Origin of the sequence: Citrobacter sp. Cpo040 (genome assembly GCF_030332915.1) — a bacterium.
Taxonomy (GTDB): domain Bacteria; phylum Pseudomonadota; class Gammaproteobacteria; order Enterobacterales; family Enterobacteriaceae; genus Citrobacter; species Citrobacter portucalensis.
On the sequence record NZ_JAOWGX010000037.1, the window covers coordinates 176,816 to 227,617 of the forward strand.

Consider the following 50,802-nt stretch of genomic DNA (forward strand, 5'->3'; position numbering starts at 1 on the left):
CAGAAAAGCGACCCACGTAAACGGATAAAAAATAACGTACTCTACTGATAAAACAGGATTAAATCCGATGTCCAAGAATTATGCAGCGCTGGCGCGCTCCGTTGTGACGGCTCTGGGAGGCGTCGACAACATCACAGCAGTGACCCACTGTATGACCCGTTTGCGTTTCGTTATCAAAGATGACTCGCAGGTCGACAGCGCGACGCTGAAAACCCTCACTGGCGTGCTGGGCGTGGTGCGCAACGAGAACCAGTGTCAGGTGATTATCGGCAACACCGTTTCGCAGGCATATCGTGAAGTGGTCAGCCTGTTGCCTGCCAACATGCAGCCTGCTGAGCCGCAAATCAAACCCCGACTGACGCTGAAGCGAATTGGCGCGGGGATCCTTGATGCGCTGATCGGCACAATGTCGCCGTTGATCCCGGCGATTATCGGCGGATCAATGCTCAAGCTGCTGGCGATGGTTCTGGAAATGACCGGCGTGCTGGTGAAAGGATCGTCCACGCTCACCATTCTGACCGTCATTGGCGACGGTGCATTCTTCTTCCTGCCGCTGATGGTCGCCGCGTCGGCCGCTATCAAATTCAAAACCAACATGTCGCTGGCTATCGCCATCGCGGGCGTACTGGTGCATCCCAGCTTTATCGACCTGATGGCGAAGGCCGCGCAGGGTGAGCACGTTGAGTTTGCCCTGATCCCAGTGACGGCGGTGAAATACACCTACACGGTGATCCCGGCGATGGTCATGACCTGGTGCTTGTCATACATCGAACGCTGGGTCGATCGTATAACTCCGGCGGTGACCAAAAACTTCCTCAAACCGATGCTGATCGTGCTGATCGCTGCCCCGCTCGCCATCGTCATCATTGGCCCGATCGGTATCTGGATCGGTAGCGCGATTTCAGCGCTGGTCTATACCATCCACGGCTATCTCGGCTGGCTGTCAGTGGCCATTATGGGCGCGCTGTGGCCGCTGCTGGTAATGACCGGTATGCACCGTGTCTTTACGCCAACCATTATTCAGACGATTGCCGAAACCGGAAAAGAAGGCATGGTAATGCCATCGGAAATTGGCGCCAATTTGTCGTTAGGTGGTTCATCGCTGGCAGTGGCATGGAAAACCAAAAACCCGGAGCTGCGCCAGACTGCATTAGCAGCTGCCGCCTCAGCCATCATGGCGGGCATTTCCGAACCCGCGCTATATGGCGTGGCAATCCGCTTGAAACGTCCGCTGATTGCGAGCCTTATCAGCGGTTTTATCTGCGGTGCTGTTGCTGGAATGGCCGGGCTTGCAAGCCACTCCATGGCGGCTCCAGGTCTGTTCACCAGCGTCCAGTTTTTCGATCCGGCCAATCCGATGACCATCGTTTGGGTATTTGGCGTGATGGCACTGGCGGTAGTGCTTTCTTTTGTACTAACGCTGATTCTCGGCTTTGACGATATTCCTGTCGAAGATGCAGCCGCGCAGGCCAGAAAAAACCAGGCCGCACAACCGGGCAATATCAATGGAGCCAGCATTTGACTGGTATGAACTGAGGTTAATTATGTCTGTTTTTCCGCAAGGATTTTTATGGGGCGGCGCACTGGCCGCCAACCAGTCTGAAGGGGCATACCGGGAAGGCGGCAAAGGGCTGACTACCGTCGATATGATCCCCCACGGCACACACCGCATGCCCGTCAAACTGGGTCAGGAAAAGCGCTTTACGCTGCGGGATGACGAATTTTATCCCAGCCATCAGGCGATCGACTTTTATCATCGCTATAAAGAAGATATCGCGCTGATGGCGGAAATGGGGTTTACGGTTTTTCGTACTTCCATTGCCTGGAGCCGCCTCTACCCTAACGGCGACGAGCTGACGCCGAATGAAGACGGAATCGCGTTTTATCGGGCCGTGTTTGCCGAGTGTAAAAAATACGGTATTGAGCCATTAGTCACGCTGTGTCACTTCGATGTGCCTATGCATCTGGTCACCGAGTACGGCTCCTGGCGTAACCGCAAAATGGTGGAGTTCTTTACCCGCTACGCCCGTACCTGCTTCGAGACCTTTGACGGTCTGGTGAAGTACTGGCTGACGTTCAACGAAATCAACATTATGCTGCACAGCCCCTTTTCAGGCGCCGGGCTGGTATTTGAAGAAGGTGAAAATCAGGATCAGGTGAAATATCAGTCCGCTCACCACGAACTGATAGCCAGCGCCCTGGCGACTAAAATAGCCCATGAAATTAATCCGCAAAACCAGGTCGGTTGTATGCTGGCTGGTGGTAATTTTTATCCTTACTCGTGTAAGCCGGAAGATGTGTGGACCGCACTGGAAAAAGACCGTGAAAACCTGTTCTTTATTGATGTGCAGGCGCGCGGGGCCTACCCGGCTTACTCTGCCCGCGTGTTTCGCGAAAAAGGAGTGGTAATCGAAAAAGCCCCGGAAGACGACGACATCCTGAAAAACACCGTCGATTTCGTCTCTTTCAGCTATTACGCATCGCGCTGCGCCTCCGCTGAAATGAACACGGGCAATACCAGCGCTGCCAACGTGGTGAAGTCGCTGCGTAATCCGTACATTGCCGCCAGTGAATGGGGCTGGGGAATCGATCCGCTCGGCCTGCGCATCACCATGAATATGATGTATGACCGCTACCAGAAACCGCTGTTTCTGGTGGAAAACGGGCTGGGAGCGAAAGATGAAATCGATGCTAACGGTGAGATCAATGACGACTATCGCATCAGCTATTTACGCGAACATATTCGCGCCATGGCAGACGCGATTGAAGATGGCGTGCCGCTGATGGGTTACACCACCTGGGGCTGTATCGATCTGGTTTCTGCCTCAACCGGTGAGATGAGCAAACGCTACGGTTTTGTCTATGTGGACCGCGATGACGCGGGCAACGGCACGCTGGCACGTACACGCAAGAAATCATTCTGGTGGTACAAAAAAGTCATCGCCAGTAACGGTGCCAATCTGGCATGACGAATCTGCCGGAGGGGGTTACAGCCTTCCGGCAGAAGTGCATATTTTCATTTCATTTATTACATTCCGGATTTGGAATCGTCCTTCCAGTTTCAGGTTTGCCCTCCCCCTTTTTTACTGGCATTTTATTCAGTAGTTTTTAATCCAGGCCGTTCACCACAAGGAAGCGTGCATGTTTGATAAAAAGGGCAAAACAGCGGTGGCAATCACCAAACCGGTACGTCGCTTGAAAGTCAGCTATGTCAGAAAACGCCATGAAGATCCAAAAACGGGTTATACGCGACGAATCAGTCGTCACGCCTCACTCACGCTGAACGGCGACTGGCTGGAACAAGCGGGATTCCCTACCGGGACGGCAGTGAATGTATCAGTGATGCAGGGGAAATTAATTATTGAGCAGGCAATTGAATGACGAGGATACACTGGGAAAACAGGCCGGATGTCGTTCACATCCGGCACTGATACGGTTTACTCTTCTGGTGCTTCCAGCTCGGAGAATCCACCGTGTCCTTCCCAACCGGCTAATCGCTGATAGACGGTATCAACAGCATCTTTGATCGGCTGTGTCATCGGGTAGTAAAAACCGACGATGTCCGGTTGAATGCCGAGGAAAATTACCTCACCAACATCGTCTTTCAGCTGATCTACCAGGTAGTTCAGCGGCATGTTGTGGGTGGTCATCATGAACATCTCGGCAATGTCATCGGGATCGATAATGCGGATTTCACCGGGGTTCAGCCCCATATCGGTGGCATCAACAATCAACAAACGTTGCGGACGCAGTTCACGGATGGCGACAATATCGTTCTCCGGCGCGCTACCGCCGTCAATGACAACCCAGTTGCCTTGAGGATTTGCAGCACACATTTCCGCCAGCAGCGGGCCCGCGCCGTCATCGCCCATCATGCTGTTACCCACACATAATAAAACGTCAGTCACGGTGTCTCCTCACCATCAGATAGATGGCGCTTTCCTGGTGTATGTCGTGCAGCATGCTAAGCATCAGCTTGCTCCACTCCTGCTGCTGCGGGGTCTGCACGGCACGCGCATCATCGAACGCGCGCGCCAGCATTTGCACATGGTTGAAATCGATAACGATCTCGCCGTATTTCGGCACGCCTTCCATTTTCCGGCGGGCTTCGCTTCCCTCAGCAAGGGTAGCAATCCATGCCAGATATTCGTCCCATGGACAAGTTAACGCCGCTTCCAGGCAATCGATGATCCCAAGGTGGTGACCAATCGCCAGGCTGTAATAGACAACCTGCTGCGCCTCAGCGGGCGTCGCATCGTTCTCATCAATAAACTTACGGCTCAGTTGACTGAACACCACCGTTTCACTCATCGGATACGCGCCTCTTCGACAACATGATTAAGATGCGTGACGATCTCGGTCAGACGCGGATCGTTTTCCGCTTCCAGCCAGCGCGCCACCTGATGCTCGCCCTGCCCTAACTGCATCATATAGTCATCAGCAATCTGGCGACCATAGCGGTATCCCGCCAGACGGCGGGCTTCACGATCCACCTTCACACGCAGCGGCTGAACCATGTCCGGATGCAGAATTTCCGCCGGCTGTTCGTCCAGTTCACCCGGCGCACGCGCGTGAATTTTTTGCTCCAGCAGACCCAACGCCATGGCAAAACCGTACAGCGTTGCCGCAGGCGTCGGCGGACAACCTGGAATATACACGTCCACCGGTACGATTTTGTCCGTGCCGCCCCATACGCAGTATAAATCGTGGAAGATACCGCCGCTGTTCCCACAAGCACCGTAAGAGATACAAATTTTCGGATCTGGCGCAGACTGCCAGGCACGCAGCGCCGGAGAGCGCATGGCACGGGTTACCGCGCCGGTAAACAGCAGAATATCCGCATGGCGCGGTGACGGGACGACTTTGATGCCAAAACGTTCGGCATCAAACAGCGGAGAAAGCGTAGCAAAGATTTCGATTTCGCAACCGTTGCAGCCGCCGCAGTCCACGCGGTAAACATACGCTGAACGCTTGATGCTTTTCAGCAGCGATGCTTTCATGCTGGCAATGGATTCATCCACCGTCATCGGTACCGGAATACCGTTGGCGTCACGTGGGCCTAATAAATTGCTCATCAGCTGGCCTCTTTCATATGGCGAGTCAGTTCAATACGGTCAGACGGCACCAGGCATTTCTGGCGCTTACAGTCCGGGCAGGTCTCAAAGCTTTCACGGTGGTTTTCCGCGCGGGTATCACCGTTGTGCTTAAGCAGCGCAATGGCGTAATCAATCTCTTTTTGCACCGCAAACGGACGGTTACATACGCGGCAATTACACAGCGCAAAACGAGACTGCTGCAGGAAATCATCTTTCTTCCACACCGCCAGCTCATACTCCTGCGACAGCTTGATTGCCGCTGTCGGGCAGACTTCTTCGCAGCGGGCGCAGAAAATGCAGCGCCCAAGGTTGAACTGCCACGCCAGCTCATTGGTGACCAGATCGGTTTCTACCGTCAGAGCGTTCGACGGGCACGCATTGACACAGGCCGCACAGCCGATGCACTGCTGCGGATTGTGCTCGGGTTTACCGCGGAAATTTTTATCGACCGCAATTGGCTCCAGCGGATACGACGACGTCGGCGCCCCGGTTTTGATGACTTTTTTGATAAAGGTAAACATGGCGATTCCTTATTTCAGCGGCGAGTTTTTACGCTCGATGCTGTAGCGCTCAAGTTCTTTGTACGGCACGACTTTGCTCTTCTTCTTACGCACATCGACCACAGTCATACGGTCAGTACAGGAGTAGCAAGGATCGAGGCTACCGATAATCAGCGGGGCATCGGAAACGGTATTGCCACGCAGCATGTAGCGCAGCGTCGGCCAGTTGGCGTAAGTCGCCGCACGGCAGCGCCAGCGATACAGTTTCTGGTTGTCGCCGGTCATGCTCCAGTGGATGTCATCTCCACGCGGCGCTTCAGCAAAGCCCAGTGCGAAACGGTGAGGAATATAGGTAAAGCCTTCCACCGCCAGCGGGCCGCCCGGCAGGTTGTCCAGACCAAAGTCGATCATGTTCAGTGCGGTATAGACTTCATTGATACGGACTTTCAGGCGAGAAATAACGTCGCAGCCCTGCTCGCTGTGAACTTCCATCGGCAGCAGACCATAGCCGACAAACGGGTGATCGGCGCGGGTGTCACGCGCGTGACCGCTGGCGCGAACCATCGGACCGACGTTACTAAAGTCGCGAGCGATTTCTGGATCCAAACGACCAATACCCACGGTACGCTGTTCCATGTTCGGCGTACTGAGCAGCATATCGACCAGTTCCTGCACCTCACGACGCATCTGCTGCGCCAGTTGACGGGTCTGGATCATATCGTCTTTCAGCAGGTCACGACGGATACCGCCGATCAGGTTCATACCGTAAGTTTTACGCGCCCCGGTGAGGATCTCCGCCATCTTCATCGACGTTTCACGCACGCGGAAGAACTGCATAAAGCCGGAGTCAAAACCGGTGAAGTGGCAGGCCAGGCCGAGGTTCAGCAGGTGCGAGTGCAGACGCTCAACTTCCAGCAGAATGGCGCGGATCATCTGCGCACGTTCCGGCACCACGATGCCCATCGCATTCTCAACGGAGGTGGTATAAGCGGTGCTATGCGCAAAGCCGCAGATGCCGCACACGCGATCCGACAGGAACGTCACTTCGTTATAACCCATACGGGTTTCCGCCAGTTTCTCCATGCCGCGGTGGACATAGAACAGACGGTAGTCGGCGTCGATAATGTTCTCGCCATCCACAAACAGGCGGAAGTGACCGGGTTCATCGGAGGTGACGTGCAACGGGCCAATCGGCACCACGTTATTTTTCTTGTCGCCCAGTTCGTTGATGAACTCGTAGGTTTCAGCATCAGTAGTCGGCGCCGGGCGCTGACGATAATCCATACTGTCTTTACGCAGCGGATACAGCTCGTCCGGCCAGTCATCCGGTAACACCAGACGACGTTCATCCGGCAAACCAACCGGGATCAAACCGTACATGTCGCGCACTTCACGCTCGCCCCAGACGGCAGCCGGAACGCGTGGCGTCACGGATGGGAATTCCAGCTTATTGGCATCCACTTCAACGCGGACGGTGATCCAGCACTTGGTGCCCTGCTCCATCGACATCACGTAATAAACGGCGTAATGGCCGCACAGCTGACGTTCGTCGTTACCAAACAGCACGGACAACCAGCCGCCCTGTTTGTAGTACAGGAACTCCACCACTTCCGGCAGGTAGTTCACCTTGACGGTGATCGTCAGCTGATCTTTGGTCTGCCAGGCTTCATCCAGCACCACGCCCGGAAAGGCCTGGTGCAGCGCAGCGAGATATTGTTGACCTAATTTTTCTTCAGACATGCTCAAACTCTCTTAAATCACGCCACCAGCAAGGAGACGAACGCTAAAAACGCAAACCCAAAACCGGCCCAGGTCACGCGTGAAGTGGCGCAAAAACGCAGACGCGCCATGCTGTTTTCGAACAGGGCGATGACCAGCACGCCGAGGACCAGCTTGACGACGGCAATCACCAGCGCCAGCAGCAGTCCACCGGCGGTGAAGGTTTCCATCTGTCCCCACGGCAGGAACACGCCAACGAACATTTGCAGAACGACCAGCTGTTTGAGGCTAATGCCCCACTTCAGCACGGCAAAACCGCTGCCGCTGTATTCAGTCAATGGACCTTCCTGCAGCTCCTGCTCTGCTTCCGCCAGATCGAACGGCAGTTTGCCCATTTCGATAAAGGTGGCGAAAGCACAGGCGCACAGTGCCAGAATCAGCGGGATGCTGCGCGCAGCAGGCCAGTGGTAAATGGTATCGGCGATATTGCTGATATGGGTTGAACCCGCAACCTGTGCCGCTACCCACAGCCCCAGCAGCAGGATGGGTTCAACCAGCACACCGAGCATCGCTTCACGGCTGGCGCCAATGGCGGTAAACGGGCTACCGGTATCCAGTCCCGCGATAGAGAAGAAGAAACGGGCGATGGCGAACAGGTAAATTAAGGTGATCAGATCGCCCAGTTGTGGCAGCGGCGAGCCAACGGTCACTACCGGCAACGCAGTGGCGATAGTCAGCATCACGCCCACCATCACAAACGGCGTCAGGCGGAAAACCCAGCTGGAATCCGCAGGCGCAATGCTCTGACGGCCCAGCAGTTTGATAATGTCGCGGTATTCCTGCAAAACGCCCGGACCGCGGCGATTGTGCAAACGCGCACGCGCCACGCGGGTAACACCGGACAGCAGCGGCGCAACGGCAAACAGCACCAGCGCCTGAATTAACGGATATAAAACACTCATTCTCAGGCTCCTCGAGAAACCACAATCACCACCAGCACCGCCAGCTCAATCAGCGCCAGGCGACGGAAAAGCACCGGTGCAGCCGCATTCTGCCAGCCCGGAACCAGTGATACCGGGTTCAGCCATTTACGCAGTTTGAGTACCGGGGCAAAGGCTTCTTTCACCGGCATGGCAAAACCGTGCGCGGTAATAACCATTGACTGCTCGTGATCGTAGCCACACACCCATGCCGCACCGCGTGAACGCGACGGCAGACGGTTGCCTTTGAAAATGGCCATGATGATGAACGGCAGCAGCGGACACGCGATCAGCAGCAGCGTGATCATTGGCTGAGAAACGGTGGTGTTCGCGGTTTCCAACGGCAGCGGAACGGCGGAGGAGATCATCGGCAGCAGCCACGGCGCAGCAACGCCGCCAATCACGCAGCATATAGCCAGCGCGACGACGCTCACTCCCATCAGGATTGGCGCGCAGCAGGCATTTTCAGCTTCCTTCGTGCGCGGTGCGCCAAGGAACGTAACGCCATAGACTTTCGCCATACACATCACCGCCAGCGCGCCGGTAATTGCCAGCCCTACCGCCAGCAACGGCCCTAACAGGCTACCGACAAACGCGCCGCTGTTGCCAAGCTTAAAGAAGGACTGGTAGATAACCCACTCACCGGCAAAACCGTTCAGCGGCGGCAGTGCGGCCATCGCCATCAGACCAACCAGCATCGCCAGCGAGATAACCGGCATACGTTTACCGATACCGCCCAGTTTTTCGATATCACGATGACCGGTACGGAACCAGATGCTGCCTGCACCCAGGAACAGAACGCTTTTGAACAGGCTGTGGTTTACCAGGTGGTACAGACCGCCGGTCAAACCCAGCGCAATCAGCGCAGGTTGATTCAGGGAAATTCCGGTCACGCCAGCGCCCAGACCCAGCAGAATAATGCCGATGTTTTCCAGCGTGTGGTACGCCAGCAGGCGCTGGATGTTGTGTTCCATCAGCGCATACAGACCGCCAACAAACGCGGTGATCATGCCCAGCACCAGCAGCGTAATCCCCCACCACAGCGGCGCGTTACCGCCCAGCAGCGACAGGGAGAGAATACCCAGCAGACCAACCTTCATGACGACGGTAGAGAACAGCGCCGCAGCCGGTGCGCTGGCATTGGCGTGTGCCTGTGGCACCCAACCGTGCAGCGGAATAATCCCGGCCAGCAGGCCAAAACCTGCCACGCCCAGCAGCCAGATGTCAGATCCGAGCGGCAGCTCCTGGGTGCGCAGGTCTAGCAGACGCAGCTCCAGAGTGCCGTAACGTTGCCACACCAGGTAGCAGGCGACCGCCAGCAGCAGCGTACCAATACGCCCCAGCGCAAACCACAGTTTGCCTTCTTTACTGCATCCGGTGAGGAACACGGCACACAGCGCCATGATTTCCGCCATCACCACCAGCGTACCGAGGTTACTGGCAACCACCGCACATACCGCCGCGGCCATCAGCAGATTCACCAGCAGGCCGTTAGCTTTCACCTGCGGATGACGATGCCAGTCAATGTTGTACAGGCTGACAAACAGGCCGCACAGGCCCAGTGTAATCAGCCAGATAGCATTCAGCGGAGTAATTTGCAGACTGTGACCAATAAACGGCATCACGCCGCTCACTGCCAGCGCATTAGTCAGAACGGTAAAACCCGCGGCTGCCGTACACAGGCTGCCGACCGCACCGCCAACCCCAGCAATCCATCCGCTCAGCGATTTATGAAATGAAAACAGAAATGCCAGAACCGCCGCAGCCGTAAACCAGGCCACGCCGCTGTTAATCAGTGAAATTGCGCTCATTTTGCATCCCCACTCTGAGCCTGCTGAAACAAGGTGAGATCGCCGAAATCGGTATTGAAAGTCAGCTCACGCTTACGTTTGCTGGCGCGGGCGATATCCATGTTGCTCACCAGATGCAGGGCTTTGGTCGGACACATGCGCACGCAGGCAGGACCTTGCTCGTCAAAACTACACAGATCGCATTTCACCGCGATGGCACGAACGCCAGGAACCCAGTCCAACAGCGAACTCACGCGAGCAGGCGCTGGCGGAGCCGGAGGCGCTTTTGGCGTATTGGCGTTTGCCGGAATGTGTAGCGGACGGCTACCGGAAAACTCTATCGCGCCAAACGGACAAGCGATCCCGCACAGTTTGCAGCTTACGCACAGGCTTTCGTTCAGCTGTACGGCGCCATCAACGCGGTTAATGGCATTAACCGGACACACGGTGGCGCAAGGCGCATCTTCACACTGGTGGCAAAGCTGCGGCGCGGATTCTTTTTCATTTAACATCACTTTCAGGCGCGGCATTGACTGCAGGCCATGCTGGCGATGTGTCTCTGAGCAGGCGGCTTCACAGGTGTGGCAGCCAATACAAAGAGTGGAGTCAGCAATTACAAAACGATTCACCAGGCATTCCTCAGGTGATAGTCATTTTTGACGAAAACATGTCTACCAAATGTCATTTCGACATTTTTCGACATGCCCATTCCCTAAAACGTCGTGACGCAGTATGTAGACCGCACCATGACAAAGTGGGCAGCACCCGAGGCTTAAGCCGGGCTATGTCCCTCAACCAGCTGGCTTAAATTCACCGGCATATTGTTCTCAACCGCGGTGTACAGGCTGTCGTAGACGGTGGCGATTTTTTCGAGATAGTGCTCCAGCACCTGCTCGCGATCGCGGTTGCTAATACGCTCATCGACCTTACCGTCGATAGTCAATTCTGCCTGTGCAATCAGCTGCTTATCATCACCGTCTTTCGTTTCGACGTAGTATTCGATGGTATGGCTGTTAAAGCCGTCCGCCAGCGTGACGTAGATAGTGAAGTGTTCAAAAAGGACGAAGCAAAGATCCTTGTCCGGTGCGCAGCTCATCGCATGATGCAAACGCGCTTTTGACAGGGTGATCCCCTGAACCAGCGAGTTGCAGTAAATACGCCACTGGTCCTGTAGGCGACGATGCCGTTCAGCGATGTAATCGGCTTTTTCGCTTATTTCCCAAATAGTCATGTCAGGTTACCCGTTTAGCAGAGATGAACAGCCTTAAGCACATTTCATGCCAAAATTAAATCACTTAATTTTCATATAGATAAAAAATCAAAGGCGGGTGACGACATGTCATTTCGTCATCGTCGTCATTGTCACGAATGAAAAAAATCAACCTGGCATGCTTATTGCTTTTACTACGGCAACTTCACAGGAGGCGGTATGCACGAAATAACCCTCTGCCAACGGGCACTGGAATTGATTGAACAACAGGCCACGCAACACGGTGCTAAGCGAGTAACTGGGGTCTGGCTCAAAATTGGCGCATTTTCTTGCGTAGAAACCAGCGCTCTCTCCTTTTGTTTTGATCTGGTATGCCGCGGGACCCTTGCAGAAGGTTGTAAACTCCACCTCGAAGAACAAGAAGCCGAATGTTGGTGCGAATCTTGTCAGCAATACGTCACGTTACTGACGCAACGCGTGCGCCGATGTCCGCAATGCAACAGCGATATGCTGAGAATTGTGGCCGATGACGGCTTACAGATTCGACGTATTGAAATAGATGAAACTCCAGCGCCGGATGGCGACGCTTAAGCGTCTTATCCAGCCTACAGAAACAGCTCGTTTGTAGGCCGGATAAGGCAACGTAGCCATCCGGCAACAGATGTATCGCAAGTAAAAAGATCAGGAGTGAGCGATGTGTACGACATGTGGTTGCGCTGAAGGCAACCTATATATAGAGGGTGATGAGCATAATCCCCACTCGGCGTTTCGCAGCGCGCCATTTGCCCCGGCGGCTCGTCCGGCGCTGAATATTACCGGTGTGAAGACCTCAAATTTCACACCGAGCCAGACCGAAGAAGGCGATTTGCACTACGGTCACGGTGAGGCCGGAACCCACGCACCAGGTATGAGCCAACGCCGTATGCTGGAAGTGGAAATTGACGTACTGGACAAAAACAACCGCCTCGCCGAGCGCAACCGTGCCCGCTTTGCGGCCCGTCAGCATCTGGTGCTGAACCTTGTTTCAAGCCCGGGCTCTGGTAAAACTACCCTGCTGACCGAAACGCTGATGAAGCTGAAAGATAGCGTGCCGTGCGCCGTTATTGAAGGTGACCAGCAAACGGTGAACGATGCCGCCCGTATTCGCGCCACAGGCACACCCGCCATTCAGGTCAACACCGGTAAAGGTTGTCACCTTGACGCACAAATGATTGCTGACGCCGCGCCGCGTTTGCCGCTTGACGATAACGGTATTCTGTTCATTGAAAACGTCGGCAACCTGGTCTGCCCGGCCAGCTTCGACCTCGGCGAGCGCCATAAAGTGGCCGTGCTTTCAGTAACCGAAGGTGAAGACAAACCGCTGAAATACCCGCATATGTTTGCCGCCGCATCGCTGATGCTGCTCAACAAAGTGGATCTACTGCCGTACCTCAATTTTGACGTTGAAAAATGCATTGCCAGCGCCCGGGAAGTGAACCCGGGGATTGAGATTATCCTAATTTCCGCCACCAGTGGTGAAGGGATGGATCAATGGCTCTCCTGGCTGGAGACGCAGCGATGTGCATAGGTGTTCCGGGTCAAATCCGCACCATTGATGGCAACCAGGCCAAAGTCGACGTCTGCGGTATTCAGCGCGACGTCGACCTGACGCTGGTCGGTAGCTGTGATGAACATGGCCAACCGCGCCTCGGCCAGTGGGTACTGGTCCACGTCGGTTTTGCCATGAGCATCATTAATGAAGCTGAAGCGCGCGATACGCTCGACGCGCTGCAAAACATGTTTGACGTTGAGCCGGATGTCGGCGCGTTGCTGTACGGCGAGGAAAAATAAATGCGTTTTGTTGACGAATACCGCGCACCAGAACAGGTGATGCAGTTGATAGAGCACCTGTGCGAACGTGCCGCCCACCTCTCCTACACGGCTGAACGCCCGCTGCGGATCATGGAAGTTTGTGGTGGTCATACCCACGCTATCTTCAAATTCGGGCTCGACCAGTTGCTACCGGAAAACGTGGAGTTTATTCATGGTCCGGGTTGCCCGGTTTGCGTTCTGCCGATGGGCAGAATCGACAGCTGTGTAGAAATTGCCAGCCATCCAGAAGTAATTTTCTGCACCTTTGGCGACGCTATGCGCGTCCCGGGTAAGCAAGGCTCCCTACTGCAAGCCAAGGCGCGTGGTGCGGATATCCGCATCGTCTACTCACCGATGGATGCACTGAAGCTGGCGCAGGAAAACCCAACGCGTAAAGTGGTGTTCTTTGGCCTGGGTTTTGAAACCACAATGCCAACGACCGCTATCACCCTGCAACAGGCAAAGCAGCGTGACGTGCAGAACTTTTACTTTTTCTGCCAGCACATCACGCTTATCCCTACGCTGCGCAGCCTGCTGGAACAGCCGGACAACGGTATCGACGCCTTTTTAGCGCCGGGCCACGTCAGCATGGTGATTGGCACCGACGCCTACAACTTCATTGCTTCAGATTTCCATCGCCCGCTGGTGGTCGCCGGTTTCGAACCGCTTGATCTCCTGCAAGGCGTAGTGATGTTAATTGAGCAGAAAATTGCAGCCCAAAGCCAGGTAGAAAACCAGTACCGCCGCGTGGTACCGGATGCCGGTAACGCGTTAGCGCAGCAGGCCATTGCCGAGGTGTTCTGCGTCAATGGTGACAGCGAATGGCGCGGTCTGGGCGTTATCGAATCCTCTGGCGTTCACCTGACGCCGGACTATCATCGCTTTGATGCCGAAGCACATTTCCAGCCAGCGCCGCAGCAGGTATATGACGATCCGCGCGCGCGTTGTGGGGAAGTGCTGACGGGCAGATGTAAACCACATCAGTGCCCGTTATTTGGCAAAACGTGTAACCCGGAGACCGCGTTTGGCGCCCTGATGGTCTCCTCAGAAGGCGCATGTGCCGCCTGGTATCAGTATCGTCAGCAGGAGTGTGAAGCATGAGCAGCGTACAACTCGCCCACGGTAGCGGCGGTCAGGCTATGCAGCAGTTGATCAACAGTCTGTTTATGGAGGCTTTCGCAAATCCGTGGCTGGCGGAACAAGAAGATCAGGCGCGTCTGGAACTGGCACAACTGGTGGCAGAAGGCGACCGTCTGGCGTTTTCAACTGACAGCTACGTTATCGATCCGTTGTTCTTCCCCGGCGGCAATATCGGCAAGCTGGCCATCTGTGGTACGGCTAACGATGTCGCGGTCAGCGGAGCTATTCCACGCTACCTCTCCTGCGGTTTTATCCTCGAAGAGGGTCTGCCGATGGAGACACTGAAAACCGTTGTTAACAGCATGGCAGCAACCGCGCGCGAAGCAGGCATCGCCATCGTGACTGGCGATACCAAAGTCGTGCAGCGTGGTGCAGCAGACAAACTGTTCATTAACACTGCCGGAATGGGGGCAATTCCCGCCAACATTCACTGGGGTGCACAGACTCTCGGCGTGGGTGATGTGCTGCTGGTCAGTGGTTCGCTTGGCGATCACGGCGCAACTATCCTTAACCTACGCGAGCAATTGGGTCTGGATGGCGAACTGGTCAGCGACTGCGCGGTGTTAACACCTCTTATCCAGACGCTGCGTGATATTCCTGGTGTGAAGGCGCTGCGTGACGCCACCCGTGGCGGCGTGAATGCGGTGACGCATGAGTTTGCCGCATCATGTGGATTTGGTATTGAGCTGTCTGAAGCGGCCCTGCCCGTGAAGCCTGCGGTGCGTGGCGTTTGCGAGCTGCTGGGTCTGGATGCGCTCAACTTTGCCAACGAAGGCAAACTGGTGATTGCCGTTGAGCGTCAGGCCGCTGAAACCGTACTTGCCGCGCTGCGCGCGCATCCGTTAGGGTGCGATGCTGCAATGATTGGTGAAGTGGTCGAACGCAAAGGTGTTCGTCTTGCCGGACTCTACGGCGTGAAACGAACCCTCGATTTACCACACGCCGAACCATTACCTCGTATATGCTAGCAGCCGGTTGGCAGCATGCTGTAGGCCGGATAAGACGCATTTGCGTCACTATCCGGCATTAACGCTGCATAACGCCTGATGGCGCTTTGCTTATCAGGCCTACGGATTGCGTGACCAGCGAGTTTGCGGTCAGCCATCCGGCAATAATTTACGACTTATACCTATAATTCATTTACCGTTTTCGCACCGTTCTGCGGTGCTTTCCCTGGAAAAGCAATATGTCGTATACACCGATGAGTGACCTCGGACAGCAAGGCCTGTTCGATATTACTCGTACATTATTACAGCAGCCCGATCTCCCGTCTCTTAGCGAGGCGCTTTCGCAGCTGGTCAAGCGTTCAGCGCTGGCCGACTGCGCGGCTATTGTCTTATGGCAGGCACAAACGCAACGTGCGCGTTATTTTGCAACGCGTGAAAATGGTAGACCCATCGATTATGAAGACGAAACGGTGCTGGCACATGGTCCGGTACGCCGCATTTTGTCTCGCCCTGATGCGTTGCACTGCAACTATCATGAGTTTACGGAAACATGGCCACAATTGGCTTCAGGTGGACTGTATTCTGAATTTGGCCACTACTGCCTGCTGCCACTGGCGGCAGATGGGCGCATCTTTGGCGGTTGCGAATTCATCCGTAACGAAGACCGTCCGTGGAGTGAAAAAGAATATAACCGTCTACAGACCTTCACTCAGATAGTCGGCGTCGTTGCTGAACAAATTCAAAGCAGAGTCAGCAACAACGTCGATTACGATCTGCTGTGTCGTGAGCGTGACAACTTTCGCATCCTGGTCGCCATCACCAATGCCGTGCTCTCCCGACTGGATATTGATGAGCTGGTCAGCGAAGTCGCCAAAGAGATCCACCACTACTTCGACATCGATGCCATCAGCATCGTGTTACGCAGCGATCGCAAAAATAAACTCAGTATCTATTCCACTCACTATCTGGATGAACATCATCCGGCACACGAACAGAGTGAAGTGGACGAAGCGGGAACGCTCTCTGAACGGGTCTTCAAAAGCAAAGAGATGCTGCTGATCAACCTGAGCGAACGTGACATCCTTGCCCCTTACGAACGGATGCTGTTCGAAACCTGGGGCAACCAGCTACAAACCCTGTGTCTGCTACCGCTGATGTCCGGCAATACTATGCTCGGCGTACTCAAGCTGGCACAGTGCGAAGAGAAAGTTTTCACTACCGCCAACCTCAAGCTATTGCGCCAGATTGCCGAGCGTGTGGCAATTGCCGTGGATAACGCGCTAGCCTACCAGGAAATTCACCGCCTGAAGGAACGTCTGGTCGATGAAAACCTGGCGTTGACTGAACAACTCAACAATGTAGAGAGTGAGTTCGGCGAAATCATTGGTCGCAGCGAAGCGATGTACAGCGTACTCAAGCAGGTCGAAATGGTGGCGCAAAGCGACAGCACCGTCTTGATTCTGGGTGAGACCGGAACGGGTAAAGAGCTGATCGCACGAGCCATTCACAACCTGAGCGGACGTAACGCCCGCCGGATGGTGAAGATGAACTGCGCGGCAATGCCTGCCGGATTACTGGAAAGCGATCTGTTTGGTCATGAGCGTGGCGCGTTTACCGGTGCCAGCACGCAGCGGATTGGTCGTTTCGAGCTGGCAGATAAAAGTTCGCTGTTCCTCGATGAAGTTGGCGATATGCCGCTGGAGCTTCAGCCTAAGCTACTGCGGGTTCTGCAAGAGCAGGAATTTGAACGTCTGGGCAGTAATAAGCTGATCCAGACCGATGTCCGTTTGATCGCCGCCACCAACCGCGATCTGAAGAAGATGGTTGCCGATCGCGAATTTCGTAACGATCTGTATTACCGACTGAACGTCTTCCCGATCCATCTGCCGCCGCTGCGTGAGCGCCCGGAAGATATTCCGCTGCTGGTAAAAGCCTTCACCTTTAAAATTGCTCGTCGGATGGGACGCAATATCGACAGTATTCCCGCCGAGGCTCTGCGCACGCTGAGCTGTATGGAATGGCCGGGTAACGTGCGTGAGCTGGAAAACGTGGTAGAACGTGCGGTTCTGCTTACCCGGGGCAACGTGCTGCAACTATCCCTTCCGGATATTGCCCCTTTGACGCCGTCTACGCCTCCGGTGGCAACCGAAGTCGCGCAGGACGGTGAAGATGAATACCAGTTGATTATGCGCGTACTGAAAGAAACCAACGGGGTGGTTGCCGGTCCCAAAGGCGCGGCACAAAGGCTGGGGCTGAAACGTACAACGTTACTCTCACGCATGAAGAGATTAGGCATTGATAAGGATGCACTGGTTTAACTGATTGCCCGATAGCGCTACGCTTATCGGGCCTACATGACGGAGGCGTTTACCTCGTAGGCCGGATAAGGCATCGCCGCCATCCGGCATAGAATTACTTCTTCCGCTGGTACTTCTCCGGTAACTCCGGCACTGGACGTTTGTCATCAATCAGGTGACGTACGGTCAGAATCGGGTGACGCCAGAGCATTCTCGGTCCAGCCCAACGCATAATTTGCTTCATCTCTTCGCGTTTAGCAGGTTGATAACAGTGCACAGGACACTGTTTACAGGCCGGTTTTTCCTCACCAAATACGCACTTGTCGAGGCGTTTTTGCGCATAGGCAAATAACGCATCGTAATGCCCCGGCTCGTCTGAAGCCTGCGGACACTGGCTTTCGTAGAGCGAAATCATTCTCTGGATCGTCATTTTTTCACGTGCAATGCGTTTGCCGGACATGATGCCTCCACAATTAAGTTGCATAAATAATACACCTTAACTAAGCACAGAACTATTACCTGAAGGTGATACATCCTTAGCAACCTACGCAAATAAGAATTATTTTCATTTGTTTATGCCATGTGCTATATAACATAGCAAAGGCTATATTCGATGATAAATTAACCACCTTGTTGCGAGGGATACTATGCCGCATCTGCCCCATCTGAAGTCATTTCTCCTTGCCAGCGTGTTAACAGCGCTGACGCTGTCACCCGCCTGGGCGAAAGAAAAATTCAAAGTGGTAACCACCTTTACGGTGATTGCCGATATGGCAAGCAATGTAGCAGGTGACGCGGCGGACGTTAGTTCTATCACCAAACCGGGGGCTGAAATTCACGAATATCAACCAACCCCAGGCGATATCAAACGGGCGCAAGGCGCACAGCTTATTCTCTCCAACGGTCTAAACCTCGAACTATGGTTTGCCCGCTTCTACCAAAATTTGTCCGGCGTACCGGAAGTGATGGTCTCAAACGGCGTGCAGCCAATGGGCATCAGCGAAGGGCCGTACAACGGTAAACCAAACCCGCATGCCTGGATGTCAGCAGAGAACGCGCTTATCTACGTGGATAACATTCGTGATGCGCTGATCAAATACGATCCGGACAATGCCGCAACCTACCAGAATAATGCGCAGAATTATAAAGCGAAAATCCAGCAGACTCTGGCGCCACTGCATACAGAACTGGCAAAGCTCCCTGCTGATAAACGCTGGCTGGTCACCAGCGAAGGCGCATTCTCTTATTTAGCTCGTGATAACAATCTCAAGGAGCTGTATCTGTGGCCGATCAATGCCGATCAGCAGGGTACGCCCAAGCAGGTACGCAAGGTTATCGATGCCATCAGAGCGCATCATATCCCAACGGTATTTAGCGAAAGCACCGTGTCCGACAAACCAGCGCGTCAGGTTGCCCGTGAGTCTGGCGCGCATTACGGCGGCGTGCTGTATGTCGATTCGCTCAGCACTGCCGATGGTCCGGTACCGACCTATCTGGATTTACTGCGCGTCACCACGCAAACCATTGTTAACGGCATCAACAAGGGTCTGGAGAGCCAACCATGAGTCACTCTGCGATTACCGTAAATCAGGTTACGGTGACGTATCGCAACGGTCATACCGCATTGCGGGACGCCACTTTTCAGGTTCCAGGCGGCTCAATTGCCGCTCTGGTCGGCGTAAACGGTTCGGGAAAATCAACGCTTTTTAAAGCGCTGATGGGTTTTGTCCGCCTGGCGCAGGGGGAAATCTCAATTCTGCAACAGCCGGTAAATAAGGCGCTCAAACAGAATCTGATCGCCTATGTCCCCCAGTCAGAAGAGGTGGACTGGTCGTTTCCGGTACTGGTGGAAGATGTGGTGATGATGGGACGCTTTGGCCATATGGGCTGGCTGCGTCGACCAAAACAAATTGACCACACCTGCGTAGATGCGGCGCTGGCGCGGGTTGATATGCTGGATTATCGCCATCGTCAAATAGGTGAACTGTCCGGTGGGCAGAAAAAGCGTGTTTTTCTGGCAAGGGCCATCGCACAGGACGGACAGGTTATTTTACTGGATGAACCCTTTACCGGTGTGGATGTAAAAACCGAGGCCCGGATCATCGACCTGCTGCGTGAACTGCGTGATGAGGGTCGAACCATGCTGGTCTCTACCCATAATCTGGGATCCGTCACCGAGTTTTGTGATTACACGGTGATGATTAAGGGCACGGTGCTGGCAAGTGGACCCACCGAAACCACCTTTACCCCCGAGAATCTCGAACTGGCATTCAGCGGCGTACTGCGTCACGTTGCGCTGAGCGGCGGTGAGCAACATGTGATTACCGATGATGAACGCCCGTTTATTTCGCGACGCACGGCAAACGAGGGGGAATAACCATGAACTGGCTAACGGAGCCGTTTGGCTACCAGTACATGCTCAACGCCATGTGGGTCTCGGCGATGGTCGGTGGCCTGTGTGCGTTTCTCTCCTGCTATCTGATGCTCAAAGGCTGGTCGCTGATTGGCGATGCGCTGTCGCACTCTATCGTGCCGGGCGTGGCAGGCGCTTATATGTTAGGGCTTCCCTTCGCGCTTGGCGCATTCCTTTCCGGCGGACTGGCGGCGGGCAGTATGCTGTTTCTTAATCAACGTTCGCGCCTGAAGGAAGATGCGATTATCGGACTGATTTTTTCGTCTTTTTTCGGTATCGGGCTGTTTATGGTGTCGCTCAATCCGATGTCGGTGAACATTCAGACCATCATTCTCGGCAACGTGCTGGCGATTGCGCCAGAAGATATTCTACAACTGGCCATCATCGGGGTTATTTCGCTAACCATCCTGTTTTTGAAGTGGAAAGATCTGATGGTGGTTTTTTTTGATGAAAACCACGCGCGCTCTATCGGTCTGAATCCGGGCCGGTTGAAGCTGTTATTTTTTACGCTGCTCTCCGTTTCCACGGTCGCCGCGCTGCAAACCGTCGGCGCATTTCTGGTGATATGCCTGGTGGTTACGCCCGGTGCAACGGCCTGGCTGCTGACCGATCGTTTTCCACGCCTGCTCACTATCGCCGTAGCTATTGGCAGCCTGACCAGCTTTTTCGGCGCCTGGCTGAGCTACTGGCTGGACGGTGCAACCGGCGGAATTATTGTCGTTCTGCAAACGCTGCTGTTCCTACTGGCATTTGTCTTCGCGCCAAAACACGGTCTGCTGGCTAATCGCCGCCGCGCCCGTCTGGTGAACAAGGAGTCAGTATGATCTTAGCAACGCTGTTGGAACCCTTTCAGTTTGGTTTTATGGTCAATGCGCTGGTCATCTCCACCATTGTCGCCGTGCCCTGCGCGCTGCTGTCTGTATTTTTAGTACTCAAAGGCTGGGCGCTGATGGGCGATGCAATGAGCCACGCGGTTTTCCCGGGAATTGTACTGGCGTGGATTGCGGGCATCCCACTGGCAATTGGCGCATTTATCGCCGGGCTGTTCTGTGCTGTGGCGACGGGTTATCTCGACGATAACAGCCGCATCAAACGCGATACCCTGATGGGAATCGTCTTTTCCGGCATGTTTGGTGCAGGACTGGTGCTGTACGTCTCTATCCAGTCAGAAGTCCATCTCGATCATATTCTGTTCGGCGACATGCTGGGCGTATCGTTCAGCGACATCATACAAACCGCGGTTATTACGCTTGGGATAGCGCTTATTATTGGGCTTAAGTGGAAAGATCTGCTGCTGCATGCGTTCGACCCGCATCAGGCAAAGGCCAGTGGGCTTAACACTGCACTGCTACATTACGGCCTACTGTGCATGATCGCCCTGACGATTGTCGCCACGCTAAAATCAGTAGGGATTGTTTTGTCGATCTCCTTACTGATTGCGCCTGGCGCCATTGCGATTTTAATGACGCGGAAATTTTCCCACGCCTTGTGGCTGGCGGTGATTATGTCGGTCGTTACCTCGTTTATGGGCGTGTACCTGTCTTTTTTCATCGACAGTGCACCGGCCCCCACCATCGTCGTACTATTTTCACTACTGTTTGTGATGACCTTTATTTATTCCACCCTGCGCGATCGTCGTTTAGAACGGCGACGCCAGCAATACGACCTCTGACGGAGTGGGCAGTGATATGCCCGCTATCGTTATTAGAATACGTAATGACAATATTCCCAGCGTCCTGAACAAATGCCCCGTTCTGAAACCATGCCATATTTACCAGCGCTATTTAATAATCAGATAGTCACTATCACATTAGATAAAAATACAGGTAAATTTTATGAGCAAGATGAGCATGTCTGAAATCTATTCTGAACCAGAGGCCTATGGCTTACCACGCAAAGGTATAACACTTAATAATAAGGAAGCTGCGTTGGTGGTAGTCGATCCACAGATCGATTTTTTAAGTCCTCAGGGTATTGGCTGGGAGGTTTTTAAAGACAGCATTATTGAAAATAATACTGTAGAAAACCTCGAGACGTTGTTCAAAATGGCAAAAGAAGCACAACTGCCTGTTTTTATTTCTCCACATTATTACTTTCCGCACGACCATAAATGGCAATCTACCGCACCGGGAGAAACATTTATGCACGGCACTGGAATGTTCAATCGTAAAGGTCCACTGACGATGGAGAATTTTGAAAATTCCGGCGCAGACTTTTTACCGCAGTTTAAGCCATATATTTATGATGGCGAAACGGTCATTGCCTCACCGCATAAGATTTTCGGACCAGAAACCAACGACCTGGTACTGCAATTAAGAAAACGCGGTGTCTCACAGGTCATTCTCGCCGGTATGGCTGCCAATCTGTGTATTGAATCCCATATGCGTGAATTGATTGAGCAAGGTTTTGAAGTTGTCGTCGTTAAAGATGCGACAGCGGGTCCGCGCATTCCGGAAGGTGACGGTTATCTCGCCGCTCTAACCAACTACCGCATCATTGCCAATGATTTATGGGACACCGACACCACGGTTGAAAAGGTAAAGGCAGCAGCTAAGTAATAGCTATGAGTACGGTTACCGAGGGTAATTGTATGTACAACATCGCTCATCCATTAGCCATCAAAATAAATTTCATTAAGCGCGGAGCTTTTCCATGAATCTTAAGTTAAAGGTTATTTCGGCATGTATTTTACTTTCCATGTCAGTTTCAGCTACTCAGGTGTTGGCCGCTGCCAATACAAATGAGACTACTTACTTAGTTAACCGTGGTGATCCACAATTAAAGGTCAACGGCAAATATATCGATCAGATCATTGCCGAGGTAATGGCGAAAAATAATCTGCCGGGTTTATCCATGGCGATTGTTCAGGCGCCTTATATTCCGCGCTCAGCGGGATACGGTCTGGCAACGGCAGCCAATGATGAGCTTGCTTCCACCAAAACCATGTGGGGAATTGGCCCTATCACGCAGGCTTTTACTGCAGTCGCAGTAATGCAACTGGTAGAGCAAGGCAAATTGGATCTTAATACTCCTGTGAGTGTTTATTTGCCTGGCCTGCCGGAAAGCTGGCATAACATTACGATTCTGGAATTAATGCAGCACTCATCCGGGATCCCTGATTTCAGATCTTTCGGCTATAAACAAGAGCAAAAATATACACCTGCGCAGCTGGTGGATCTTGTTAAAGATAAACCGCTCGAATTTAAAAACGGCACGGATATCAACTCCAGCGCAACCGACTTTATCCTGTTAGGTATGGCTGTCGAGAAAGTCAGCGGAATGAGTTACGTAGACTTCGTCAACAAATACCAAATTGCGCCGTTAGGTCTGCAAAGCACCATGTTCGCAAAAGACATGCCAACGAAAGCATTCCTTGATCGCCCGACGCCTGACAAGCAACACAATCAGCATTCGAAATTTAAGTCAGAAATTGACTGGATCAACCCTGTTGAGCCTGCAACAGGTTACGTCGCAGCGGGTGACAAACTGGCGCCTGTCAGCGCGATCGCCACTGATAATCTGTACGCCTATGGTGGTCTGTGGTCGTCAGCGGAAGACATCAGTAAGTGGGATATCGGTCTTGCCGGCAGCACGCTGGTTAAAGACAAAAAGCTGCGCGACATTATCTATAGCCCGGCAAAACTGAAAAACGGCAAAGTCGTGCCTGCCATGGCCGGCTGGGAATTTACCCGCCATCCTGGTTTTCTGGAAATCAAAGGAACCACAGGTGGCTTTAGCGCCTATCTGAGCCGCTTTACCGCCGGTGATGAACTGGTTTGCGTGACAATGCTGACCAATAAAGAAGGCGTAGACATGACTCAGGTGGCTCGTGATATCGCTGAAGCCTATAAAACCGGGCTGGGTTCTGGGTTAAATTCAGAGAAGATCAAAAATCAGGAAAGTAAATTCTCTGTCGATGAAACGGTCTCCCGACTGAAAGCCATTCTGAAAAGCGAAGGCGTTCCGGTATTCACCGAAATTGATCACGAGAAAAATGCCGAGGGCGCGGGAATGAACCTGAGGCCAACGAAAGTCCTGGTATTTGGTAACCCTAAAGTCGGCACAAAACTGATGCAGGATAAACAGGGGGTCGCGCTGGATCTGCCGTTACGCGTCTCCGTATGGCAGGATAAGAACGGGCGAGTTTGGGTCGGTTATGAAAACCTGGATGACGTAGCAAAAACCTATGATCTTCAGGACAAGCAGACCATTGATAAGATTGACAACTTTATGACTAAGCTGGTCAGTCGGGCTGTTGATGCTTATATCCAGTAACGGGATATAGCACTCCCAGTCTTCTCATGCTGCGGGACCGTTAAAGCTCCCGCAGCGTGTCAGCGCCAGCTTAATAGCGGGCTAAACGCCTCGCGGCCCACCAGGGCACGAAGCGCAGGCAGATGACAGTTACGCGCCAGAAGCGGAGGTACGGCAAAAATAATGTCGCCGGACAGCATCACATTCTCAAGTTGTCCCCACAGGTACCAGCCAGTTTCAACGCCACTGTCCGGGACGCGTAAATGCAAATGCCATCCCTCCTGCGGCTCATCAGCAATCCCCAGCCATTGGCTAAATCGGGGGATTTCAGGCACAACCTGAGTCACTAACGAACACACACCAACCTGGTTTGCCGGTATATACAACGTTAGCGCTCCCAAAGTAATACGTACCGCCGCCAGATTAGTGGGAGCCGTCATAACAGCTGGTCTCCTGATAACGCTCAAAGACCAGATTCAGATCGAGCAGCGTGTACCAGGTTTCCATCACGTTAACCACCCCCACAGCGATGCTTTGTAACGCCGGGGGCAACGAATCACCTGGCAAATGAATCTGGCTTTCGGCGACTTCCAACACATCAATCAGTTTATCTATCAGGATCCCACTTTGCATTTTCTCGGCGCATCCAATCAAAATAGTGCGCTTACCTGCCGAATTGACGGTAGGTTTATCGATCAGGCTGTCCAGTCTCATTACCGATTCCACCCGTCCACGATAGTTGATGACCCCTTCAAGCATTGGCGCGCAACAGGGAACCCAGGAGATCGGGCGCTCAGCAAGGATCTCTTTAATTTGCGCCCCATAGAAGGCAAAATTTTTACCCGCCAGTTGAAATAACACCAGCGTACGCTGGGGTTCATCAACGTTTTCACACTCCGGTTTTTCACCATGGTTCAGCGCAAGAATCTGCTCCAGCTGTTGGCTCATATTGACTCCTTTTACTCGGCAATGCAGAAAGTATTACGGCCATTTTGTTTCGCGGCATACAGCGCCTGATCGGCGCGTTCGCGTAGCGTTTCAATCCGATCGCCAAACTGCCACTGGGCAATACCCGCGCTGAAGGTACTGTGAAAACTGGCGTCGTTAACGGAAAATGTGACCTGCTCGTAATCCCTGCGCAATCGTTCGACCACGCGTGCGGCCTTGTCACTGCTGGTGTTGGGCATAATGATGACAAACTCTTCACCACCGTAACGGCCAACGATATCGGTGCTGCGTAATCGATGAGAGAACAACTGCGAAATACCGACAATTACCTGGTCACCGACCGCATGACCGTAGGTATCGTTAACGCTTTTGAAGCGATCCAGGTCCACCATTACCATACAAAATGGGTTGCCGCTGTAGTTCGACTCGGCAATCGCGCTTTTGAGAAAATGGGTGGTCGTTGAGTGGTTATATAACCCGCTCAGACTGTCCTGCGACATGCGGGCGCGCAGGACGCGCATTCTTTCCGCGCGGATCGATACGGCGCGGATCAGCTCCTCAGGGTCGCTCTGTTTGAGGATAAAATCCTCCGCGCCGATGCTCATTGCTCCTAACTGCGCATGCTTGTTGGTCTCGCTGGAGAGATAGGCGATAGGCAGGCCAATATGCTGCGGTATTTGGCGAATCAGTTTTGTCAGTTCCTCACCGCTGAACTCCGGCATGTGATAATCCATCAACACCAGATCGATCGGCTGCGCATTCAGTACATGCAGTAGATAGTGAGGTTTTTCCAGCACATGCACTTCCATGCCCGCCATGCGCAGCATCTCCGCGTTGTATTCCGCCACCGCGGGTTCGTCATCAATCAACAATACCTGGTAAGGCTTTTTCAGCGACGGTTGAGTCAGGCGATGAAGTTCCTGGACTAAATCGGTGATAGACGCAGGTTTTACGTAGTAGCCATCGCAGCCAGATTTGATGGCGTTGACGCGGGCATTGAAATCGCTATGACACGAGAGGAACAGCACAGGGAAAGGTTTGCCCACTTTTTGTTTCAAATCCGACATCGCCAGCGGTCCACCGTAGGCGTTGTCCGGAAAGCTAACATCCATAATCACCACGGCGGGCGGTTGCGACAATACGGCCTGAGTGAAATCCTGCGTGTTCGCGAACACATGGCAGGTAAAACCAAAACAGCGCAGTTGGGTCGCGAGCAGCTCGACCTGGTCAATATCATCATCACACAGGTAGATAGGCTTACTGGCCCGCCGAACATATCCCTCTTCCGGGCGCTGCGCGGTGATCGGTAATGTGAACTCCGTATCGCTGATACGATGTTCAAGATTGAGCTGCTCCTGGGTCAGGGTGTACAACCACCTGATGATTCGTCGCAGCTCATCGTAATGCAATGTGCTTTGCTCTATTTCCGGCTCTGTTAGTAAACGCTCACCTTCTGCTGAGGCATTCGCCAGCGGGCTAAAGCCAAAGGACCCTGCCGAACCGTGAATACTGTGCAGCAGGATATGTAGCTGTTTGCGACAGGCTTCGCTAGGCTCTGCGACCAGTTGAACGAGTAATCTTTCCGCTTGTGCCAGCATGTCGGGAATTCGGCGTAGAAACCCCTGCCGCAAACGCGCTATTTTTTCCTGCGCTACCGCCATCGCTATATGCTTATTTTCTTCTTTCATCAAACACGTAGGCTTATTCAGTTAATCGCAGATGGTTGCAGTAGCGCATTGACAGCAGCCCCCAGATTTTCCGCGAGGTTTTCATCTTTTTTCACCCAACGGTCGTACAGAGCGTCGCTGCCCGTTACTTCATTGGCACTTAGTAAAATAAAAGGCTTAGCCCAATCCTGAGCGCGTAACAGCGCCAGCAAATCCAAACCACTGATCTCTGGCATATGCAGATCGCTAATCACCAGGTCGATGTTGTTATCCGAGTCCAGGCACGCCAGGGCGGAAATCGCGCTTTCCACAATCACCACATCGTAGCCGTCCATTTGCAAAAATATGGATGCCAGTTCAGCCGCAAAAAGATCATCATCAACTAATAAAATTCGCATTTTCTCTCTCGATTTTGCGCCATCAGCACAAAAGCATTTTTAATGTTTTTATCAAACTGTCCTGCTCGAAATCGCCCTTGGCGATGTAGGCATCCGCACCCACCTGAATCCCCCGTCGCCGGTCTTCTTCCTTCGCGCGGGACGTCACGATGATGATTGGCGTATGCTGGTAGTTTTTCTCCCCACGCAACGATTTGGTGAAGGTGAAACCATCCATAAACGGCATTTCGACATCCGTCAGTACGGCATCAAACTGGGTCAGCTTCGCTTTTTGCAGCCCCGACAGCCCGTCTTCTGCCAGAGTCACCTGATAGCCGTGCGCTTCCAGCACGTTCTTTTCTATCTCACGGGTATTCAGTGAGTCATCAACCACCAGCACATGCCAGGCATCCTGCGTTACGCTCGTGGCGGGCGCTGGTGTGCTGGTTTGCCGTGATTGTTGCGCCATCGCCATCAGCGCGGGAACGTGCAGGATGCTGACCAGTTGGTTATCCGGTGTTTGTACCATCCCGGAGACCAGCGACTGCTGTTGCATATGCTTCGGTAACGGTTTGATCATCATCTTGCGTTCATCGAGCAGCTTATCCACCTGCAGCGCCATTTTGCTGTACTGGTTCTGCACCACGATTAATCGCTGTCCAGGCGTTGAAAAGCTGCTCTGGCGTTCATGAATGCCCAGCAAGCTACCTACGCAAACCACCGGGATAAACTCGTTATGCAAGATAATGGCAGGACGTCCGGCGATATCGCTGATCCCCTGTGGCGTGCATTCCACCACCTCAACCACATACTGCGCAGCCAGTCCAAACAGGTGCCCCTGCTCTTCAAATTGCAGAATCCGCATCATGGTTAACGAAACAGGCAACCGCAGGTTAAAGCTGGTTCCGACTCCCGGACGGCTATAAACCTGCAAATCGCCTTGCAGGTCGGTCACCACCGTTTTGCGCACCACATCAAGACCAACGCCGCGACCAGAAAGCTCGGAGACTATCTTGCTGGTCGAAAAGCCGGGATGAAAAATCAGCTCATTACATTCCTGCTCGGAGAGCTGCCCGGCCATTGAAGCAGGAACAAGACCTTTACTGACCGCCTTCGCGCTGATGGCCTCATAGTTCAGACCACGGCCATCATCTTCGATACGCAGTAGTATCCCGCTGCCGTCCTGCTGGGTGGTTATGGTAATCGTGCCGCGAGTGGATTTACCGAGCGCCAGACGTTCGTCGATCTCACCAATCCCGTGATCGACGGCATTACGCAGTAGATGAGTCAGCGACTCCGAAAGCCGATCAATGAGCTGGCGGTCGATTTCCACTTCTCCGCCAACAAAGCGGCACACCACCTGCTTGTTCAGTGTGGAAGCCAGTTCGCTGACCTGCAGCGAAATGGGTTCAAACAACGTTGAAAGTGGCAGCATACGGATCCGCGCCGCCACATCGTATAGTTCAAACATCTGCAAATGCTGGAGCTGAACGCTTTCTTTTAGCTGGGCGCTAAAGTCATGGATCTGCTGGCGAAGCTGTTCAGCGCTTAATCCCGGTAACCGTGGTACCAGTTGACTCAGGTTTTGTATCTGCTGTTCCAGGCGATCATGTCCGGCGAGCACCTCCCCCAGAATGTCGATCAGGCCATCGAGCTTGTTCAGTTTTACCCGAACGAAATCAGCCTGCTTAATACCGGAATCTATACTGGCTGGCGTCGCGGGCGCAGGGACTACCGGTTTTTCTGTTGCCCCGGCAGTTTCGACAGCCAGCGTGATATCCTCTCCCCGACTGGCGCGGGCAAGGCGTTCGCATAGCCCGGCATCCGCCGGTGGCAATTGATTATCCCCTTCGCTGACAAAAAGCTGGGTAAGCTGACCAGAAAGGTACTCCACAGACTCATGGATCAGATTGCCCAGCGCCCTGTCCGGCGTCAGTTTGTTATCACGTAGTTCACTCAATACATCTTCAAGATGATGCGTGACATCGGCAATACTTTGCAGCTTCAGCATCCGCGCGCCCCCTTTCAGGGTATGCGCAGCGCGAAACATCTCACCTATCCAGGCGTCGGTATGTTCATCAGCGGAGAGGAGAAACGCCCCTTCGCTGATCGTCTGCAAATGACCTCTCCCTTCATCAATAAAGCGCAGAACGAATTTTTTCAGATCGATAGCCATAATCGCTCTTATTAGCCACTTTGATGGGCGAATTGCGCCAGTTGATGTTCACACAGGAAACGAAACGTATTGCCAGGAAATACCATTGGCAAACGCAGACGACAAACCGATGACGGATTGTTTATCTCGTCGTTCAGTAACTGCATCACCACACGATAAGTCCGTTGAGCAGGCTGGTATAACTCGCTTTGCCGGTACATTTCAGCCAGATAATAGTGCGCAGGCCAGTAGCCGGGTTCCTGATAAACCACCTGCTTGAACCAGGCGATGGCCTGCTGGGTCTGGTGTTGCCACATCATCGCCAGGCCGAGCAGCATTTTGGCCTCTGCCGACCACTCATCCTGGGCGAGGATCTGCTGTGCGTTTCCGGCTGTTTGAGAAAATTCACGCTGCTCGAGGGCAATAACGCCCTGGATCAAAAGCGCATCCTGATTACGGGGATCGTCACGTAACACACAGGCGATACACTTTTCAGCTTCAGAAAAACATTTTTCATCGAGGCTGGCGCGTGCTTTCTTCAGCCAGTCATTACTCTGCTGCGCCGTGGGCACCAGAGGAACCTGTTCAACCACCGCTCTCGACTGCGGAATGCGCACCGCAACTCTGGGGACAGGCACAACCCTTGCCGCTTCACGATGGTGGCAAAAATAGAAAATCCCCTCTTCCTGCTCCAGCTTCAGAATGTCGAAATTGTTAGCCAGCGTTTCCGCATTGCCAAAAAATAAGGCTCCCTGCGGTTGCAACATCTTCAGCAAATTACCGTGCAGCTCGCGACGCGTTGGCGTATCAAAATAGATGGACACATTGCGCAGCAAAATGATGTCCACTTCCGGCAGTAACTGTTCTTTTATAATGTTGGTGCGATGGAAGGTGACCTTCTCACGGATCTCATCATGCAGCCGGTAGAGGTTTCCCGAGCGGGTGAAGTAGCGTTGCTGAATACTCGGGTCGACGCCACGAAACGAGTAGCTTGAATAGCAGGCGTTGCGGGCTTTTGCCAGGATTGCCGGGTCAATATCACAGCCGTAAATTTCGATGCGCTGGGCCATCCCGCCGAGGTATTTCTCATGCAGCTTGATCGCCAACGAGTAGGCTTCCTCTCCGGAAGAGCATCCGGCACTCAGAATACGCACCGGGCCACTGCGCTGTTGCAACAGACGCGGGATCCATTTATCGCAGATTAAATCCAGCGTATCGCTTTCACGGAAAAAATAGGTTTCGTTAATCGTAATCAGCGTGATGAAACTATCAAACTCATTCTGCGAGCTACGCAGTTGTTCATAGTATTCATAGTAATCATTGATTTTTCGCTCGGCCATTCGCCGACCCAGCGCCGTTTTCAGCAATGCTTCCATGGCGTTATCGAAGTGCAAACCGACCCGTTCTTTGATCAGGCGAGCATAGTCAGGAAGATTAGGGATCATGGCAATTTACTCTCAACATGCCCGTGGCAAGCCATCGAAAGCAGTACTGCAGCAAGACCATCCAGAGGGATCGTGCGGTGTATCAGTTGCTTGTCGATCGCGTTCTTATTCATACCGAATACCACCGAACTTTCTTCGTCCTGCGCCAGCGTTGTTCCGCCATGGCGGACAATAAGCTCAATGCCGCGGCAGCCATCGCTGCCCATGCCGGTCATAATCAGTCCGACGGCTTTTTCGCGAAACACCTCAGCCACTGACTCCAGCAACAGGTTGCAACTGGGATGGTAAACGTCGCTTTCCTGTCGTGGGATCGCCGCTAAACGCTGGTTGCTTTTGACGATCAGGTGCTGCTCCGGTGGCAATATATACACATACCCCGCTTCCACCCGATCGTCCTCCTGCGCCAGTCGCACCTTCAGATCGGTCACGCTATCCAGCCAATGCACCATATTTTTCGCGAAGCCATCGGCAATATGTTGGGCAATAAGTACCGGGCACGGGAACGTACCGGGCAGCTTCTGTAACAGTTTACTGAGCGCCTGCGGCCCGCCCGTCGAGCAGGCAATCGCCAGCACAAAAGGCCAGTCCTGTGGCGTTTTTACAACGTCTATCATCGGTCGTGCAGTGGGGATTACCGGTTCGCCTGGATAGCGTAATCCCTTGATATGTCGAATAACTTTCACACCGACCAATAATTCTACTTTACGATGCAAAGCATCCGTTGAGAGTGGTGAATCACTGCTATGGTGCAACACCGCCAACGCACCACGGGAAATGTAGTCATCATCCCATTGATTCTCTGGACAAAATCTCATGACAAGGATCGGGATTGCGCTGGTTGCCATGATCGTTTCCACGATTTCGACGTTATCAGCGCCCGAAATATCCAGCGTCAGAATCAGCAGGTCAGGCATCAGCTGTTGCAATAGTCGGATCGCCTGCCTGCGATGGGCTGCTTGCCCTACCACCTTAATGTGCGGGTGATCCTCCAGTTGCCTGACCAGCTCATTACGCGATGCGCTGCCCAGGTCGAGGATCAGCACCCGAATGTTGCTGCTATTCATGCATCTGTTTCCGTCAGTGTGAATGAGGACGAAGCCTCTTTCAGCGCTTTCGACAGTTGTGTCATATCCTGACTGACAACCAGAATGTCTTTGATAGATTGCGAGGTATAGTTACTGGCAACAACTATCTCACGCAGCGCCATGACCACCTGATTACTCGCCGTTTTCTGTTGCTGTGTTGAAAGCGATATTTGCAGCGCAGCCGTCGAGGTTTGCTCGGCCGTAACAACGATATCGTTAAGATGTTCAGCACTGACTTTACAGGCTATTGCGCCCGCTTTAATGCTCTCGCCGCCTTTTTCCGCGTTCAGCACCAGACGATTAATCGCGTTTTGGATCTCGCTGATCTTATTTTCAATTTCAACCGTCGATTCCGTCACCGAATCCGCCAGACGGCGGATTTCAGCCGCCACAACCGAGAAACGCTTACCGGCTTCCCCGGCGCTGGCAGCTTCGAGCGCTGCGTTAAAGGCGATAAGTTTCGTCTGATCCGCGACGCTGTTAATGATCACCATCACGCGACTGATTTCCGTCGACTTACTACCGAGCATCATGATTTCACGCATGTTTTGCTGATTGTCGGTATCAATATCCGTCATACGCATCAGCAATTGCGACATCGACTCGGAGCCTTTATTGCAATCCTCGAGCGTCTGGTTGGCAATATCCACAACCGCCCGTGAGTGTTCGGCTATCTGTGTCGATGAGGCAGACAGCTCTTCCATGGTGGAGGTAATTTCAGCTACTGAAGATGAGGTTTCCACGCTGGTTGATGCCTGCCCATCGACCGCTTCGGTAATATGCAAAGATGCCTGATGTACCGAATTTGCATGAGAAACCATACCGCCTACCAACGAGTGCAGACGCTGACGCATCATCTCCACCGCACTCAGCAGTTCGCCGATCTCATCGTGGTGATCGACCTGAACATCCACCGTTAAGTCGCCTTCGGCAATGGTTTGTGCAATCCCCAGGACACGGTTTAAGCGCCGGGAAATCAGGAAACGGCTGGCCACAGCAATCAGCAGTAAAATGATGGGCAGCAGCAGCGCGGTGAACAGCAGCAGACCGTTACGCACCAGATTGCTGCTCTTGGCGACATCATCAACATAGTTGGTGGTGGCGATTATCCAGTTAATCCCTTCAACGTATTCATAAACGGCAACTTTGGTCTTCGGCAATGCACCATAACCGCTCACCCAGTTGTAGTAAGTGATGCCATTCTTGTGTTCGAGCATGTCGGCAAACAGCTTAAAACCATTAGCATCGGTAATATTAATTGCCTGCTGGTTGCTCAACGAGGGATGGACCAGCATACGACCTGGTTCAAATCCGGCATCCAGCACATAGGCGTAGCCATCTTTACCAATATGCACATTCAACAAACGCTGAATGATTGGTTGCAAACTCTGTTTGACGTCGAAACCCACCGCGACGGCCCCCACGACCTGACCATATTTGTCGGCAATCGGTTCGTAGTGACTAATAAACTGTTTACCGAACAGTGTGACCACACCGGAAAAGGGTTTATTTTTCAAAAGCAGCGGCAATGCCGGATTATCATGCCCTAGCGCTGTTGCTGTTGCCGTATTGCCTGAACTCGCCAGTAACGTACTGCTGACACGCACAAATTGCTCGCCTTGCAGAATAAACGTACTGGCAAATACGCTGGTTAACTCGGTGAAATGTGAGTTAGTATTCGGGTTGCTCAGCACCGTTTTTAATTCAGTAGAGTCCATATAACGCAGCGGTTTATTGGCAACGTTTTGATAATTATTAATATAAACATTGCTGTAATGTTCCGCATCGCGAGTCACACGCTGAAACTCGTTAGAAATACTGTTGTGGAATATCCGCGTGTTGGTTTTAATCATCTCCAGCGCATTGACCTGCAATTCTCTGGAAAGATAAGACGATAATATAAAAGAGGCTCCAATCAGCAACGTTGCGATACAAACAACCAAAATCATACCGAGCTTCATCGCCACACCGGGATGGATGTTGTGCAGCCAGGACAATAGTCGAGCGCGCGGTCCCTCACTGGTGGTATTCGCCGTTCGATTTTTTACTTTAATAATGTCACTCATGATTTTTATTCTCTACCTGAGAAGAAATTACTCTTTTTTTGGTCATCAGGAGCTAGCGCCCTGTGATTCGAGCGTGAACAGCGGCGTAGGTTTGCCAATGTGATATCCCTGTAACCAGCCCACATTCATTTTTTCCAGACAGGCCTGAATAGTGGCGTTCTCGACAAATTCAGCGACCACCTGCATTTTTTTCATTTCAGCAACGCGGCAGAATGACTCAACGATGTAGTAACTAATTTCACTTTCGGTGATCCGTCGAATAAAAGAGCCATCTATTTTCAGGATATCTGCTTCGATATTCATCAAGCGCGCATGACTCGCAAACCCGGTGCCAAAGTCATCAATTGCCACCCGACATCCCAGCTGACGTATTAAACGTAGCGTTTCCACGGTTTGTTCTTTGTCTGATAACGTATCTGCTTCCGTTATTTCAAAAATAATCCGCTGTGGCTCCACCGCGTAGTCGTGCAGGAGTTGGGTGATCTTCGTAACAATATTTGAACGACACACCGTTACTGGTGCCAGGTTAATAGAAAAACAACGCTGCGGGTGGCTACGCATAAATTTGAGGGTGTTTTCGATAACCCAGAGATCGATATCCGGTGCCAGCCCCGCATCATGAGCAACCGGCAGGAAACTGTTCGGTGGAATAAATTCTCCCCGTTCGTTAAGCATACGGATCAATATTTCATGATACGGCGCTTCACCGTGGGTACTGACTATTGGCTGTGCCATCAGGACAAACGCATTGTTATCCAGCGCATTTTGCAGCGCAGTGCGAATTTCCGTTTTATCAACAATGTGGTTGCCAAGGATCCGGCTATGCTGCGCCTCAAGGTTTTCCGGCCTGCCGTTGGTGAGAGATAAACCCGCCACCATGCCCAGTTTCCCCACCAGCTGATAAATATCATCACTCAGATCGTTAATCAGGCAATAGCCCAAACCACTGCGAAAACCCAACCGATGGTTGTTGTAAAAGAGACGAAAACTGTTGGCGGCCTGATACAGATCGCATAGCCGCTCCCAGGTGCCATTTTCCAGCCGGATGAGCAGATCATAACCCGCGTGGTAATAGACTTTCTCGCTTTTCACCAGATGTCTGCGCAAATGCTCAGCAAGGATCTTCTGGTAGCGGGCGCGGAAATGAAAACCATAGCGACGCGAAAAAAGCTCCAGCTCGGGGATCTGTATCAGACATACGGTCGCGCGTTCAGTGGTAAATAGCTCCGTCTTCAGCGCCCGTAAATTTGCCATGCCTGTCATCGGGTCAGTCAGCCCCAGCAGCAGCGCCTGGTTAAAACGCTGACGGGTAAATTTTGCCAGTACCCCCATGATCACAATGGTGAGTGAAAAGACAAAGATCAACGTCGAAACCAGCGCCTGATGCAGCATAAAGTTAACATTGCTGGCGATATAGCTGTCGTTATGTTTGCCTAAGATGATTAATACGATCGTCCACACCAGCATTGTGAACAAGTGGCCAATCTTGATTGCTCCCCACAGCATCAACGGAAATAACAGGATCAGGCTATAGATAGAGAAAAAAACATCCAAATTATCCGGTGATGTTAAGAAGAACATCAGAAAAAACAGCAAGATGCACCAGGATATAACGCCGTAGACGCCGACATTGCCTTTACACTGTTCGGCAATGGCCCGCATAAAGGTCAGCAGGAAAGACGGTCGACGAATGATGCGGTAAATCTTGTAAAATAAAGGGATCCCCGTCAGGCAACCGTTGATGATCCCCTGAATACGTACCAGCATGCCCAGACTCAACGCCGGAATGTTATCCACATCGGGGCGTTGTCCGTGGGCGACAAACATTGCAAAGAGTTTGCTGAACACCAGATACAGCAGGACGTTGTAGCCACAAAGCCAGAGCAGACGATTAAAGCTAATTTTGATGCGACCAAAGCTAACGCAGCTGCGTCTGCCGGTGAATTTGCGGTACGCGGCATAACTTAAGGTCGACGCGATGATCAGGCACAACGCATCTACCCGTTCATTTTGCGGACCGACCACAAACATGACCGTCAGGAACAGAAGAAACCCCGGCAACACCCGAAAACCGAACAAGACCAATGCGGCAGAAAATACGGCTAGCTTGAGATCGTAAACTGTTAAAATAGTATTATTGAGAATGCTATAACCGTTAAGATATTGTGCCAGCGGGTAAAAAAGGCCAGGTAAGACAAGTGGCAGGCACCATTCCCGAATGTTTTTTATCGTGTTTGAATTTATTATTGCGTCCAAATCAATTTATCCGCTATGCACTATACCAATAGGACTTTAATCCAGACTCGAATGTCACAAACAAATCCTTTTGGGTCAGCCGATGAACCATAGCAAAATTGTCAACATTGACCGCGCACTGAGAAAATAAAATAAGGTTCTATAATGAAGAGAGCATGTTATTCATATCAAATCAGGAAATAAATACCCATTTATAGACAAAAATGGACATCCGGTGGGGATGAAATCACTAAAATGCCTGTCCAAAAAACTGCTAATTCATTGATGTTTAGTAAAAAACAAAAAAGCCTTTGTCAGTTTCCCAACACCTCCAACCAGTACGTATAAAAAATCTTCTCAAGCACCATGAATGTCAACATTAATATCCTGAAAGGGGCATTCAGAAAATGTATTTTTATGTACACTTTTGCCTATTGACGAAAAGAGCAGCGTTATCTATATTCGCATACCGTTATTTTTGTCATTACTCACCATGGTTCAATGTTAGTTATTTGTTACGTCATTACGTTTCACATCTTTCATCTACTTATTTGCAACAATAATATTCCATCAAGTAATAACAGAAATTAATTTTAGCACCGAATAATCTTTTCAGGAATTAACATAATCCGTGGCAAAGTCTCTGTTTTCCCTTAAAGCAATAAAAGGGTGGCAACATTCAATCACTGGCAAAATAACGCAATTCTTGCTGGCGGGTATCGTTATTGCGTTTAGTGCTGGCGCGTTTACCAATTGGAGCCTGATAGATAACTTTTCTTATCAGCAGTGGGTACAGCGGGCTGAAGCGAATGCACAGATTATGACCTACATCATCCGCAACGTGTATACCACCGTTTCGGTCGAAACCAGCGACGCAGGACAGATATCCCGCATTGTCTCCGACAGACAGATTGGTGACACCGACTCTATTATGCAAACCGGTTATAACCCGGTTGACGTTCTGGCACTGGCATCAGTACAGACCCATAGCCCTACATGGTTGTTTCTGTATACGCCGGAGAAAGGGTTTGTTGGCATCAACAACAAGTCAGAAGAGGGTGATGGGATCATCTCTTTCCCCGGTCGTCTGCCGCGCGATGTGCTGGGTAACTACTATGTTGGCTTCGCCCAGATTAATGGCGAAGAGTGCTTTATCAGCGCCGTCCCTATTCTGACGCCTTCAGGTGAGATCCTCGGTAGCCTGATAAGCAGCATCGGTAAAAAAAGCGATCTCTACGCCACCTACGATGCGATGCTGAAAAAAAGCAGTATCATTTTTGTCCTGATTTTGCTGGTAACGCTGGCACTGGTCACGATGTTTATGCGCCGTTTATTCCGTCCGGTTCCGCTGCTTATTAACTCCCTTACCCGCATCGCCCATGAAGAGACGGACTGTATAACGCCCTATCTCGATCAGGACGATGAGATTGGACATCTGGCCGGGGCGATTGAAAAATTGCGCGTCGCCATGAAAGAACGCGGCTATCTGCAACGTATGCATGAAATGTCGCAAAAGATGGAGCATATGGCCCATCATGATTCGCTGACCGGATTGCCCAACCGCGTATCGTTTGGCCTGGCTTTAGATAAGCGCGTCAGTGAACTTCATCAGGAGGACAGAGCGTTCAACCTGCTGTTGATTGACCTCGACAACTTCAAGCCGGTGAACGACACCTTTGGCCATAAAGCGGGCGATGAACTGTTAATCAGCGTTGCCCAGCGCCTGCAGCTCTTGCTGGGACCCAACGATATCGTGGCGCGTCTGGGCGGTGATGAATTCGCCATTTTGCAACATGTCGATGACAACGCCATCAAAGAAGCACATCGCCTGGCGAAGCGAATCATCCGCGCGCTGAGCACCCCATTTACCTGGAGCACGCATACTTTTTCCATCAGCTGCAGTATCGGTATTACCACCGCGCCCAGGCAGGGCAATAATAGCTCTACGCTCATGATTAATGCCGACCTTGCCATGTACGCGTCTAAACATCACGGCCGGGGTTGCTTCCATTTCTTCGAAGACGGCATGGTGATGATGCAAACTCACAGCCTGTTTATTAATCAGGAAATTATCGATGGTATTGATAACAAGGAGTTCGAACTTCATTACCAGCCAATCATCAATCTGGAAGATGAAAGCGTGTATGGCTACGAATCACTGATCCGCTGGAATCATCCAACTAAAGGACTGATTTACCCTGATTATTTTATCAACATTGCCGAGAACTCCGGTCTGATCGTGCGTTTGGGCGAATGGATTATTCGTCAGTCCTGTGAAGCCGCTGCCAAATGGCCGGAACGTATCAGGGTAGCCGTCAATATATCGGCCTACCAGCTGCACAGCCCAGGACTGGTTGACGTGATCAAAGATGCGTTACGCATCAGTCAACTTTCAGCCGAACGTCTTGAAATAGAAATTACCGAATCCGAAAAGCTGGATAAGTCGATTGCCTTACCCGTGCTGCAAGAGATCCGCTCTCTGGGCATTGAAATTGCGATGGATGATTTAGGCACCGGCTACGCGGCACTGGATTATCTGCTGATCTATCCTTTCACTCGCATCAAGATAGCGCGCACGCTGGTCGACAAGCTCCAGCAAGATAATGCCAGCCAGTATTTGATTGTGATGCTGATTCAGTTTGCCCATAAGTACAATATGTCGGTCACCGCTGAAGGGGTAGAAACCGCACAGCAACGCGACATTCTGCGCGACATTGAGTGCCAGAATGTTCAGGGCTATTTCTTTAGCTATCCGCTGCGCGAGCGTGAAGTGCTTTCCGCATTTGCCGCAGAGGCCATTGAAGAAGGACTGTGCAATGTCTGACTTCTTTCGCCCGGTAAAGGGCATGCTGACGATTTTTGCCCTGTTAATAGTTTTAGCAACGCCATGCTTAGCAGGCTCTCCCCTGCCGTTGCACACGCTGGAGCAAATCGCCAACAAGAAAAGCATTACCCTTGGTTATCAGGATGATGCGTTTCCTTTCTCCTGGCAGAATGGCAACGTGCCTGCCGGCTATTCCATTGATATTTGCAACAGTATCGTCAGCGCGCTCAAGACAAAACTTCAGCTTAAAAATTTGAAGGTCGAGTGGGTAAAAGCTAACTCGGCATCACAGTTTGTCCTGATTAAAAATCACATGGCAGACATAATGTGTATCCCGGCCTTTTATTCGAAAAGTCGCCACAGCATTAGCGAGTTCTCGCTGCCGTTTTATTTTTCAAGCACCCGCTTCGTCATGCGTAAAAATAAAAACAACGACAATCTGACAGAACTTTCCGGACATAGCGTACTGGTAAAAAGCGGCACGATTTACGTTGAACAGTTGCAAAAAGTGAATGCTGCCAATGACCTGGATATTAATATTCAACTCGATACCAACAATATTACCGCATTCAATGAACTGAAGAGTGGTGAGTATTCTGCACTGATCTCCAGTACGGTTCTACTCAAAGGGATGATCGCGCAAACGCCAAATCCTGAAGACTATAAACTTTCCGACATTGCGCTCAGCGCCCCGCTACCGGCTGGCTTGTTACTGCCGTTACACGATAAAGAATTTAAAGAATTTGTTGATGGCACGCTCTCTTCCCTGATGACCAGCAACGAATTTACTGCGCTGTACAATAAATGGTTTCAGTCACCGATTCCGCCGAAAGCCATTAATTTAAACATTCCCATGTCAGATAACCTGAAAGCATTAACGTCTGCTAAAAAGAAGATCAGTTTTGATTATGAAAAATATAATTAATCGTGAGATGACAAGGGTAAAGCGTACGGCGCAATGGCTGTTTTTACTGGCAGGCCTCGTCATCTCCCCCGCACTGATGGCGCAACAGAACGCTGCGACGCTCGATCATATTCAGAACAGCAGCGTGCTCAACGTGGGTTACCGCCAGCTGCCGCCATTTTCTTTTACTGACCGCAATGGCAAAGTCACGGGTTATACCATTGCGGTTTGCAACATGATTGCCGATAAATTGCGCCAGAATCTGAAGCTCAATAATTTAACCATTCATTACATTCCCGTGAATTTTGCCGAACGTTTCTCCGCATTAAACTCGCGTAAAATAGATATGGACTGTGGCGTAAATACCAATGCGCCGGAGCGGACCGCCAGCGTGTCGTTTTCTGAAAACTATTACACCGCAAAAATGCGCATCATCTCTTTACGTAAAAATAATATACGGTCAATTTCCGATCTTAAAGGTCGCACGGTGAGTCTGACCGGAAGCTCAAAAGATTTGCTGGAATTTAATAAAGCCAACAGAGAGCAACATCTTAATATTTCAACGATTACCAGCACCACCATTAAGGGCGCATTTGAGAAGATGGCGCATAATGAATCCGCCGCTTTCTTTATTGATGATATTCTGGCCTGGCCGCTAATTAATCATAGCGAGCAACCTGAACTGTTCAGCGTCTCTTCTGAGAGCATCGGTAATGATATGCACTATGCCATTATGATGAGGAAAAACGATCAGCAGTTTGTGACGTTTGTTGACAGTACGCTGAAAGATTTTTTTGCCTCGCCGGCCAACGTGCAATTACGTAAAAAGTGGTTGTCTCCCTGGTCCTGCGAAAAGCTGAAAAACCCGTCACCGGGCAGTTGTCAGCATAGCCATTGAACATTATCCGCCGCTGCTTACGCCACCGCCTGCTGCGCCTGTGGAAAATCCCCGGGGCGCTGCTGCTATTGCTGTCAGTCCATTCGCTGCGCGCGGCCTGGGATTTTGCCAATATTCAACAAAAGTCTGATGCGCTTTATAGCCCGGCAACGCCAGAAGCGCAGCAACGGATCCACGCCTGGCAACAGCTTCTGCTCCAGTTGCGTAATGCTGACGAGCAAACGCAATTACGCGCTGTAAATCAATTCTTTAACGATAAGATCCGCTATACCGAAGACATTGATGTCTGGCATAACGTCGATTACTGGGCAACCCCTATCGAGTCGCTGCGCAAGGGTGAGGCAGATTGTGAAGACTACGCGATCGCCAAATATTTCACCCTCCGCCAGTTGGGAGTATCAGAAGACAAACTTCGCATCACCTATGTTAAAGCCCTGCGTTTAAACCGCGCACACATGGTGCTGACCTGGTACGCCACCCCTGAGGCGATTCCTCTGGTACTCGACAGTCTGACCAGCACTATTTCTCCTGCGACGCAGCGCATGGATCTATTCCCCGTCTACTCCTTTAACAACACCGGCCTTTGGCTTCCCGGCAATCAAAACAATAAACGCGTTGGGGACAGCAAGAGGCTTTCTCGCTGGCAGCAAGTTTTCACCAAAATGCGGGAAGAAGGCTTCCCGATGGATAAATAGGAATCGCCCGTGTCTCTTTTTAAACAGTTACTTCTGGCAATCTCTCTCTTTATGATGGTTGTGTTCAGCGGCAATTTTATTGTGACGCTGGAGAGTTCTCGCAATCAGTCCAATAACCAACTCCTTTCACATGCCCAGGATGCCGCAACGGCGCTAGGCGTTTCGCTAACGCCCAACGTCAACGACCCGGCAATGATCGAGCTGATGGTCAGTTCCATTTTCGATAGCGGTTACTACAAAAAAATCCGCATTGTCGATCTGGCGAACGGCAAAATAATGCTTGAGCGCAGTGCGGCAGCGTCAATTCCCAACGTCCCGGCCTGGTTCGTCGATCTGGTGGATGTTACCCCGCAAACCGGTGAAGCAACGATTATGCGCGGCTGGCAGCAGGCAGCTCGCGTGGAAGTGACCAGCGATCCTATCTTTGCCGTGCAGCGTCTGTGGGACAATACCTTAGGCAACCTGCTGTGGATGCTGTCCTGTAGCCTCGCCAGCTTAATCGCCGGTATTCTGCTGCTGCGCAAACTGCTGCGCCCACTCAATTACATGGCAAAACAATCCGAAGCTATTACTCGTCGCGAGTTTCTGACGCTCCACGAGTTACCCAAAACGCCGGAATTACGCCGCGTTGTAGGCGCCATGAATTTAATGGCCGCGAAGCTTAAATCGTTATTTGAAGAACAAGCTATCTATAGCGAGCGCCTGCATAATGAAGCTTATCTCGACAGCCAAACCGGAATTGCCAATCGCCGGGCTTTCGATATGCAGCTTGAGGCGCGGCTAAGCGATGCCGATACCGCACCGGGATATCTGATGCTGGTCCGCGTTCAGGATTTAGGCGGTCTGAATCAGCGCTTTGGCGGACCGCATACTGATAAGCTGTTGCTCAACATCACCAACCTGCTGAACGCGCACAGAGAAAAGTATGCCCCTCTCGACAGCACGCTTGCCCGCATTCGCGGCGGTGAGTTCGCCCTACTCTGCCCTGGCGTCACACATGGTGAGATGTTGGATTTGTGCAATTCGCTGTGCCAAAAACTGACAGCCTTTTACGCCACCGGAATGTCAGACCAACAGCCGGTGGCCTATACCAGCATGGTGCCGTTTAGCGCCGGAGATAATGCTCAATCATTGCTGATCCAGGCCGATCGCCTGCTGGTTGAAGCGGAAACACACACCGACCATCAGGTGGTTCCCACCACTGAAGTTCCTGCGAGTACAGAAGATCAGCATTTGTGGTTTGTGCGTCTGGAGCATGCACTGGAAAATCAGCAGTTCCAGCTGGTTTATCAGCCGGTAGTCGATTGCCGCCAGCCGGACAAAATCCTGCATTACAAGGTGCTGTCGCGCATTATTGATGAGCAGGGTAACGCCATTACCGCGGGACGGTTCCTGCCCTGGATCCACCGCTTTGGCTGGAGCCATCGCCTCGATAAAGCCATGTTGAAACTGACATTGAACCAGTTGAAAACCGCGCCCGGAAAATTGGCGTTGAGTATCTCCGGCAGTTCTGTCGCCAGTGCGGCCGCCACTGCTGAGCTACTCACCCCGCTGCGCTATTCACCGAAATTAGCCAGTCAGTTGATTCTGGAACTGGATGAAAATCAGTTACCCGGTCCCCATCAGATGGCGGCATTTGTTAAAACCGTTGGTCAGCATCGCTGCTCGCTGGGTCTGCAACACTTCGGTAGCCGTTTCGATATGATTGGTCATCTGTCGCAGTGGGGACTGGCTTATCTGAAAATCGACAGCAGCTATATCCGCAATATTAATGAAGAAAACGATAAACGGTTATTTATTGAAGTATTGTGCAGTGCCACGCGCAGTATTGATTTGCCGCTCATTGCTGAACGTGTTGAAACGAAAGGTGAGCTTATGGTGCTGCAAGAATTAGGGATTGATGGAGCAATGGGGCAATTATTAGGTGAGCCCGCGCCATTGTGATAAAACTGGCGTCTTGATACGCCTTTGTATAGCCGGATGGCGCTACGCTTATCCGGCCTACAAACTGCCTGCATCAGCTAAAATATACGATCATCGTTGCCAAGCAGCTGTTCTAACCCGCCAAGTTCCTGGCGCGCGTTCGCACGATTCATTAATTTAACCTGCGCCATCGGTGGAAGATCGGTAATGGCAATCACGCCTTTACGGATCAACAGGTTAATCAGGTCGTCGAGCACGCGAACCATCTCCAGGTCGCTTTTTTGCAGCATCGCTAAAGCCTGCTGATTGTCATTTTCAGGACTTTTTGCCACGCCTTCTGCCTGAACGTTTGCAGCAGATGAATCAGAATTCATATCAGTGCCTTTTCATTTTGCACGATGCTGCTGCCCTGTTCACACAGGGCAGCAGGCAATCGTTAGTGAGTGTGGTTTTGATCGGGTTTAGCAATCAGGTGATCCAACGAGTAGGTCGGAGAATGCAGATCGCCGCTTGTCGGAGTCGACAGCGCAGTATCAATGCCATGCGCCACTTTCGCCGGACTGGCGATCAGGTGATGATCGCCGCTGCTTTGAATGTACTTCGCAATATCCACGCCTTCATGCAGTTCACGCGCCAGATCGCTGAGATCGACTTTTTCAAGCACCCCCTTCGCCTTATCGTCAGCACTGAGCACCGCTGTCGCCTGACCGTGTCCGGTCGCTGCTGGTGCATAAGACAGAGATAATGCGTTGTCGTCGAACAGGTTATGCAGCGCATGCTGTATCGCAGCATGATTCCCTTTATCCACCGAATGTCCTTTCACTGGCGCGGGATCGTCCATCGTCACGTTCAGCGTTTGGGTATAAGGCGTAATATTGCCGTGGTTATCATTCGCCTCAATCAATACGTTCACCCGGTTATGACCTGCCCGGAATGCGGAAGTCTCAACCTCAATATCATAGGTCAACCCATTATTGCCCTGATGAAGAATGGCATCGTACTGATGACCATTTACCAGTGCTTTAATATGCTCACCATCATGCACATCACCGCTCACGCTGCCGGTAATATGCGTGACGGCGTCCTGTGATTCCGCACGTGAAATATGGTTATCCCCGGTAACCTTATCGACGATAAGCGTGGCGTCTGCCTGCTGATCAACCGAATAGCTGTGGGAAGTTGTCTGTGAATATGGGTTGCCCGGCGTATCATGACCTTTAACCTCAACCGAAAATGTGGTGTTCACTTCCATGATATGACTGTCCACATCTACGTGATAAACCCGATCGCCATTGCTCAACGTGTCTACCGAACCGCTAAATTCCTGACCGCCAATTTTTAATTTGATCGAATCCCACACATCCACATCACCGCCAAGAGGCCCGGTTACCCTCACCGTCGCTCCCAGGAGTTCCTGATGATTCAGGACGTTATCTTGGGTGACATTATCAATACCCATCGTTCCCACAGCGGTTCTGTCGATGGTAATGGTCTTATCGATATCGACCTTATCGCGGTTACCGGCGTCGTCATGGGCGATAACGTGAGCAAGGATCTTTTGATCGTGAATCAGGTCAATCGTACTGGCATCCACGCTAAATACCTTCTGACCACCGCTATTTTTCACATCAGCAACCAGATCTTTACCATTAACGGTGATGGTCACCTGATCGCCAACATCCACGTCCCCGGTCACATAACCGCTGATGGTGGTTTTCGCATGCTGAGTTTCCTCGTTATTCAGCACATCATCGACTGACACCTTATCCAGCACGATGCTGGCATCAACCTGCGTATCGATAGTGACCGTTTTGTCGTTTACGGCATGCATTGGGTTCAACGCCGAATCCTGCCCTTCTACGCTGACGTGAATATTCGGGTCATTTTGCAGCCCGACCGTACTCACCATCGCTTTGTAGCCCAGTTGCCCGTTCATATGCGGCAGCTCAATGACACGCGTATGTACTGTGACGCCATCGACGAGAATGGCGACTTTATCACCGAGATGCACGTCGCCATCCACCGTACCACTCACCTCTACGCTTCCTGCTTTTACCTCATCGGCATTGATAACATCGTCACCACCAACGGTATTGATGGTCACACTGCCCGTTGTCGTCGTATCAATTGAATAATTCTGCGTGAAGCTGGCGGACTGCACATTATTATGCTCGTCATAACCCATCACTTTCGCCACAATGGCATGATCCGCCAGCAGGTCTTTGGTGTAGATATCAACAGTGTAATGATGGCTCTGGTCCACCGTGGCCGCGTATTCATTACCGTTAACCGTCAGGGTCACCTTATCACCCGGATGCACATCTCCCGATACTGAACCGGTTACGGCTATCTTAGTTTGCAGCGATTCCTGCGCATTCAGCACATTGTCCTGCGCGATCTTATCGATAGTGACTCCGGCATCGGCACTCAGATCAACCACAACATGGCTGCTGGCAGAGGCACTTCCCAGGTTGCCATGATCGTCCGTCGCCATTACCGTCGCGACAACATCCGGATTATTGTGCAGGTCATTGACGCTGACATCTTTCGACCAGACCCATTGACCATGTTGCAGATGAACAACGGCTGTCAACGTATTACCGTTAACCTGCAGGTTCACCACGCTACCGTCATGGATACCTTCACCGCTGACCGTACCGCTAACGGTTACTTTACCAGCCTGGCCTTCTTTGCCATTAATCACATCATCCCCGGCAATCTTATCCATCGTGACCTGCAGCGGATTTTCCGTATCTACGGTGATGTTTTTGTGCGCTGAGTCTGTTGCTGTCCCCGCTGCATTTTTCACTGTGACGGAGACATCGAATGACGGATGCGCCTGAAGCGCAGTAGTCGGGACATCAACCTCATATGCCAGTTGTCCCGGCATAGTCGGGATAGCCTTTACGTGCCCGGTGTATGAAACATGGTTAATAGTAACAATAACGTCATCACCAATATGAACATCGCCAGTCACAAAGCCACGGATTGGCGTTGTCGATTTCAGCGCTTCGTCATGATTGAGAACGTCATCGCCCGCCACCTTATCAACGGTAAGGTGTACGGTCGGTTGGTGAGGTTGTGTTGTTCCTGTACCCGTTGAAGGAGGCGTTACCACTGGCGGGGTAGTGAAACCATAAGGAGTATTACCGCTCACTGCCGTATTGTGTAACCAGGGCAAATCGATAAATTTATGCTCTGTCGCCGTGGCTGTATTACCATGATTGTCATGGGTGGTGATGGAAACCACAATATTGCCATCATCGGCAAGATCACCTGTACCTATGTTGGCCTGATAACCGAGAGTGCCATCCGCCAGGGTCACTACATGGGTGGTATAGACAATTCCTTGACCAACCGTAATGGTTATCGTATCTCCCTTAATGGCATCGGGATCAACATGTCCGGATACAGAGATAAAGTCAGGTCTGTGGCCAGCAGACAGATCATTCGCGACCGTCTGACCCGGCGGCAGACCATTAGAGGCCGTATCAATGGTGATCCCTGCGTCAGCAACGGTATCAACCTGCACCGGCATATCATCGTACCCACGCGCGATGTTACCTGCATCGTCTTTAGCCGTTACTTCAGCATGAATATTCGGATCCATGAGCAGATCTAAGGTCGAAACCTTAGTACTGAATACATGCTGACCGTTTTGATTTTCCACCCGCGCAAAATAGGTCTGATGGTTGATGGTCAGTTCAACCATATCGCCAATTTTAACATCCCCGCCCACCGTCCCGGTGACGGTGGTTTCTGGATTCAGGGCTTCATCGTGGTTGATCACCGCATCGCCATCATGGGTAACGATTGGGTCGATATGCACTGTTGCGTCAACTTGATCGTCAATGACTACGGTACTACGTGCATCCGCCGTGGCGTTATTCCCCGCCCCATCGGTGGTGGTAATAGTCGCAGTAATATGTGGATCGCTTTGCAGCCACTGGGTATCAACATTAATGGAGTAGCCCAGAGTGCCAAGATTTGGCAGGTGCGTCACTGTGGCATCAACCATATGGCCACCGATATTCAGGTGCACCACATCATTAATTTTCGCGTCACCACCGACTGTACCGCTAATGATCGTGAGAGACTTGCCCAGTTCAACGGCGTTCAGTACATCATCCCCTGTTACGGGATCAATGGTAATTTCGGCCTCAGCTTTACTGTCCAGATTAACATCATGGTGCGCCACAATATGGGCATGGTTCTGCGCCGCATCCGTCACATCCATTGAGACTTCAATATGCGGACTGGCAACCAGGTCGGCCGTTGAAACCGGAAGGTGGAAGCCCATCTGCTGATTGCCACGATCTTCCACCACCCCGGCATAGTTATGGCCATTGATGGTCATGGTAAACGGATCGCCAGGATGGACCTCACCGCTCACCGTACCACTCACTATCGTATAGCCATGCATTTGCTCTGCAAGGTTTAGCGTATTATCCGGCGTCACGGAATCAATGGTTATCTGTGCATCCACACGGGTATCGATAATAACGGTGGTTTCTGCATTAGCCGTGGCCGGGTTGCCCGCGCCATCGGTGGTGCTCACCGTCGCGGTTAAATGCGGATCGGAGATCAGATCGGCAGTACTGACTTTAATGCTATAGCCAAGAACCCCGCCCCCTACATCGTGCACTTTACCTGTCAGGACGTGACCATTAACGGTGAGATAAACAACGTCATTAACGTGAACATCCCCCCCCACTCTTCCGGTTATCAAGGTGAATGGCTGTTTTGATTCATCGCCATTAATCATATTGTCATCGGTGACGGGATCGATCGTCAGTATTGCCTTAGCATGTAAATCAACCACCAGGTCGTGCGTTATCTCCGCTTTATGGAAATTATGCACATTATCTTCGCCGACTACGCGGGCCACGATATGCGGGTCTTTAACCAGATCGCGGCTCAGAACGTCCAGCTTATATCCCAGCGCATTGTTATGTTCCGGGAGTCGCTGAACGGTTGTATCGTAAGTATGGCCGTTGACAATAACCTGAACTTTAGTCCCGACATGCACATCGCCCGAAACCGTCCCCATCACCTCAGTGAGGTGTTTCGCGGCTTCTGCGCCGTTCAGCTTGTCATCGCCCGCCACCGTATCAACGGTGATTTTAGCCGCGGCATGGTTATCAATATGTACATCATGGGTTGCGGTGGTAATGACCTCATTTTCCACCGCATCGTGGGAGATAACCGTGACACTCACGGTCACATTTTTATCCTGGTTGCCTTTGTTATCGCTGAACGCCGTTGAGTTGACCGGGACCTGATAGCCTAAATGACCGCCTCCAAGATCAATCACCTTGCCGTTAAACGTCTGGTGATTGATTTCTACGATCACCGCATCGCCAATCTGCGCGTCACCGCCCACCTTACCGCTGATGAGCTGCATCGGCGTATCCAGCTCAAGATGGTTAAGTTTGTCGTCATCAGTGACGCTATCAATAGTGACGGTACTTTGCGCCTGCGTATCCAGCGTAACGGTTCGATGCTCCACCGCCACCGCCTTGTTGCCCGCAGCATCGTGACTGACCAGCGTCACCATCACGTCGTTGCTGCCTTCCTGCAACACACCTGTTGGAACAAACACTTCGTAGCGCAGAACGCCGTGATCGTTAACCACCGTGCCGCTAAAGTCCTGTGTTTGCCCCTGTACGTGGACGGTAACCACATCGCCCGCTTTGGCATCCAGGCCTTTCGCGATACCGCTAATCAGCGTCGGCATCCGGCTTTCAATGGCGTTCACCACATCATCCGACGCGACTACATCCGTCGTCACCACGTTTTTGGCAAAGTTATCAATATGAACTTTATGGCTATCGGTAGCGATGGCAAGGTTACCCGCCGCATCATGAGAGGTGACAGTGACGTGCACATCGACATCCGTCAACACATGGATGCTATTGTTCGCAAAGGCCGATGAGTCCACATCAATGCTGTAACCCAGATGCCCGTTACCAAGGTCAATGACCCGGCTATCGTACTGATGACCATTAACTTCGAGTTGAATGGGATCGCCGATCTTCGCATCTTCACCATCAACGATGCCGGTAATGCGCTGTGTCGCCGCGGACAGTTCCTGGTAATTGATAACATTGTCTGTAGCAATGTTATCTAGCGAGATGGTGTTTTGCGCATGAGTATCAAGAGTGATAATACGGTGCGACTCACTGGTCACTTCATTGCCCAGCGCGTCATGGCTGACCAGCGTCGCGACCACCGCGTTCTTTCCTTCATGCAAGGTTCCATGCGGCAGAACCACTTCATAGCGTAACTGACCGTTATCGTTGATCACCTTGCCGTCAAAGTCTTGTCCACGAACCCTGATAGTTACCGCATCACCCTCCCGGGCATCACCACCGGCTACGATGCTAATAATCGTCGGCATCCGGTTTTCATTGGCGTTCACCACATTGTCCGTCGCCACTGCGTCAATCTTAATGGTGTTTTCCGCGTAGTTATCGATATGAACTTTATGGGAATCAGTCGCGATCGCCAGGTTTCCCGCTGCGTCATGAGATGTGACCATCGCGGTAATTTTCACATTCGTCAGAACATGGCCGCTGTTATCAGCAAATGCTGAAGAATCTACATCGATGCTATAACCCAGCTTACCGCGGCCAAAATCAACCACCTTACCGCTGTACTGATGGCCATTTATCTCCAGTAAGACAGGATCGTTGACCTTCGCATCCTCACCGCCAACAAAACCGGTAATGGTCTGTTTAGCCGCAAGTAGCTCTTGGTAATTCAATGTGTTATCGGCAGTGACATCATGTATACGGACAGTATTATGTGCCTGAGTGTCCAACGTGATGGCGTGATGCGCCAGAGTGGTCACTTCATTACCCACCGCATCGTGGCTGATCAGCGTCACCACCACCGCATTTTTACCTTCCTGCAGCGTACCGACCGGCACCGCCACTTCGTAGCGCAGTTCGCCATTTATGTTGACGACTTTGCCGGTAAAGTCTTGCCCCTGTACACTAACGGTCACCGGATCGTTGACGGACGCATCGCCGCCAACGGCACCGCTGATCAGCGTGGTCATGCGGTTTTCAATAGCATTCACCACATCCTCCGTCGCTACCGTGTCGATGCTGAGCTGGTTAGTGGCGAAGTTATCAATGTGTACGTCGTGGCTGCTGGTGGCAATCGCCAGGTTACCTGCCGCATCCTGGGAGGTGACGCTGACATGCACCGTCACGTCTTTCAACACCTGACCGATGTTGTCAGAGAATGCTGATGAATCCACCTCGATGCGGTAGCCGAGGGTATGTTTCCCGGTATCAATCACCTGGCCGTGATACTGGTGGCCGTTAATCTCCACCAGCACCGGGTCGCCCGCTTTCGCATCTTCCCCGCGCACGT

The 50,802-nt window shown here is 52.0% G+C and carries 41 protein-coding genes; 20 read left to right on the forward strand and 21 right to left on the reverse strand.

All coding sequences use genetic code 11. The annotated features are described in order from the left end of the window. The first annotated feature begins 67 nt into the window (after positions 1-67). The 3 genes from ascF to OGX86_RS19420 all read left to right on the forward strand — a co-directional run bounded on the left by ascF (position 68) and on the right by OGX86_RS19420 (position 3,381). Entirely contained in the window at positions 68-1,522 is a 1,455-nt protein-coding gene (ascF, locus tag OGX86_RS19410; protein WP_286640440.1) for a PTS cellobiose/arbutin/salicin transporter subunit IIBC, read from the forward strand. A gap of 22 nt (positions 1,523-1,544) precedes the next feature. Next, positions 1,545-2,969, forward strand: coding sequence for a 6-phospho-beta-glucosidase (locus tag OGX86_RS19415; RefSeq protein ID WP_286640442.1), 1,425 nt, complete (start codon positions 1,545-1,547; stop codon positions 2,967-2,969). A 172-nt stretch (positions 2,970-3,141) separates the two neighbouring features. Further along, entirely contained in the window at positions 3,142-3,381 is a 240-nt protein-coding gene (locus tag OGX86_RS19420) for a SymE family type I addiction module toxin (RefSeq protein WP_008785630.1), read from the forward strand. A gap of 56 nt (positions 3,382-3,437) precedes the next feature. On the opposite strand, the gene hycI is transcribed toward OGX86_RS19420, so the two are convergent. The 9 genes from hycI to hycA all read right to left on the reverse strand — a co-directional run bounded on the left by hycI (position 3,438) and on the right by hycA (position 11,316). Beyond that, on the reverse strand, positions 3,438-3,908 hold the full coding sequence (gene hycI / locus OGX86_RS19425; protein ID WP_003037382.1) for a hydrogenase maturation peptidase HycI: 471 nt from the start codon (positions 3,906-3,908) through the stop codon (positions 3,438-3,440). After that, positions 3,901-4,311: a formate hydrogenlyase maturation HycH family protein gene (locus tag OGX86_RS19430; RefSeq protein ID WP_003037385.1), complete on the reverse strand. Its 411-nt coding sequence runs from the start codon at positions 4,309-4,311 to the stop codon at positions 3,901-3,903. The genes hycI and OGX86_RS19430 overlap by 8 nt, the downstream gene beginning before the upstream one ends. Continuing rightward, a complete protein-coding gene (gene hycG / locus OGX86_RS19435) occupies positions 4,308-5,075 on the reverse strand; it encodes a formate hydrogenlyase subunit HycG (protein WP_213786238.1) in 768 nt (255 codons plus the stop codon). Before hycG ends, OGX86_RS19430 begins: the two co-directional genes overlap by 4 nt. Further along, positions 5,075-5,617 (reverse strand): formate hydrogenlyase complex iron-sulfur subunit, encoded by a 543-nt coding sequence (locus OGX86_RS19440; RefSeq protein ID WP_032944742.1) that lies wholly within the window; start codon positions 5,615-5,617, stop codon positions 5,075-5,077. The genes hycG and OGX86_RS19440 overlap by 1 nt, the downstream gene beginning before the upstream one ends. Positions 5,618-5,626: 9 nt before the next feature. Continuing rightward, on the reverse strand, positions 5,627-7,336 hold the full coding sequence (hycE, locus tag OGX86_RS19445) for a formate hydrogenlyase subunit HycE (RefSeq protein WP_048215684.1): 1,710 nt from the start codon (positions 7,334-7,336) through the stop codon (positions 5,627-5,629). A 17-nt stretch (positions 7,337-7,353) separates the two neighbouring features. Then, a complete protein-coding gene (locus OGX86_RS19450; RefSeq protein WP_003825914.1) occupies positions 7,354-8,277 on the reverse strand; it encodes a respiratory chain complex I subunit 1 family protein in 924 nt (307 codons plus the stop codon). 2 nt (positions 8,278-8,279) lie between these two features. Then, positions 8,280-10,106, reverse strand: a complete 1,827-nt coding sequence (hycC, locus tag OGX86_RS19455; RefSeq protein WP_003825912.1) for a formate hydrogenlyase subunit 3 — start codon at positions 10,104-10,106, stop codon at positions 8,280-8,282. Continuing rightward, the gene (hycB, locus tag OGX86_RS19460; protein ID WP_003825909.1) at positions 10,103-10,714 is read right to left on the reverse strand and encodes a formate hydrogenlyase subunit HycB; all 612 of its coding nucleotides are present in this window, start codon (positions 10,712-10,714) and stop codon (positions 10,103-10,105) included. Before hycB ends, hycC begins: the two co-directional genes overlap by 4 nt. A gap of 143 nt (positions 10,715-10,857) precedes the next feature. Further along, a complete protein-coding gene (hycA, locus tag OGX86_RS19465; protein WP_008785633.1) occupies positions 10,858-11,316 on the reverse strand; it encodes a formate hydrogenlyase regulator HycA in 459 nt (152 codons plus the stop codon). Positions 11,317-11,514: 198 nt separating this feature from the next. Here hycA and hypA point away from each other — a divergent pair, with 198 nt between their 5' ends. The 6 genes from hypA to flhA all read left to right on the forward strand — a co-directional run bounded on the left by hypA (position 11,515) and on the right by flhA (position 17,551). Continuing rightward, positions 11,515-11,886 (forward strand): hydrogenase maturation nickel metallochaperone HypA, encoded by a 372-nt coding sequence (gene hypA, locus OGX86_RS19470; protein WP_008785634.1) that lies wholly within the window; start codon positions 11,515-11,517, stop codon positions 11,884-11,886. 103 nt (positions 11,887-11,989) lie between these two features. Continuing rightward, on the forward strand, positions 11,990-12,862 hold the full coding sequence (gene hypB / locus OGX86_RS19475; protein WP_003037409.1) for a hydrogenase nickel incorporation protein HypB: 873 nt from the start codon (positions 11,990-11,992) through the stop codon (positions 12,860-12,862). After that, complete coding sequence (gene hypC, locus OGX86_RS19480) at positions 12,853-13,125, forward strand: hydrogenase 3 maturation protein HypC (protein WP_003037411.1); 273 nt, start codon at positions 12,853-12,855, stop codon at positions 13,123-13,125. Before hypB ends, hypC begins: the two co-directional genes overlap by 10 nt. Next, entirely contained in the window at positions 13,126-14,247 is a 1,122-nt protein-coding gene (gene hypD, locus OGX86_RS19485) for a hydrogenase formation protein HypD (protein ID WP_103014823.1), read from the forward strand. It begins immediately after the preceding gene. After that, positions 14,244-15,254 carry a hydrogenase expression/formation protein HypE gene (gene hypE / locus OGX86_RS19490; RefSeq protein WP_048225272.1) on the forward strand — a complete coding sequence of 337 codons (1,011 nt, stop codon included), beginning with the start codon at positions 14,244-14,246 and terminating at the stop codon, positions 15,252-15,254. Before hypD ends, hypE begins: the two co-directional genes overlap by 4 nt. A 218-nt stretch (positions 15,255-15,472) precedes the next feature. Next, on the forward strand, positions 15,473-17,551 hold the full coding sequence (gene flhA / locus OGX86_RS19495) for a formate hydrogenlyase transcriptional activator FlhA (RefSeq protein WP_048225275.1): 2,079 nt from the start codon (positions 15,473-15,475) through the stop codon (positions 17,549-17,551). A gap of 94 nt (positions 17,552-17,645) precedes the next feature. Here flhA and OGX86_RS19500 read toward each other — a convergent pair whose 3' ends face one another. Next, positions 17,646-17,990 (reverse strand): nitrous oxide-stimulated promoter family protein, encoded by a 345-nt coding sequence (locus OGX86_RS19500; protein WP_003825888.1) that lies wholly within the window; start codon positions 17,988-17,990, stop codon positions 17,646-17,648. A gap of 187 nt (positions 17,991-18,177) precedes the next feature. On the opposite strand from OGX86_RS19500, the gene OGX86_RS19505 reads away from it, so the two are divergent. The 6 genes from OGX86_RS19505 (at position 18,178) to OGX86_RS19530 (ending at position 24,218) form a co-directional block, all read left to right on the forward strand. Beyond that, a complete protein-coding gene (locus OGX86_RS19505; RefSeq protein WP_136392282.1) occupies positions 18,178-19,095 on the forward strand; it encodes a metal ABC transporter substrate-binding protein in 918 nt (305 codons plus the stop codon). Beyond that, the gene (sitB, locus tag OGX86_RS19510) at positions 19,092-19,907 is read left to right on the forward strand and encodes an iron/manganese ABC transporter ATP-binding protein SitB (protein WP_286640445.1); all 816 of its coding nucleotides are present in this window, start codon (positions 19,092-19,094) and stop codon (positions 19,905-19,907) included. The genes OGX86_RS19505 and sitB overlap by 4 nt, the downstream gene beginning before the upstream one ends. A 2-nt stretch (positions 19,908-19,909) precedes the next feature. Next, the gene (gene sitC / locus OGX86_RS19515) at positions 19,910-20,767 is read left to right on the forward strand and encodes an iron/manganese ABC transporter permease subunit SitC (protein WP_008785642.1); all 858 of its coding nucleotides are present in this window, start codon (positions 19,910-19,912) and stop codon (positions 20,765-20,767) included. Then, positions 20,764-21,615, forward strand: coding sequence for an iron/manganese ABC transporter permease subunit SitD (gene sitD, locus OGX86_RS19520; RefSeq protein ID WP_286640446.1), 852 nt, complete (start codon positions 20,764-20,766; stop codon positions 21,613-21,615). Before sitC ends, sitD begins: the two co-directional genes overlap by 4 nt. A gap of 163 nt (positions 21,616-21,778) precedes the next feature. Further along, entirely contained in the window at positions 21,779-22,501 is a 723-nt protein-coding gene (locus OGX86_RS19525) for a cysteine hydrolase family protein (RefSeq protein ID WP_081365275.1), read from the forward strand. Between the two features lie 94 nt (positions 22,502-22,595). After that, entirely contained in the window at positions 22,596-24,218 is a 1,623-nt protein-coding gene (locus tag OGX86_RS19530; protein ID WP_048225289.1) for a serine hydrolase, read from the forward strand. Between the two features lie 59 nt (positions 24,219-24,277). On the opposite strand, the gene OGX86_RS19535 is transcribed toward OGX86_RS19530, so the two are convergent. The 9 genes from OGX86_RS19535 to OGX86_RS19575 are packed head-to-tail and all read right to left on the reverse strand — an operon-like array spanning position 24,278 to position 36,019. Then, positions 24,278-24,637 carry a hypothetical protein gene (locus OGX86_RS19535; RefSeq protein ID WP_003825861.1) on the reverse strand — a complete coding sequence of 120 codons (360 nt, stop codon included), beginning with the start codon at positions 24,635-24,637 and terminating at the stop codon, positions 24,278-24,280. Continuing rightward, on the reverse strand, positions 24,621-25,145 hold the full coding sequence (locus tag OGX86_RS19540) for a chemotaxis protein CheW (RefSeq protein WP_286640450.1): 525 nt from the start codon (positions 25,143-25,145) through the stop codon (positions 24,621-24,623). The genes OGX86_RS19535 and OGX86_RS19540 overlap by 17 nt, the downstream gene beginning before the upstream one ends. An 11-nt stretch (positions 25,146-25,156) precedes the next feature. Continuing rightward, complete coding sequence (locus OGX86_RS19545) at positions 25,157-26,833, reverse strand: diguanylate cyclase (RefSeq protein WP_048225292.1); 1,677 nt, start codon at positions 26,831-26,833, stop codon at positions 25,157-25,159. A gap of 17 nt (positions 26,834-26,850) precedes the next feature. After that, entirely contained in the window at positions 26,851-27,210 is a 360-nt protein-coding gene (locus OGX86_RS19550; RefSeq protein ID WP_008785648.1) for a response regulator, read from the reverse strand. A gap of 22 nt (positions 27,211-27,232) precedes the next feature. Further along, positions 27,233-29,365 (reverse strand): hybrid sensor histidine kinase/response regulator, encoded by a 2,133-nt coding sequence (locus tag OGX86_RS19555; protein WP_128316622.1) that lies wholly within the window; start codon positions 29,363-29,365, stop codon positions 27,233-27,235. 11 nt (positions 29,366-29,376) lie between these two features. Further along, a complete protein-coding gene (locus OGX86_RS19560; RefSeq protein WP_103014832.1) occupies positions 29,377-30,789 on the reverse strand; it encodes a CheR family methyltransferase in 1,413 nt (470 codons plus the stop codon). After that, positions 30,786-31,853 (reverse strand): chemotaxis protein CheB, encoded by a 1,068-nt coding sequence (locus OGX86_RS19565; RefSeq protein ID WP_128316623.1) that lies wholly within the window; start codon positions 31,851-31,853, stop codon positions 30,786-30,788. Before OGX86_RS19565 ends, OGX86_RS19560 begins: the two co-directional genes overlap by 4 nt. Next, positions 31,850-33,940: a methyl-accepting chemotaxis protein gene (locus OGX86_RS19570; RefSeq protein WP_048215671.1), complete on the reverse strand. Its 2,091-nt coding sequence runs from the start codon at positions 33,938-33,940 to the stop codon at positions 31,850-31,852. The genes OGX86_RS19565 and OGX86_RS19570 overlap by 4 nt, the downstream gene beginning before the upstream one ends. Before the next feature lie 45 nt (positions 33,941-33,985). Then, complete coding sequence (locus tag OGX86_RS19575) at positions 33,986-36,019, reverse strand: EAL domain-containing protein (RefSeq protein WP_240498915.1); 2,034 nt, start codon at positions 36,017-36,019, stop codon at positions 33,986-33,988. Positions 36,020-36,806: 787 nt separating this feature from the next. Here OGX86_RS19575 and OGX86_RS19580 point away from each other — a divergent pair. The 5 genes from OGX86_RS19580 to OGX86_RS19600 are packed head-to-tail and all read left to right on the forward strand — an operon-like array spanning position 36,807 to position 43,440. Then, complete coding sequence (locus OGX86_RS19580; protein ID WP_136392289.1) at positions 36,807-38,999, forward strand: putative bifunctional diguanylate cyclase/phosphodiesterase; 2,193 nt, start codon at positions 36,807-36,809, stop codon at positions 38,997-38,999. Beyond that, a complete protein-coding gene (locus OGX86_RS19585; protein ID WP_136392290.1) occupies positions 38,992-39,924 on the forward strand; it encodes an amino acid ABC transporter substrate-binding protein in 933 nt (310 codons plus the stop codon). The genes OGX86_RS19580 and OGX86_RS19585 overlap by 8 nt, the downstream gene beginning before the upstream one ends. A 7-nt stretch (positions 39,925-39,931) precedes the next feature. Next, positions 39,932-40,801: a transporter substrate-binding domain-containing protein gene (locus OGX86_RS19590; RefSeq protein ID WP_286640455.1), complete on the forward strand. Its 870-nt coding sequence runs from the start codon at positions 39,932-39,934 to the stop codon at positions 40,799-40,801. 2 nt (positions 40,802-40,803) lie between these two features. Then, positions 40,804-41,496: a cysteine protease LapG gene (gene lapG, locus OGX86_RS19595; protein ID WP_502872565.1), complete on the forward strand. Its 693-nt coding sequence runs from the start codon at positions 40,804-40,806 to the stop codon at positions 41,494-41,496. 9 nt (positions 41,497-41,505) lie between these two features. Then, the gene (locus tag OGX86_RS19600; protein ID WP_286640460.1) at positions 41,506-43,440 is read left to right on the forward strand and encodes a bifunctional diguanylate cyclase/phosphodiesterase; all 1,935 of its coding nucleotides are present in this window, start codon (positions 41,506-41,508) and stop codon (positions 43,438-43,440) included. Between the two features lie 77 nt (positions 43,441-43,517). Here OGX86_RS19600 and OGX86_RS19605 read toward each other — a convergent pair whose 3' ends face one another. Continuing rightward, on the reverse strand, positions 43,518-43,793 hold the full coding sequence (locus OGX86_RS19605; protein WP_284106309.1) for a hypothetical protein: 276 nt from the start codon (positions 43,791-43,793) through the stop codon (positions 43,518-43,520). A gap of 62 nt (positions 43,794-43,855) precedes the next feature. Continuing rightward, complete coding sequence (locus tag OGX86_RS19610) at positions 43,856-50,800, reverse strand: Ig-like domain-containing protein (RefSeq protein WP_286640462.1); 6,945 nt, start codon at positions 50,798-50,800, stop codon at positions 43,856-43,858. Positions 50,801-50,802: the final 2 nt, after the last annotated feature.

Bases quoted from the DNA above. Each gene is read 5' to 3' on its own strand.
- OGX86_RS19415 (WP_286640442.1), top strand. From the start codon at position 1,545: ATGTCTGTTTTTCCGCAAGGATTTTTATGGGGCGGCGCACTGGCCGCC.
- OGX86_RS19420 (WP_008785630.1), top strand. From the start codon at position 3,142: ATGTTTGATAAAAAGGGCAAAACAGCGGTGGCAATCACCAAACCGGTA.
- OGX86_RS19570 (WP_048215671.1), bottom strand. From the start codon at position 33,940: ATGAGTGACATTATTAAAGTAAAAAATCGAACGGCGAATACCACCAGT.
- hypB (WP_003037409.1), top strand. From the start codon at position 11,990: ATGTGTACGACATGTGGTTGCGCTGAAGGCAACCTATATATAGAGGGT.
- hycE (WP_048215684.1), bottom strand. From the start codon at position 7,336: ATGTCTGAAGAAAAATTAGGTCAACAATATCTCGCTGCGCTGCACCAG.
- sitC (WP_008785642.1), top strand. From the start codon at position 19,910: ATGAACTGGCTAACGGAGCCGTTTGGCTACCAGTACATGCTCAACGCC.
- OGX86_RS19555 (WP_128316622.1), bottom strand. From the start codon at position 29,365: ATGGCTATCGATCTGAAAAAATTCGTTCTGCGCTTTATTGATGAAGGG.
- OGX86_RS19540 (WP_286640450.1), bottom strand. From the start codon at position 25,145: ATGAGCCAACAGCTGGAGCAGATTCTTGCGCTGAACCATGGTGAAAAA.
- hycC (WP_003825912.1), bottom strand. From the start codon at position 10,106: ATGAGCGCAATTTCACTGATTAACAGCGGCGTGGCCTGGTTTACGGCT.
- hycG (WP_213786238.1), bottom strand. From the start codon at position 5,075: ATGAGCAATTTATTAGGCCCACGTGACGCCAACGGTATTCCGGTACCG.
- hycA (WP_008785633.1), bottom strand. From the start codon at position 11,316: ATGACTATTTGGGAAATAAGCGAAAAAGCCGATTACATCGCTGAACGG.
- OGX86_RS19450 (WP_003825914.1), bottom strand. From the start codon at position 8,277: ATGAGTGTTTTATATCCGTTAATTCAGGCGCTGGTGCTGTTTGCCGTT.
- sitD (WP_286640446.1), top strand. From the start codon at position 20,764: ATGATCTTAGCAACGCTGTTGGAACCCTTTCAGTTTGGTTTTATGGTC.
- hypE (WP_048225272.1), top strand. From the start codon at position 14,244: ATGAGCAGCGTACAACTCGCCCACGGTAGCGGCGGTCAGGCTATGCAG.
- hypA (WP_008785634.1), top strand. From the start codon at position 11,515: ATGCACGAAATAACCCTCTGCCAACGGGCACTGGAATTGATTGAACAA.
- OGX86_RS19605 (WP_284106309.1), bottom strand. From the start codon at position 43,793: ATGAATTCTGATTCATCTGCTGCAAACGTTCAGGCAGAAGGCGTGGCA.
- OGX86_RS19440 (WP_032944742.1), bottom strand. From the start codon at position 5,617: ATGTTTACCTTTATCAAAAAAGTCATCAAAACCGGGGCGCCGACGTCG.
- OGX86_RS19525 (WP_081365275.1), top strand. From the start codon at position 21,779: ATGAGCAAGATGAGCATGTCTGAAATCTATTCTGAACCAGAGGCCTAT.
- OGX86_RS19500 (WP_003825888.1), bottom strand. From the start codon at position 17,990: ATGTCCGGCAAACGCATTGCACGTGAAAAAATGACGATCCAGAGAATG.
- OGX86_RS19505 (WP_136392282.1), top strand. From the start codon at position 18,178: ATGCCGCATCTGCCCCATCTGAAGTCATTTCTCCTTGCCAGCGTGTTA.
- hypC (WP_003037411.1), top strand. From the start codon at position 12,853: ATGTGCATAGGTGTTCCGGGTCAAATCCGCACCATTGATGGCAACCAG.
- OGX86_RS19550 (WP_008785648.1), bottom strand. From the start codon at position 27,210: ATGCGAATTTTATTAGTTGATGATGATCTTTTTGCGGCTGAACTGGCA.
- OGX86_RS19535 (WP_003825861.1), bottom strand. From the start codon at position 24,637: ATGACGGCTCCCACTAATCTGGCGGCGGTACGTATTACTTTGGGAGCG.
- OGX86_RS19545 (WP_048225292.1), bottom strand. From the start codon at position 26,833: ATGAAAGAAGAAAATAAGCATATAGCGATGGCGGTAGCGCAGGAAAAA.
- hypD (WP_103014823.1), top strand. From the start codon at position 13,126: ATGCGTTTTGTTGACGAATACCGCGCACCAGAACAGGTGATGCAGTTG.
- OGX86_RS19530 (WP_048225289.1), top strand. From the start codon at position 22,596: ATGAATCTTAAGTTAAAGGTTATTTCGGCATGTATTTTACTTTCCATG.
- OGX86_RS19590 (WP_286640455.1), top strand. From the start codon at position 39,932: ATGACAAGGGTAAAGCGTACGGCGCAATGGCTGTTTTTACTGGCAGGC.
- OGX86_RS19585 (WP_136392290.1), top strand. From the start codon at position 38,992: ATGTCTGACTTCTTTCGCCCGGTAAAGGGCATGCTGACGATTTTTGCC.
- OGX86_RS19430 (WP_003037385.1), bottom strand. From the start codon at position 4,311: ATGAGTGAAACGGTGGTGTTCAGTCAACTGAGCCGTAAGTTTATTGAT.
- OGX86_RS19560 (WP_103014832.1), bottom strand. From the start codon at position 30,789: ATGATCCCTAATCTTCCTGACTATGCTCGCCTGATCAAAGAACGGGTC.
- OGX86_RS19565 (WP_128316623.1), bottom strand. From the start codon at position 31,853: ATGAATAGCAGCAACATTCGGGTGCTGATCCTCGACCTGGGCAGCGCA.
- ascF (WP_286640440.1), top strand. From the start codon at position 68: ATGTCCAAGAATTATGCAGCGCTGGCGCGCTCCGTTGTGACGGCTCTG.
- sitB (WP_286640445.1), top strand. From the start codon at position 19,092: ATGAGTCACTCTGCGATTACCGTAAATCAGGTTACGGTGACGTATCGC.
- flhA (WP_048225275.1), top strand. From the start codon at position 15,473: ATGTCGTATACACCGATGAGTGACCTCGGACAGCAAGGCCTGTTCGAT.